At 68.2% G+C, this 57671-nt stretch carries 54 protein-coding genes and 1 pseudogene (1 of these 55 running past the window's edge); 41 read left to right on the top strand and 14 right to left on the bottom strand.

Translation table 11 applies throughout. The features are described from left to right. The 6 genes from VKV57_10130 to VKV57_10105 form a co-directional block, all read left to right on the top strand. A protein-coding gene (locus tag VKV57_10130) for an ABC transporter substrate-binding protein (protein HLW60262.1) crosses the window boundary here: on the top strand, nt 1-501 show its 3' portion. The gene continues 753 nt to the left of window position 1, outside the view; the window shows 501 of its 1254 coding nt (coding positions 754-1254); its start codon lies beyond the left edge, outside the window; it ends in the stop codon at nt 499-501. 204 nt (nt 502-705) lie between these two features. Further along, the gene (locus VKV57_10125; GenBank protein ID HLW60261.1) at nt 706-1605 is read left to right on the top strand and encodes a branched-chain amino acid ABC transporter permease; all 900 of its coding nucleotides are present in this window, start codon (nt 706-708) and stop codon (nt 1603-1605) included. Nucleotides 1606-1609: 4 nt separating this feature from the next. Further along, the gene (locus VKV57_10120) at nt 1610-2584 is read left to right on the top strand and encodes a branched-chain amino acid ABC transporter permease (GenBank protein HLW60260.1); all 975 of its coding nucleotides are present in this window, start codon (nt 1610-1612) and stop codon (nt 2582-2584) included. Next, complete coding sequence (locus VKV57_10115) at nt 2581-3306, top strand: ABC transporter ATP-binding protein (GenBank protein ID HLW60259.1); 726 nt, start codon at nt 2581-2583, stop codon at nt 3304-3306. Before VKV57_10120 ends, VKV57_10115 begins: the two co-directional genes overlap by 4 nt. A 1-nt stretch (nt 3307) precedes the next feature. Continuing rightward, nucleotides 3308-4063 carry an ABC transporter ATP-binding protein gene (locus VKV57_10110; protein HLW60258.1) on the top strand — a complete coding sequence of 252 codons (756 nt, stop codon included), beginning with the start codon at nt 3308-3310 and terminating at the stop codon, nt 4061-4063. 54 nt (nt 4064-4117) lie between these two features. After that, nucleotides 4118-5206, top strand: coding sequence for an alkaline phosphatase family protein (locus VKV57_10105; protein HLW60257.1), 1089 nt, complete (start codon nt 4118-4120; stop codon nt 5204-5206). Nucleotides 5207-5224: 18 nt separating this feature from the next. Here the strand turns inward: VKV57_10105 and VKV57_10100 are convergent, their stop codons facing one another. Further along, nucleotides 5225-6598 (bottom strand): aspartate aminotransferase family protein, encoded by a 1374-nt coding sequence (locus VKV57_10100; protein HLW60256.1) that lies wholly within the window; start codon nt 6596-6598, stop codon nt 5225-5227. Between the two features lie 187 nt (nt 6599-6785). On the opposite strand from VKV57_10100, the gene VKV57_10095 reads away from it, so the two are divergent. The 12 genes from VKV57_10095 to VKV57_10040 all read left to right on the top strand — a co-directional run bounded on the left by VKV57_10095 (nt 6786) and on the right by VKV57_10040 (nt 18959). Then, entirely contained in the window at nt 6786-7958 is a 1173-nt protein-coding gene (locus tag VKV57_10095; GenBank protein HLW60255.1) for an alkaline phosphatase family protein, read from the top strand. An 82-nt stretch (nt 7959-8040) separates the two neighbouring features. Then, nucleotides 8041-9288 carry a Zn-dependent hydrolase gene (locus VKV57_10090; protein HLW60254.1) on the top strand — a complete coding sequence of 416 codons (1248 nt, stop codon included), beginning with the start codon at nt 8041-8043 and terminating at the stop codon, nt 9286-9288. After that, nucleotides 9288-11009: a glycerol-3-phosphate dehydrogenase/oxidase gene (locus VKV57_10085; GenBank protein HLW60253.1), complete on the top strand. Its 1722-nt coding sequence runs from the start codon at nt 9288-9290 to the stop codon at nt 11007-11009. The genes VKV57_10090 and VKV57_10085 overlap by 1 nt, the downstream gene beginning before the upstream one ends. Then, the gene (locus tag VKV57_10080) at nt 11006-12037 is read left to right on the top strand and encodes a zinc-binding dehydrogenase (protein HLW60252.1); all 1032 of its coding nucleotides are present in this window, start codon (nt 11006-11008) and stop codon (nt 12035-12037) included. Before VKV57_10085 ends, VKV57_10080 begins: the two co-directional genes overlap by 4 nt. A 289-nt stretch (nt 12038-12326) precedes the next feature. Then, nucleotides 12327-12641: an Lrp/AsnC ligand binding domain-containing protein gene (locus VKV57_10075; GenBank protein HLW60251.1), complete on the top strand. Its 315-nt coding sequence runs from the start codon at nt 12327-12329 to the stop codon at nt 12639-12641. Between the two features lie 79 nt (nt 12642-12720). Continuing rightward, nucleotides 12721-13650, top strand: a complete 930-nt coding sequence (locus VKV57_10070) for a thiamine pyrophosphate-dependent dehydrogenase E1 component subunit alpha (protein ID HLW60250.1) — start codon at nt 12721-12723, stop codon at nt 13648-13650. Continuing rightward, a complete protein-coding gene (locus VKV57_10065; protein HLW60249.1) occupies nt 13647-14666 on the top strand; it encodes an alpha-ketoacid dehydrogenase subunit beta in 1020 nt (339 codons plus the stop codon). The genes VKV57_10070 and VKV57_10065 overlap by 4 nt, the downstream gene beginning before the upstream one ends. Next, complete coding sequence (locus VKV57_10060; protein HLW60248.1) at nt 14666-15934, top strand: dihydrolipoamide acetyltransferase family protein; 1269 nt, start codon at nt 14666-14668, stop codon at nt 15932-15934. The genes VKV57_10065 and VKV57_10060 overlap by 1 nt, the downstream gene beginning before the upstream one ends. Next, the gene (locus tag VKV57_10055; GenBank protein ID HLW60247.1) at nt 15895-16830 is read left to right on the top strand and encodes a GNAT family N-acetyltransferase; all 936 of its coding nucleotides are present in this window, start codon (nt 15895-15897) and stop codon (nt 16828-16830) included. The genes VKV57_10060 and VKV57_10055 overlap by 40 nt, the downstream gene beginning before the upstream one ends. Before the next feature lie 154 nt (nt 16831-16984). Further along, the gene (locus tag VKV57_10050) at nt 16985-17449 is read left to right on the top strand and encodes a J domain-containing protein (GenBank protein ID HLW60246.1); all 465 of its coding nucleotides are present in this window, start codon (nt 16985-16987) and stop codon (nt 17447-17449) included. Nucleotides 17450-17505: 56 nt separating this feature from the next. Beyond that, nucleotides 17506-18117, top strand: coding sequence for a metallophosphoesterase (locus tag VKV57_10045; protein ID HLW60245.1), 612 nt, complete (start codon nt 17506-17508; stop codon nt 18115-18117). Next, nucleotides 18114-18959, top strand: coding sequence for a DUF4032 domain-containing protein (locus VKV57_10040; protein HLW60244.1), 846 nt, complete (start codon nt 18114-18116; stop codon nt 18957-18959). The genes VKV57_10045 and VKV57_10040 overlap by 4 nt, the downstream gene beginning before the upstream one ends. Nucleotides 18960-19355: 396 nt before the next feature. Here the strand turns inward: VKV57_10040 and VKV57_10035 are convergent, their stop codons facing one another. From VKV57_10035 to VKV57_10025, 3 genes are all read right to left on the bottom strand, one after another. Continuing rightward, nucleotides 19356-19943, bottom strand: a complete 588-nt coding sequence (locus VKV57_10035; protein ID HLW60243.1) for a hypothetical protein — start codon at nt 19941-19943, stop codon at nt 19356-19358. A 720-nt stretch (nt 19944-20663) separates the two neighbouring features. Continuing rightward, nucleotides 20664-22037, bottom strand: a complete 1374-nt coding sequence (locus VKV57_10030) for an amidase (protein ID HLW60242.1) — start codon at nt 22035-22037, stop codon at nt 20664-20666. Then, complete coding sequence (locus VKV57_10025) at nt 22030-22215, bottom strand: hypothetical protein (protein ID HLW60241.1); 186 nt, start codon at nt 22213-22215, stop codon at nt 22030-22032. The genes VKV57_10030 and VKV57_10025 overlap by 8 nt, the downstream gene beginning before the upstream one ends. A 147-nt stretch (nt 22216-22362) precedes the next feature. On the opposite strand from VKV57_10025, the gene VKV57_10020 reads away from it, so the two are divergent. The 10 genes from VKV57_10020 to speB all read left to right on the top strand — a co-directional run bounded on the left by VKV57_10020 (nt 22363) and on the right by speB (nt 34148). After that, a complete protein-coding gene (locus tag VKV57_10020) occupies nt 22363-23928 on the top strand; it encodes a gluconokinase (protein HLW60240.1) in 1566 nt (521 codons plus the stop codon). A 36-nt stretch (nt 23929-23964) separates the two neighbouring features. Continuing rightward, nucleotides 23965-26049, top strand: a complete 2085-nt coding sequence (gene tkt / locus VKV57_10015; protein ID HLW60239.1) for a transketolase — start codon at nt 23965-23967, stop codon at nt 26047-26049. Continuing rightward, nucleotides 26046-27188 carry a transaldolase gene (gene tal / locus VKV57_10010; protein HLW60238.1) on the top strand — a complete coding sequence of 381 codons (1143 nt, stop codon included), beginning with the start codon at nt 26046-26048 and terminating at the stop codon, nt 27186-27188. Before tkt ends, tal begins: the two co-directional genes overlap by 4 nt. Before the next feature lie 25 nt (nt 27189-27213). Then, nucleotides 27214-28110: a decarboxylating 6-phosphogluconate dehydrogenase gene (gnd, locus tag VKV57_10005; GenBank protein HLW60237.1), complete on the top strand. Its 897-nt coding sequence runs from the start codon at nt 27214-27216 to the stop codon at nt 28108-28110. A gap of 9 nt (nt 28111-28119) precedes the next feature. Beyond that, on the top strand, nt 28120-29673 hold the full coding sequence (gene zwf / locus VKV57_10000; GenBank protein HLW60236.1) for a glucose-6-phosphate dehydrogenase: 1554 nt from the start codon (nt 28120-28122) through the stop codon (nt 29671-29673). Continuing rightward, nucleotides 29670-30437: a 6-phosphogluconolactonase gene (pgl, locus tag VKV57_09995; GenBank protein ID HLW60235.1), complete on the top strand. Its 768-nt coding sequence runs from the start codon at nt 29670-29672 to the stop codon at nt 30435-30437. The genes zwf and pgl overlap by 4 nt, the downstream gene beginning before the upstream one ends. A gap of 82 nt (nt 30438-30519) precedes the next feature. Then, complete coding sequence (locus VKV57_09990) at nt 30520-31509, top strand: ABC transporter substrate-binding protein (protein ID HLW60234.1); 990 nt, start codon at nt 30520-30522, stop codon at nt 31507-31509. Nucleotides 31510-31525: 16 nt separating this feature from the next. Then, complete coding sequence (locus VKV57_09985; protein HLW60233.1) at nt 31526-32398, top strand: ABC transporter permease; 873 nt, start codon at nt 31526-31528, stop codon at nt 32396-32398. A gap of 9 nt (nt 32399-32407) precedes the next feature. Continuing rightward, the gene (locus VKV57_09980; GenBank protein HLW60232.1) at nt 32408-33223 is read left to right on the top strand and encodes an ABC transporter ATP-binding protein; all 816 of its coding nucleotides are present in this window, start codon (nt 32408-32410) and stop codon (nt 33221-33223) included. Continuing rightward, a complete protein-coding gene (speB, locus tag VKV57_09975) occupies nt 33207-34148 on the top strand; it encodes an agmatinase (protein HLW60231.1) in 942 nt (313 codons plus the stop codon). Before VKV57_09980 ends, speB begins: the two co-directional genes overlap by 17 nt. Before the next feature lie 28 nt (nt 34149-34176). Here the strand turns inward: speB and hutU are convergent, their stop codons facing one another. From hutU to VKV57_09955, 4 genes are all read right to left on the bottom strand, one after another. Then, nucleotides 34177-35859, bottom strand: a complete 1683-nt coding sequence (hutU, locus tag VKV57_09970; protein HLW60230.1) for a urocanate hydratase — start codon at nt 35857-35859, stop codon at nt 34177-34179. Between the two features lie 186 nt (nt 35860-36045). After that, nucleotides 36046-36534 carry a DinB family protein gene (locus tag VKV57_09965; protein HLW60229.1) on the bottom strand — a complete coding sequence of 163 codons (489 nt, stop codon included), beginning with the start codon at nt 36532-36534 and terminating at the stop codon, nt 36046-36048. Nucleotides 36535-36536: 2 nt separating this feature from the next. Then, a complete protein-coding gene (hisC, locus tag VKV57_09960) occupies nt 36537-37658 on the bottom strand; it encodes a histidinol-phosphate transaminase (protein ID HLW60228.1) in 1122 nt (373 codons plus the stop codon). A 98-nt stretch (nt 37659-37756) separates the two neighbouring features. Further along, nucleotides 37757-38710, bottom strand: a complete 954-nt coding sequence (locus VKV57_09955; protein ID HLW60227.1) for an LD-carboxypeptidase — start codon at nt 38708-38710, stop codon at nt 37757-37759. A gap of 317 nt (nt 38711-39027) precedes the next feature. Between VKV57_09955 and VKV57_09950 the strand changes: the two are divergent. The 6 genes and pseudogenes from VKV57_09950 (at nt 39028) to VKV57_09925 (ending at nt 45043) form a co-directional block, all read left to right on the top strand. Continuing rightward, nucleotides 39028-39213: pseudogene (locus tag VKV57_09950) on the top strand (universal stress protein). 384 nt (nt 39214-39597) lie between these two features. Then, nucleotides 39598-41262: a hypothetical protein gene (locus VKV57_09945; GenBank protein HLW60226.1), complete on the top strand. Its 1665-nt coding sequence runs from the start codon at nt 39598-39600 to the stop codon at nt 41260-41262. Nucleotides 41263-41302: 40 nt separating this feature from the next. Next, on the top strand, nt 41303-42457 hold the full coding sequence (locus VKV57_09940; GenBank protein ID HLW60225.1) for a DUF444 family protein: 1155 nt from the start codon (nt 41303-41305) through the stop codon (nt 42455-42457). Between the two features lie 15 nt (nt 42458-42472). After that, nucleotides 42473-43630, top strand: coding sequence for a SpoVR family protein (locus VKV57_09935; protein HLW60224.1), 1158 nt, complete (start codon nt 42473-42475; stop codon nt 43628-43630). Nucleotides 43631-43811: 181 nt separating this feature from the next. Beyond that, nucleotides 43812-44300, top strand: coding sequence for a DUF402 domain-containing protein (locus tag VKV57_09930; GenBank protein ID HLW60223.1), 489 nt, complete (start codon nt 43812-43814; stop codon nt 44298-44300). Next, nucleotides 44300-45043, top strand: a complete 744-nt coding sequence (locus VKV57_09925) for a glucose 1-dehydrogenase (GenBank protein ID HLW60222.1) — start codon at nt 44300-44302, stop codon at nt 45041-45043. The genes VKV57_09930 and VKV57_09925 overlap by 1 nt, the downstream gene beginning before the upstream one ends. Before the next feature lie 11 nt (nt 45044-45054). On the opposite strand, the gene VKV57_09920 is transcribed toward VKV57_09925, so the two are convergent. Beyond that, complete coding sequence (locus tag VKV57_09920; protein ID HLW60221.1) at nt 45055-45525, bottom strand: bifunctional nuclease family protein; 471 nt, start codon at nt 45523-45525, stop codon at nt 45055-45057. Nucleotides 45526-45794: 269 nt separating this feature from the next. On the opposite strand from VKV57_09920, the gene VKV57_09915 reads away from it, so the two are divergent. Further along, complete coding sequence (locus VKV57_09915) at nt 45795-46505, top strand: NlpC/P60 family protein (protein ID HLW60220.1); 711 nt, start codon at nt 45795-45797, stop codon at nt 46503-46505. Nucleotides 46506-46525: 20 nt separating this feature from the next. Here VKV57_09915 and VKV57_09910 read toward each other — a convergent pair whose 3' ends face one another. From VKV57_09910 to VKV57_09895, 4 genes are all read right to left on the bottom strand, one after another. Next, nucleotides 46526-47545 (bottom strand): ABC transporter ATP-binding protein, encoded by a 1020-nt coding sequence (locus VKV57_09910; GenBank protein HLW60219.1) that lies wholly within the window; start codon nt 47543-47545, stop codon nt 46526-46528. A 60-nt stretch (nt 47546-47605) separates the two neighbouring features. Then, entirely contained in the window at nt 47606-48379 is a 774-nt protein-coding gene (locus VKV57_09905) for an ABC transporter permease (GenBank protein ID HLW60218.1), read from the bottom strand. A 69-nt stretch (nt 48380-48448) separates the two neighbouring features. Beyond that, on the bottom strand, nt 48449-49282 hold the full coding sequence (modA, locus tag VKV57_09900) for a molybdate ABC transporter substrate-binding protein (protein HLW60217.1): 834 nt from the start codon (nt 49280-49282) through the stop codon (nt 48449-48451). A 19-nt stretch (nt 49283-49301) separates the two neighbouring features. Beyond that, nucleotides 49302-49508 carry a TOBE domain-containing protein gene (locus VKV57_09895; GenBank protein HLW60216.1) on the bottom strand — a complete coding sequence of 69 codons (207 nt, stop codon included), beginning with the start codon at nt 49506-49508 and terminating at the stop codon, nt 49302-49304. Nucleotides 49509-49885: 377 nt separating this feature from the next. Between VKV57_09895 and VKV57_09890 the strand changes: the two genes are divergently transcribed. The 4 genes from VKV57_09890 to VKV57_09875 all read left to right on the top strand — a co-directional run bounded on the left by VKV57_09890 (nt 49886) and on the right by VKV57_09875 (nt 54173). Then, complete coding sequence (locus VKV57_09890) at nt 49886-51190, top strand: MurT ligase domain-containing protein (protein ID HLW60215.1); 1305 nt, start codon at nt 49886-49888, stop codon at nt 51188-51190. Beyond that, nucleotides 51157-51945: a glutamine amidotransferase gene (locus tag VKV57_09885; protein HLW60214.1), complete on the top strand. Its 789-nt coding sequence runs from the start codon at nt 51157-51159 to the stop codon at nt 51943-51945. Before VKV57_09890 ends, VKV57_09885 begins: the two co-directional genes overlap by 34 nt. A gap of 7 nt (nt 51946-51952) precedes the next feature. Further along, on the top strand, nt 51953-53158 hold the full coding sequence (locus VKV57_09880) for an MFS transporter (protein HLW60213.1): 1206 nt from the start codon (nt 51953-51955) through the stop codon (nt 53156-53158). Between the two features lie 190 nt (nt 53159-53348). After that, nucleotides 53349-54173: a lytic transglycosylase domain-containing protein gene (locus tag VKV57_09875; GenBank protein HLW60212.1), complete on the top strand. Its 825-nt coding sequence runs from the start codon at nt 53349-53351 to the stop codon at nt 54171-54173. Nucleotides 54174-54703: 530 nt separating this feature from the next. Here the strand turns inward: VKV57_09875 and VKV57_09870 are convergent. Then, nucleotides 54704-55657: an AraC family transcriptional regulator gene (locus tag VKV57_09870; GenBank protein ID HLW60211.1), complete on the bottom strand. Its 954-nt coding sequence runs from the start codon at nt 55655-55657 to the stop codon at nt 54704-54706. Between the two features lie 56 nt (nt 55658-55713). On the opposite strand from VKV57_09870, the gene VKV57_09865 reads away from it, so the two are divergent. Together VKV57_09865 and VKV57_09860 are read left to right on the top strand one after the other, a co-directional pair. After that, nucleotides 55714-56313 carry a LysE family translocator gene (locus tag VKV57_09865; GenBank protein HLW60210.1) on the top strand — a complete coding sequence of 200 codons (600 nt, stop codon included), beginning with the start codon at nt 55714-55716 and terminating at the stop codon, nt 56311-56313. Between the two features lie 436 nt (nt 56314-56749). Next, on the top strand, nt 56750-56983 hold the full coding sequence (locus tag VKV57_09860) for a hypothetical protein (protein HLW60209.1): 234 nt from the start codon (nt 56750-56752) through the stop codon (nt 56981-56983). The last annotated feature ends 688 nt before the right edge of the window (nt 56984-57671 follow it).

Here is a 57671-nt window from a genome sequence, read left to right as displayed (position 1 = left end):
AGCCTGGGGTTCGCGCCCTCGGCCCACACCGGCGTCGCCAACACGGGAGGCCCCGCGGTCGACCCCACGTTTTGGAAGAACGTGGGGGACGCCGGGAAATACCTGGTGACCGAGATCGTGGGCCTGCCCAAGACCGCGTGGAACGCCAAGACCAAGGCGTTCGTCGCGGCGTTCCAGAAGCGCTTCAACGAGGCCCCGTCGCCGCAGGCGATCGAGAACTACGACGCCCAGTGGATCCTGGCCGACGCGATCAAGCGCGCCAAGTCCACCGACGGGAAGGCGATCATCGCCGCGCTTGAGAAGACGCATTGGGTCGGCGGCCGCGGCCTGTACACGTTCTCGACCAGCCATACCCCCGACTGGGCGTACCACCAGTTCATGGGCGCACCGGTCGAGCTCGTGCAGTACGATAAGGCCGGCCAGGCGCCCGAGGATGCCCCGATTATCTGGCCGCGGAGCGTTGCCAACGTGAAATACATGTACATGAAGCCGATGAAGTGACCCGCGGTACGCTCCCGTAATCCCCCAATCGCTGGGGAGGACCGCACCCGCGGCGCTCGATGCCGAGCGGCGTGCGGCCTCCCCCGGTGGGGAGGATACCCCGCTGACCCGGTCATCTGAGTGCCGCCCGATCCGCCGCGCGTCCGCCATCGGCGCGCGCCGGGGCTCCGTCCCCGGGGTTCCCGCGCCGACGCGATATCGATAATGGACTACCTGTTTATCCAGGCCACCAACGGCGTGATCATCGGGATCATCTATGCGCTGATCGCCGTCGGGGTGACGTTGATCTTCTCCATTCTGAAGATCGTCAACTTCGCACACGGCGACCTCTACATGCTCGGCGGTTACTGCGCCTACTACGTGATCACGCTCCTGGGCGTGCCTCCGCTGCTCGCGCTCCCGGTGTCGATGGCGGCGATCTTCACGTTCGGGATCATCCTGGAACGGTCGTTGCTCACTCCTCTCTACAGCGAACGCACGGAACGGAAGGACGAATACGGGGTGATTGTCACCTTTGGCGTCGCGTTCGCTCTGCGCAACCTCGCCCTCATCGTGTTCGGCCCGTTCCCGCTCAGGCCGCCGTCGTTCGTCACGGGGATCCAGCGCGTCGGCAATCTGATCGTGACGAATGACCGGGTGTTCGCGGGAGGGGTGGGGCTGCTGCTGCTCTTCGCGCTCCTCTACTTCATGAACCGGACGATCTGGGGGCAGGCGCTGGACGCCGTCAGCCAGTCTCGGGACGCCGCGGCGATTGTGGGGATCAATCCGGGGCGCTTCAACTCGCTGGCGTATGCCGTCGGCGCCGCACTCGCCGCGGCCGCGGGGGCCCTGATCGCCCCGATCTTCTCGCTGGCCCCGGACATGGGGGCGCTGCCCAACGTTCAGGCGTACGTGATCGTGATCCTGGGGGGAATGGGCTCGGTGCTCGGCAGCATCATCGCCGGGATCGTCCTCGGCGAGTCCGAGGGCCTCTTCACCGCGTTCTTTCCCGACCCGACCCGTGCGCTGGCCTACACGAACGCGTTCGGGGTGCTGGTGCTCATGATCGTGCTGATCGTTCGCCCGACGGGCCTGTTCGGCCGGCGCCACACCCGGATGGAGTAGGGCGGTGCGGGGACTCCACATCTACATCCTGGTCGCCGCCTCGGTCCTATCGCTGGTGTACGGGCATCTCCTCAACCCGTACATGATGCACGTGGCCATCATTGCCATGATCTATGGGATCCTGGCGGGGAGCTGGTCCCTGCTGTCCGGGTACATCGGGCTGTATTCCCTCGGCCATATGGCGTTCGCCTCCGTGGGCGGGTACACCTCAGCCCTGCTGGTGCAGTGGACCGGCATCCCGATCCCGCTCGGCATGGCCGCAGGCGTGGCCCTCTGCTGCGCCCTGGGGGGCCTGATCGGCTGGGTCTGCCTGAGGATGAGCGGGCCGTACCTCGCGATTTTCACCCTGGCGTTCGCCGAAATCATCCGCATCACGTTCTCGACCGAAGACCAGGTGACCGCCGGCATGGCAGGGTTGCACACGGTGCCGATCTTCCACACCATTTCCCGGCTGCCCTATTTCTACACCGCCTTCGGGCTGCTCGTCTTCTCGCTCGCGATCATGGGGGGCATCGTGCGCTCCCGCTGGGGCCTGTTCTTTAGGGCGATCCGGGAGGACGAGCAGGCGGCGGCGGCGACCGGGGTCAATGTGGCCCTGTTTCGGATTCTGGCGTTTGCGATCGCCAGCGGGTTCGCGGGGCTCGCCGGGGGATTCTACGCCCACTACATCGGCATCCTGACCCCGAGCCTCGGCGCGCTCGATCTGATGGTCGTGGTCGTGGTGATGACCGTGATCGGCGGGATGGAGCGGCTGCCGACCGCCGTGGGCGGTGCGTTCGGGGTGGAGGTGCTGCAGGAGGTCCTGCGGGCGTACGGACAGTGGCGGCTCGTCCTCTTTGGAATCATTCTGCTCCTGACGATGCGCTTCGCCCGGAACGGGCTCTTGACCCCGCTTTGGCTGCAGTTTGTCCGGTTGGGCGAGGTGCGGGGAGCGCCGCCTGTCCCCCGGGACGTCGGTCGGGAAGGGTCTCGCGTATGACGGACACCCCGGCCCTCGTGCAAGGGGCGAAGCTGCACAAGCGCTTCGGGGGCATTGTGGCCGTCGATGCGGTCGAGCTCGCGGTGGGCGAGGGCGATCTGATTGGGTTGATCGGCCCGAACGGCTCCGGAAAGACCACCCTGATCAACCTGCTCACGGGGCACCTCGTGCCTGAAACCGGCGGGGTCTTCCTCCGCGGCCACCGGGTGAACGGGTTTCCGGCGCATCTCTTTGCGGCGCGCGGCGTGGCGCGAACGTTCCAGTTGACGCAGCTCTTCGGCCGGATGACCGTCCTCGAGAACATGCTCGTCCCCGGCCTGACGCGGCCGCGCTCCACCTGGGGCGCGGTGACGAAGCGCGCGAGGATGTATCTGGAGTTCTTGAACCTCGTGCACCTGGAGAGCCTGTACGCCAAGAATCTTTCCGGGGGCCAGCAGAAACTTCTTGAGCTGGGGCGGGCGCTGATGCTGGAGCCCACCGTGCTCTTCCTCGACGAGCCCTTCGCCGGAGTGCATCCCCACCTGCGCGATGAACTGATCAAGCGAATTCAAGAACTCCATCGGTCGGGACGGACCTTCGTCGTCGTCGACCACGACATGGAATCGATCCTGCGCATCGCGCGGCGGCTGGTCGTGATGGCCCGGGGGCGCAAGATCGCAGACGGGCCGCCCGACGTGGTGCGGGCGGATCAGACCGTGCTCGCCGCGTACTCGGGACTGTAGCGTGGAGACCGTCGCGGACGGGACGTCCGCCTGCCTGACCGGCCGAGGGTTGGTGGCGGGGTATCTCCCCGGCATCAACATCCTGCGGGGGGTGTCGGTGGATGCCGTGCGCGGACAGGTTCGGTGCGTGCTGGGGCCCAACGGTACGGGGAAATCGACGTTGCTGAAGGCGCTGTACGGGTTCCTCCCCCTCTCCGACGGCGAGGTTCTTCTGCAGGGCCGGTCTACGCGCGGGATCATGCCGCACGAGATGGGACGGCACGGCGTCGCCTATCTGCCGCAGCGGCCCAGCATCTTTCCGCACCTGGGGGTTGAAGTCAACCTCCGCCTGGGCGCCTGGCGGTACAAGGGTCAGCGGGAGCACGTCGCTGATCTCGTGCAGCGCGCGTTCGATCGGTTCCCCGTCCTGCGGGAGAAGCGGCGGCAGGCTGCGGGGACGCTCAGCGGCGGCCAGCAGCGGCAGTTGGAGATCGCCCGCAGCCTGATGCTCGATCCGATGGTGTTTCTGATCGACGAGCCGACGGCAGGGATCGAGCCGCGCGTGGCCGCGCTGATTTACGATCTGATCAAAGAGATCGCGCATCAGGACAAAGCCATCCTGCTGGTCGATCAGAACATCAAGCGGGCGCTGGACATCGCCGATTACGTCTACGTGATGCGCACCGGGACGATCCTGTCGGAGGGATCGCGGGAGGCGTTCGGCGGGGACACCGAAGCCCTGGTGGCCCGCTGGCTGTACGCGAGTGGGAACGTCTAGCGGCGCGAACGGGGCCCGCTGAAGGGCGCCGCGGCGCCGGCGCGGGCCGGTGGGATGCGATCGCGGGTCGTGCTGCTTGGGATCGACGGCTGCCCTCTTCAGCTGATCTCTCCGTCCGTCACCCCCTGCCTGTGGGGATTTCGTCCGACGGGCGCGCTCACGCTTGAGGGACGGGCCCCGCTGCCCTCGTCGACGTACCCCTGCTTCGGCGCCCTGCTCACCGGGTGCGCGCCCGATCGTCATACCGTCAGGACGACCGCCTCGCATCCGGGGGCGGTGCCCGGATGGGCCGGCGGGGCAACCGTCGCCGTGCCGACCCTGCTCGACGCGTGTCGGGCGGGCGGCCTGGGGGCCGCGGCGGTCCTGGGGGATCATCTGCTGCTCGCCGTGCTGAGGGCGGAGACCGCGTATCGCCATTGGCCCCCCGGGGGGCGCGTGCCTTCGGGGACCCCCCGTGACGCCCACGACTATCCGACCAATGAGGCGGTCCGGCCCCACCTGCTGGAGGCCGCCGTCGATCTGCGCTGCGCGCTCCTCTTCGGCCAACTCAACGAGGGCGATACGCTCGGCCACGACCTGGGGCCCGATGATCCCGCCACCCGTGCGTGTTACGCGCGGGCCGACGCCATCGTCGGCGAGGTCCTGGAGGTCCTGCGGCCGCGCTGGACGGACACCGTGGTGATCGCCGTCTCCGATCACGGCATGGAGGCCCGGACGGAACGGCCGCCGATCGACCTGCTGTCGATGCCCAAGATCTCCGCCCTCGTCGTGGACGCGGTGGGCGACGGGGGAGCGGCGGTCGTGCGGCTGCGCGATGGGGTCACCCCGCAGGACGCGGGGAGAGCTCTGCTGGAGGTCCCGGGGATCGCCGGGTGGAGCGGGGGAGGCGACGGCACGATCGTGGCCGAGGCCCACGGCGGATGGATCTTCTGCGCCCCCCGGCTTCCGGCGAGAGGATACCACGGCGGGCCGGCCACCGCCCGCACCTTCGCCGCGGTGACGGGTGGGCATCCGGCGGTTGCGGCGATTGCCCGGGCGGTCGCCGGCCGGTCCCCCCACTTGGTCGACTGGGCGCCCACGATCGCCCGCGTCCTCGGCGTTGATCTCTCCGCGGTCGACGGCCGGTCGCTGCTGGATGCGTGAGCCGGATGTGCCGGCCGGCTAGACCGTCGTCCGCTCGACCTCGGTGAGGCTGTCGTCCAGGATGGTCAGGGCCCGATCCAGTTCTTGTGGGGTGATGCTCAGCGGGGGAACGAGCGTGATGATATTGCCCATCGTGAGCTTGAAGCTTAGCCCGCGGGACAGGGCCGTGTACATCACCGCCTCCGCCTGCTCCGTTGCCCGCGCCTGGGGAGCATGGGAGTGATCCGTGACCAATTCGACGCCGAGGAGCAGGCCCAGACCGCGGACGTCCCCGATCAGCGGGTGCACCGCCTTCATGGCCCGCAGCCGGTCGAGTGCGGTGCGCCCCAGCGTGCGCGCGTGCGCCAGAAGCCCGTGGGTCTCGATGTACTCCAGCGTGGCCAGGGCCGCGGCGCAGGCGACGGGGTTTTTCTCGTGCGTGTAGTGACCCAACGCTCGATCGCCCGCGACGTCGAGGCCTGCCCGCGCGATCACCGCGGCGAGCGGCAGGATCCCTCCGCCCAGGCCCTTGCCGATCACCAGCATGTCCGGAACGACGCCGAAGTGTTCGCAGGCGAACATCGTCCCCGTCCGCCCCAGGGCGGTGGGGATCTCGTCGAGGATGAGCAGCGCCCCGTGCCGATCGCAGGCCCGGCGCACGGTTCGCCAGAAGTCCGGATGGGGGATGACGGGGGTGCTGCGGACGGTCTCCGCGATCACCGCCGCCACATCGCCTTCCTTCTCCAGCACGTACGCGATGTAGTCCGCGCACTTGAGATCGCAGCCGCCGCGGCGATGGCAGTCCCACGCGCAGCGATACGGATCGGGCGGCGGGACGTGCTCGGTGCCGGGGAGGAGGGGGCCAACGCCGCTCCGGAAAATCTCTTCCCCCCCCACGGAGATGGCATCAAGCGATGCGCCGTGGAAGGCATCCCACATCGAAATCGTCTTGTAGCGGCCGGTCGCGGCGCGCGCGAGCTTCAGGGCGATGCCGATCGCTCCCGTCCCCCCCGGGCAGAACAAGACCTTCTTGAGGTCGCCGGGCGCGAGGTCGGTGAGCTTCCTGGCCAGCGCGACGGCCGTCTCGTTGGTGTAGCGGCGGGTGCAGAAGGTGAGGGCGTCGAGCTGTGCCTTGATCGCGGCGATGACGGCCGGATTGGCAAACCCGACCTGGTGCACGTAGTTCCCGTGAAAGTCCAGATAGCGCCGTCCCTGCAGGTCCTCGATCCACGCCCCCTCGCATGCGCGGATCCCGTTGAGGCAGGGGGTGGAGAGCGACTGATGGAGAAAGTAGCGCGCGTCTGCCTCCAGCAGCGCTCGCGTCTCGGCATCGAGCGCCGCCGCTTGCCACTCGGTACGCCGGCGTGAGATGTTGAGATCGCCTTCAGATCGCAGACGCGAGACATCGCTCATACACACCTCCGCCGGATTCGCCGCGCCGCGGCGCGCGCACGCCGATGAGCTATTCTTCCCTGGCGAGGCGAGATCATGCCGTCATTGCTCGCCGGGATTGGCCGCGGCGGGGGCGGGATGGCGCCCTGGCGGCTCCAGGGCCCCCCGCACACCCCGGCGAACCCGGAAGAGGCGGAGGGACCCCCACATGGGCTTGCGGCATGTCACCGGCGGGCGTACGCCGCTGGTCGGTTGGCTGTTGATCGCGGTGCTTTGGGGGACGGCCGCGAGTCCGATGCCCGCACCGTCGTCGGGGATCCCAATCCGCCACGTGATCATCATCCTGAAGGAGAACCACACGTTCGACAACTACTTCGGCCAGTTTCCCGGCGCCGACGGAGCGCGGACGATCGGGATCGGGGGCGCCGGGCATGCGCCGCCTCGGGCCGAGGACCGGACCGGCGATATCAGCCATTCGTTCTCCGCGGCCCGACGGGCCTATGACGGGGGTCGGATGGACGGATTTCTTCCGGGCTCGTTTGCGCAGTATCGCGAGGGCGACATCCCGGAGTATTGGGCCTACGCGCGAGCGTTCGTGCTCTTCGATCGCTATTTCACCTCGGTGCGGGGACCCAGTACCCCCAACCACCTGTTCCTGGTCGCGGCGGACGCCGGCGGCGGCATCAGCAACCCCCGCGGCGTGCCGTACGACGAGCCCGCCTGCGCCGCGAAGGGCGCGGACATCACCGTGCTCACCCCCGGCGGCCAGACCCGGCGAGCGGCTCCGTGTTTTGACATCCCGACCGTGCCCAACCTGTTGGCGAACGCCGGCGTGAGTTGGAAGGGCTACGGATATTGGGCGATGGGCGCACTGTCCCGTATCTACCGTGACCCGGCCTTGCGTCAGCGGATGGTCGGCGAGGAGCGGTTCGTCGCCGACGTCCGGGCCGGCACGCTCCCGGCCGTCTCCTGGGTCTGGGGTGCGCGCAGCGAACACCCCCCGCAAAGCGTGTGCGACGGCGCGCAGTGGACGGCCGCGCAGGTCAACGCGGTGATGACCAGCGTGTACTGGCCCTCGTCCCTCATCATCATCACCTGGGACGACTGGGGCGGTTGGTATGACCACGTTCCCCCGCCGACGGTCGACCAGTTCGGGTTGGGCTTCCGCGTCCCTACGCTCGTGATTTCGGCGTACGCCCGGAAGGGGTTCGTCTCGCATCGGCAAACGGAGCACGCGTCCGTCCCGAAGACCCTGGAGGTCCTTTTCCACCTCCCGCCCCTTACGGACCGCGACCGAAGGGCCAACGATCTGCTGGACGGTCTCGACTTGGCGCAACCGCCGCGTGCGCCGGTCGTCGTGGCGAAGCGGCCCTGCCCGTAGCCGGGTGCCCCGCCGGACGAAGCCGCGACGCGTTCGAGGGAGCCCCCGGGCGTTCAGCGAACTCCCCACCAGGAGGCCCGACATGACTGGCGACGGCGCGGCGGCGGCAGCGGTCAACGGCGAGCGGCTCTGGGATGCGCTCATGACGATGGCGGAGGTGGGGCGCACCCCGGCGGGAGGCGTGCGGCGTCTCGCCCTCAGCGATGACGATCGCCGGGGGCGGGACCTCCTCATCGGGTGGCTGCGCGACGACGGGTGCGCGGTACGATTCGACGATCTCGGCAACATCTACGGGCGCTACCCGGGGACGGACCCGAACGCGGCGCCGGTGGTGTGCGGGTCCCACTTGGATACGGTGCCGACCGGAGGTCGGTTCGACGGGGTCCTCGGGGTCCTCGGCGCCCTGGAGGCGGTTCGGGCGCTGCGCGACGCGCGCGTGCGAATGCCGCGCCCGGTGGAGGTCGTCTGCTGGACCAATGAGGAGGGGGCGCGGTTCGCCCCGGCGATGCTCGCCAGCGGGGTCGTGTGCGGACGGTTCACCCTGGAGGAGGCGTACGCGGCCCGCGATGCCGACGGCCGCTCCTTCGGGGACGAACTCCGGCGGATCGGCTACCTCGGGTCCGCCGAGCACCGCATGCCGCCGGCGGCCGCCTACGTGGAACTGCACGTCGAGCAGGGGCCGATCCTGGAACGGGAGGGCGCGCAGGTCGGCGTCGTCGACGGGGTGGAGGGGATCGCCTGGGGGTGGGTGGAGGTGACCGGCCGGGCGGCCCACGCCGGACCGACTCCGCTGGAAGATCGCCGTGATGCGCTGGTCGCGGCGAGCCGCATCGTGCTCGGGCTCCGAGCGCTCGCCGCCGAGTTGCCAGGGGTGCGCACCACCGCGGGCCGGATCGAGGTCAGCCCCAACACGATCAACGTCGTGCCCGGCGTCGTTCGGGTGACGACGGACCTGCGGTCGCGCAGCCCGGAGGTTCTGGACACCGCCGCCCGCCGGCTCGAGGCGCTCTGCGCTGCCGTTGCCGTGGGGGACGGGGTCGAGGTGCGTGCCTCGGAATTCTGGCGAAGCCCTCCCACCGCGTTTCATCCCACCGTGACCGGCGCGGTGGCCGCTTCCGCTCAAGAACTCGGGTACTCGACTCGCCGGCTGTGGGCGGGCGCGGGCCACGACGCGAAGTACGTGGCGGACCGGTATCCCGCCGGGATGATCTTCGTGCCGAGCGCCGGCGGGCTCAGCCACAACGAAGCGGAATGGACGTCGAAGGACGACTGCGCGCGCGGTGCGGCCGTGCTGCTGGGGGCCGTCCGGCGGCTCGCCGGGGCGGCGTGATGGTGCGCCAGGCGCACCTGACGCGGCTGCGCGGGGGAGCCTTCGACGTGCTGGTGATCGGCGGGGGCATCACCGGCGCCGGCGTGGCCTGCGAGGCGGCCGCCCGCGGGCTGTCGGTTGCCCTGGTCGAGCGCGGCGACTTCGCCCACGGGACCAGCAGCGGGTCGACCAAGCTCATCCACGGCGGCCTTCGCTATCTGCCGATGCTGGATGTCGCGCAGGTGCGGGAGGGCTTGGAGGAACAAAATCGGCTCCTGTGCAACGCGCCCCACCTGGTCCGGCCGTTGCCGTTCGTGCTCCCCCTCTACCGGGGGGCGTCGCGCCCCCTGGGGCTGTCCCTCCCGCGCCCCCTGCGGGCCGGTCTTCCCCTCGGCCTGGCGTTTGGGCTGTGGGCGTACGACCGCCTGGCGGGCCGCATCGGCCCGCGCCGTCACCGCCGCCTGGCGCCGGCCGACGCCGCTGCGCTCGTGCCCGCGCTCCAGCGGGAAGGGCTGCGCCGCGCCTTTCTCTACTACGACGCTCAGACCGACGACGCGCGGCTGACGCTCGCGGTGTTGCGGACGGCGGTCTCGCACGGGGCGGTCGCCGCCAACTACGTGGAGGCCGTCGGCGTACGGATGGAGGCCGGCCGCTGTACCGGTGCGGACGTCGTCGATCGCCTCAGCGGCGTCCGTTCCGTGGTCTCCGCGCGAATGACGATCAACGCCGCGGGAATTTGGGCGGAAGCGGTCGCGGGCTTCGTCGCCCCCCCGACGTTTCGGATCCGGCGGGCCAAAGGTGTGCACATCGTGCTCCGCAGCGGTCGGCTGGGGATGCACCGAGCGGCCCTCGTGCTGCCGGAGACGGACGATGGCCGGGTCGCGTTCGTGGTGCCGTGGCAGGGCGCGCTGCTCGTGGGGACCACCGACACCGAATGGGGCCGCGCCGACGGCGCGCCGCCTGTGGGGCGGGACGATGTCGCCTACCTGCTCGACCACGCCGCGCGGTTTCTCACGGTCCCGCTCCCGGGGGGCGAAATCCTCGGCGCATTCGCCAGCCTCCGGCCGCTGGTCAGCATCGGAGGCCGGTCGAGCGCGCACCTCTCGCGGCGCCACGAGGTGGTGCGGTCGGCGGAGGGGTTCTACTCGATCATCGGCGGCAAGCTCACGACCTATCGGCGGATGGCCGAGGATGTGATGAACGCCGCGACCGGCCGCCGGGCCGGGACGCCGTCTCGCACCCGCACTCTCCCTTTGATCGGGGCCGCCGAACTACGACAGGTGCTGCCCGACCTGCGGGACCGCGCCCGGCGGCTGCGGCTCCCGCGGCGAACGTGGCTGCATCTGATCCGGACCTATGGGACCGAGGCCGCGCGGGTGTGCGACCTGGTCGCGGAACGCCCGGCGCTCGGCACACCGCTGGCGGAGGGGTGTCCCCATATCGGCGCGGAGGTGGTGATCGCGGCCCGCCACGAGATGGCCGTGATGCTCGAGGACGTGCTGCTCCGACGGACGCGCCTCGCGCACCTGCTCCCGCAGCAGGGGGTGGAGATCGCGGCGAAGGTGGCGGCGCTGATGGGGGACGAGCTGGGGTGGCCCACCGATTCGCGGGCGGACCGGGTGGCGGAGTACGCGCGCGCGGCGTCCCGGCTGGCGGCGCCCGGGGTGGGGATCCCGGCGGGGGCCGCGCGTCCCGCGGGCGGTGTGCCGGATGCCGGTCGGAGCAGAGGAGGCATGCGATGAAAGCGGTCATGAAGACCGAACGGGGGCCGGGTCACGTCGAGTTGCGGGAGGTTCCCGAGCCCGAGCCGGGTGCGGGGCAGGTCCGGATCGAGGTCGTCGCGGCGGGGATCTGTGGAACGGACATCCACATCTTCCGCGAGGAGTTCCCGAGCCGGCCTCCGGTGATTCTCGGACACGAGTTCAGCGGCCGGATCGATCGGGTCGGCCCGGGCGCGGAAGGATTGGCTCCCGGCGATCCCGTCGTGGCCGCGACGGCGGCCGTGCGCTGCGGCCGGTGCCGGTACTGCCTGACCGGCAACGTCCTGATGTGCGAGCGCCGGCTTTCCATCGGACACGGCGTGGACGGAGCGTTCGCCCGGTACGTCGTCGTGCCGGCCGAGATGGTCCACCCCATCCCGCACGGAGTCGATCTCCGGCACGCCGCCCTTACCGAGCCGCTGGCGGTGGCCGTTCACGCGGTGATCGAGCGATCGCGTGTCGCGGCCGGTGACACGGTGCTCGTGAGCGGGGTCGGTCCGATCGGCCTGCTCGTGCTTCAGGTGGCCCGCGCGGAAGGCGGGCGGGTCATCGCCGCCGGGACCGCCCGAGATGCGCGGAGGCTCGAGTTGGCCCGCCGGCTCGGCGCCGAGGTGACGGTCGATGTGGACGCGGTGGATTTGCCGGAGGCGGTCCGGGAGTGGACCCGTGGGGCCGGGGTGGACGCGGCGTTCGAGTGCGCGGGGGCTGCTCGGTCGCTCGACGCGTGTCTCGGGGCGCTGCGGCGCCTCGGCACCCTGGTGCAGGTGGGGCTGATGGGGCGGCGGATCGAGTGCGACTACGAGCAGGTGGCCATGCACGAGCTGCTCGTCGTCGGGACCTACGGGTCCTCCTTGATGTCGTGGCCCCGGGCCCTCGCGCTGCTGTCCCAGGGCCGCGTCGAGGCCGCGCCGCTCATCTCGGACGTGCTGCCGCTCGCGGCGTGGGAGGAGGGGTTCCGCAAGACGGCGGCCCAGGAGTCGATCAAGGTCCTCCTCGACCCCCAGGCCTGACCGGGGGGCGCCTCACATGTGTCCGAACGGCGGCTGCGTAGAAAGGGGGCATGCCGCCGATGTCTGGCCGGGCCGCCGATCGACGCCGAGATGGGATTGTCGCGTTGGCCCGCGAGCGCATCCGGATCCCCGCGACGAACATGGACCGGCCGGCCGCCCAGCGGAGCCGCGGCGGGACGGGAGGATCCCTGATCTCACGGCGAGTCAGGGGGGCGGCGAGGCGTGCAAGAGTTTCCCTCGGAGGCCGCGAACGGACAGAAGACATGGCGCCGGGCCATGGAGGTGACCGATGTTCACGGCGTTCGTGATGATCCAGGCCGAGCGGCGGCGTATGCAGGACGTCGCACGGAGAATGGCGGAGATCGCCGGGGTCGAGGAGGTGTACTCGGTCACCGGAGACTGGGACATCATCGCCGTGCTGCGGCTCAAGGAGTACGACGATCTCGCCGAGATCGTGACCGGCAAAATGCGGGAGATCCCGGGGATCGTTCGGACGAACACCCACCTCGCCTTCCGGGCGTTTCCTCAGTCGCTGCTTGATCGGTCGTTTTCGGTCGGGCTCGAAGAAGAGGGGAAAGGCCCGGGGCCGGCGGCCGGTTCGTAATCGCGCGTCCGATTTGAGAGGGGAGAGAGAGATGGTGAGCCAGATCCCCGCCGCCCTCAGCGCCAACCAACTGGTGAGCATGCTCCGAACGATGCGCACGATTCGGCAGTTCGATCTGCGGGCCCTGGAACTCTACCGGGAGGGGGCGATGCGCGGATCGACCCATCCCTACATTGGGATGGAGGCGGTGGCGGTGGGCGCCTGCGCCGCGCTTCGCCCCACCGACCGGATCACCAGCACCCACCGCGGCCACGGGCACTGCCTGGCCAAGGGCGGGGATCCGCGCCGCATGATGGCCGAACTGCTGGGGAAAGCCACAGGCTACTGCAAAGGCAAAGGCGGGTCGATGCACATCGCCGACCTCGACGCGGGGATCCTCGGCGCGAACGGGATCGTGGGCGGCGGCATCGGCCTCGCCACCGGCTCGGCGTTGGCCGCCCAACTGGCGCGGCGTGATGACGTCACGCTCTGCTTCTTCGGCGACGGCGCCCTGAACCAGGGCATTCTGCACGAGTCCGCCAACCTGGCGGCGATCTGGAAGCTCCCGGTCGTCTACGTCTGCGAGAACAACCAGTACGCGATGTCGGCGCGCGCCGATAAGTTCACATCGGTCCCCGATCCGGCGGTTCGCGCGACGGCCTACGGGTTCCCGGGAGTGGGTTGCGACGGCATGGACGCCCTGGCCGTGCACCGGGCGGTGGCCGACGCCGTGTCCCGCGCCCGGGCGGGAGAGGGGCCGTCGCTGGTCGTGTGCACCACGTACCGGTTCTTTGGCCACCACGTGGGCGACCCGCTCAACTACCGCGATAAGGCCGAGGTCGAGATCTGGCGCGCCCGCGATCCCATCGCGCGGCTCGAGCGGGATGTGATTGCGCGAGGGATCCTCTCCGCCGAACAGGCCGCGGCGATTGAGGCGGCGGTGACCGAGGAGATCGAGGCGGCCGTCGCGTTTGCGAAGACCAGCCCCGAGCCCGAGGTGAGCGCGCTGATGGAGGACGTGTACGCATGAGCAGCCCAGCGACCCAGACCACCCCCGCCCTCGCGGCACGACTGCTCACCTACGCGGAGGCGCTCAACGAGGCGTTGCGCGAAGAGATGCGGCGGGACCCCCGGGTGTTTGTGATGGGGGAGGACGTGGCGGTGTGGGGCGGCGGGGGAGTCTTCGGCGTCACCCGGGGCCTGGTGGAGGAGTTCGGGCCGCAGCGGGTGCGGGACACGCCGATTTCCGAGGAGGCGATCGCGGCGCTGGCCGTGGGCGCCGCGGTGGCGGGGGCCCGCCCGGTCGCCGAGTTCATGTACGCGGACTTCATGGGGTTGGCGATGGAGCCGATCGTCAATCAGGCGGCCAAGATCAGGTACATGTTTGGCGGGAAGGCGCGGGTCCCGGTCGTGTTCCGGGCCCAGGAGGGCGCGGGGCGGGGGAATGCCGCGCAGCACTCGCAGTCGCTTGAGGCCTGGTTCTGCCACATCCCGGGGCTCAAGGTGGTCACCCCGAGCACCCCCGCCGACGCCAAAGGGCTCCTGATCAGCGCGATCCGCGACGACAATCCCGTGGTCTTCCTGGAGCACAAGATCCTCTACAACACCAAGGGGCCCGTTCCCGCCGGCGAGTACACGGTGCCGCTGGGCGTGGCGGAGATCAGGCGCGAAGGGCGGCACGCGACGTTTGTCGGGATTCACACGATGGTTCACAAAGCGCTCGCCGCCGCGGAGATCCTCGTCAAGGAGGGCATCGAACTCGAGGTGATCGACCCCCGGACGCTCGTGCCCTTTGACCTGGACGCCGTCCTCGCCTCGGTCCGGAAGACCGGCCGGCTGGTGGTGGGGCATGAGGCCCACGAGCGCTGCGGGATCGGCGCGGAGATCATCACCCAGGTCGTCGTCGCCGCGTTTGACGCGCTCGACGCCCCCCCCATCCGGGTGTGCGGTGAGAACGTCCCCATCCCGTACAACGCGCGCCTCGAGGATGCCGCGCTCCCCCAGGTCCCGGATATCGCCGCCGCGGTCCGCCAGGTAGTCTCCTGATGGCGACCGAGGTGGTGCTTCCGAGGCTGGGGCTGACCCAGGAAGAGGGGACCGTGGTGCGGTGGCTGAAGCCGGAGGGCAGCCAGGTCAGGAAGGGGGAGCCCCTCTTCGAGGTGATGACCGATAAGGCCACCCTTGAGGTCGAGGCGCCCGCATCCGGGATGCTGCTGCGCGTGTTCGTCGCGGAGGGCGGCACCGTCCCCGTCGCCACCCCCATCGCCGTGATCGGCGAGCCCGGGGAGGCGGTGGCGGCTCCGCCCTCGCCGGTCGCCGCACCGGGGGGAGTGAGGATCCCGACGGGGGCGGCGGGATCGTTGGGAACCACACGGGCGGCGGAGGCCGGCGCCCCCCCGCTCCATCCGGAGGGTGGCGGACGCGCAAAGATCTCTCCCCGGGCCCGGGCGCTGGCCGAGGCGCACGGCGTGGACGCGCGTGCACTCGTCGGCACCGGGCCGGGCGGGCGGATCATCGAGCGCGACGTGCAGACGGCCGTCGCCGCCCGCTCCGCCGCCCCCACCGCCGAGGCGATCCGCCCCACTCCCCCGCTGCAACCCTCCACGCTCGGGGACGCCGCCGCACCGTCCGCCCCCGCCGCGGCGAAGATGCGCGCGATCATTGCCCGCCGGATGCTGGAAAGCCTGCAGACCACGGCCCAACTGACCCTGACGACTGAAGTGGACATGGACGAGGCCGTGCGGCTGCGCAGCGAGGTGGGGCAGGAGCTCGAGCGACGCGAGGGCGTCCGGGTGACGTATACGGACCTCATCGTGCGCGCGGCGGCCGTCGCCCTCCGCGAACATCCCCGGATCAACGCCCTCTGGGAAGGCGAGGGCGTCCGGGTGCTCCCCGAGATCCACATCGGGGTCGCCGTCGCCCTTGGCGAGGGGCTGGTCGTGCCGGTGGTGCGCCATGCCGACCGGGCGACGCTCGGGCAGATCTCCGCTGCGGTCCGCGATCTCTCGGAGCGTGCCAAGGCCAGCCGGCTGCGGCCGGAGGAGATGCAGGGGGGGACGTTTACCGTCACCAACCTGGGGATGTTTGACGTCGACGCGTTTACCCCGGTGCTCAATCCCCCCGAAGCGGGCATTCTCGGCGTGGGCCGCCTTCACCGAAGGCCGGTCGCGGTGGGCGACCGGATCGAGGTGCGATCGCTGATGGTGCTCTCGTTGACGTTTGACCACCGGGTTATCGACGGCGCTCCTGCCGCGCAGTTCCTGCAGCGCGTGAAATTCATTCTCGAGCACCCCTACGTGTTGCTGCTGCCCTGACCGCCCCGGCGATCCGCCCGGGCACGGGGGACGACGTCCCGCGCCTCTGGCGGATCTTCTACGACACCGAGTACCAAGGGCGCCCATCCCCGCCTCCGCGCACGCCGGTCCCGCCGTACTTCCGGCACGAGGTCGAGGCGGGTCGGGTCTGGATCGCGGAAGTGGCCGGAGAGGCCGTTGGATTCGCCGCGCTGTTCCTGCGGAGCGACATCGGGTTTCTCAGCGACCTCTTCGTCGACCCCCGCCACCAATCGCTCGGCATCGGCCGGCGGCTCCTGGACCGGCTCCTGTCGGGAGGCGCGCGCTGCTATTGTGCGCTGAGCTCGAGCGACCCCCGTGCCCTATCGCTGTACGTGCGTGCGGGGATGCGTCCGCGGTGGCCGCACTACCAGCTGACCGCAACGGTCGACGGGCTGCGCGGCACCTCGCCCTCCGGCGTCAGCATCCTCGCGGCGGCCCCGAACGATGGGGAGATCCTGGAGTGGGACGGCCGGATCGGCGGACGGGAGCGGCCCGAGGATCACGCATTCTGGCGCGCGGCCTTCGGGGCCACCCCGGTCTGGGTGCGGCGCCGGGGCACGACGATCGGGTACGCGTACGTCCGAATCGGCCGGTCCGCCGCCGACACGCACCCGAGCGTCATGCTCGGGCCGATCGGCGCCGACTCGCCGCCCGACGCGGCCGACTGCGTGGCCGCGCTGGTGATGTGGGCCCGCGAGCAGGGCGAGGCGGTGAAGGTCGCGATTCCGGGTCCGCACCCGGCGCTCCCCCACCTGCTGGCGGCGGGCTTTCGGATCCGGTACGCGGAGACATTTGTGTCCTCCTGTTCGCATCCCTTCTGCGACCCAACGACCTATGCCCCCGGAGCGGGGCTGGAGGGCAGTACGTTCTTCTAGGGAGGCTGCCGGGGTCGTGCCCCGTTTGGGGTTGCCGCGAAAATCCCATCCGCCCCTGCGGGAGACTTCGGGGTCAAAGGTCGTTGGGGGGCGTTGGGCAGCCCCGCAGGAGGGGGTGTCGGCGCCGGAGGGGTGCTAGAATAGGCGTACGGCGATGCGATTCCGTCCGGAGATTGATTACTACGAGATCCTCCAGGTGCACCCTCGGGCATCCCAGGAGATGGTGAAGAAGGCGTATCGCACGCTGATGGGAGAGATGGGTGGGCATCCCGACCTCGGGGGAGACGTGGAACGAGCGAAGCTGATTAACGAGGCCTACGCCGTCCTCGGCGACCCCGAGGTGCGTCGCGGTTACGACGACGCCCGGACCCGATCCGGCCCGGGGGGATCGACCGGGGCAGCCCGTACCGTCGGCGGGGGCACGGGGTCGATGGGCGAGGCATTGGAGCGCCTGACGGGAACGGCGTCGAAGGTATTGCTTTCAGCGGCGGTGATCGCGGTGGGGGTGACCGTCGCCCGCCTCCTGCGCAGCCCGACCCTGGATCTAGCGGATCTTCTCGTGCTGGTCTTCGCCCTCCTGCGGATCTGGCGCCAGGTGTCGTCGTTGGAGCGAACCTAGCCACCGGTCGATTGCCCCGAGGGCGGGCCGGGATGAGGGGAAGAGAGGGCACTCGGATGGACGTGCTGGCGGTTGGAGACGAGGTAGACGAGCGACTCCTGGGGGAGAACCTGTCGGAGAAGTTTGGCGGTGTGCGCCTCATCCTCTCCTGTGGTGACCTTGCGCCCGAGTATCTTGAAGCCCTCGTCGACAGGTTCCAGGCCCCGCTCCTCTACGTGCGCGGCAACCACGACGTCCGGTACCGCGACGCCCCCCCGCCCGGCGACAACATCCACGGCCGCGTCGTGACGGTGGGAGGTCTGAGGATTCTCGGGTTCGAGGGCTCGCCCTGGTACAACGGGGAGGGCATTCAGTACACGGAGCGGCAGATGTGGTGGCGGGTCGCGGCGGCCCGCCCGGCCGTGTGGCGAGCGCGGGGGGTCGACATCGTCCTCACGCACACCCCGCCGTTCGGGATCCACGATGGCCGTGACGTTTGTCACACCGGCTTCAAGACCTTTCGGGGGCTGGTCGACGCGTTTCGGCCGCGGTACTTCATTCACGGACACAACCACCTTTCGTACGTGCCGATGGCAAGCCGGGTCACCATCTCCGGTGAGACCCAGGTCGTCAACGCCTTTCGCTCCGTCCTCCTCCCCGTGGGCGCACCCGTCCCGGTGTCCGTGTGACCGGCCGCGACCGGACCCGGATGACGACGACGTTCAAAGAGTTCGAAGAGGCGCAGCGCGCTCGCGGGGCGTTGACGGCACGGCCGCTCGGGGTGATCCAAGTTCCCGTCGACGAGATCGTCGGCAGCGTGGGCCGCGCCCGCTATTTTCCCCGCGGCCTCCGTTCGGGCGCCGGACTCACACCCTCGCGCGTTCGGCGATTGGTGGCGGCGCTCGACCATGGGGAGGTGCTGCCCGCCGTCGTGCTCTACCGCCTCGGCCACGATTACTACATCGTCGATGGGCACCACCGGGTCGCGGCGGCGCGGCTGGCCGGGCAACAGGACGTCGATGCTGAGGTCGTGGCGTACTTGCCCGAGGGCCATCGTCCCGAGGATGTGATCGCACGCGAGCGTGTGCTCTTCGAACACCGCACGGGCATTACCACGATCGTGCTGCACGAGATGGGGCAGTACCCGAAGCTGGTCCGGTGGATCGATGACTACCGGCGCCAGCGGGGTGGATCCCTCCGGAGCGCGGCGCGGGAGTGGTACACAAAGGTCTATCTGCCCACGGTGGACGAGCTTCGCACGCGGCACCTCCTGCGCGCGTTTCCGGACCGGTCGCTGGGAGACCTGTTCGTGTACCTCGCGGACCACAAATGGATCATGAGCAAGGCGGCGGGGAGAGACATCGGCATCCCGGCCGCCGTGGAGAGCTTCGCCCGGTACGTGACCTCGAGCCGGGGACCGCGGGGGTTTGCGCGCTGGCTGAGCAGCTTGGCCGGCGTGGTCGGGCATGCGCGCCGGAGGATCGCCGCGGGGCCAACCCGCCGCCGGCGTTCGGCCGCCGACTCGCGCTGACCGCGCCCGAAATCGCACCACCGCTCGCGATCCCGTCGGGGCGCGGCCGAGCTGCTTTCGGTTTCTCTCACCCCTCTTGGAGCGGTCCCAACTCCTGTCGCCCGATGAGTGGGCAGAACGGGGAGCCCCGTCCGCCCATCCGGTGGAGCTGACCTATACCGCGCTGTCCGCCACGCTGCCAACGCCCGGCGCGTCGTGCTTCCCCTCAGCCTTCCTGCGCGGCCCGGGCTGGGTCCCTGTCGAGGCTCCCCCCCAGCGCTGCGGCGGGGGTGGTGTCTTACCGTTTGCGGCGCACAGCGGACGACCGGCACCGGCACGGCGAAGCGGCCGTACCACGAAACCCTCTGGGGTCAGACCGCGATGGGCGCACGGTGGGATCGATCCGGCGGGTCCCCGCTAGCGGACTTGGAACGAGAGCAACTCACTGGACTTCCCCGCGACCGCCCCCCAATACTCGGGTGTGATCCACGAAATCTTCACGTAACTCTTCACCCGCGGGGCATACCAGACGAGGAAATCACCACAAAGGTTCTGGGTCTGGTTGCACTGGCTCCCTTTGATGCGAAACGCATCAAACGTTCCCGCCGGAACCGTCACCGCCTCGTACGCGTCGACGACCGACGAGGTGATGAACTGATCCGTGCCCCCGGCGTTGTTGCGCGCCGGGCCCTCGGTGGAGAAGGACCACCGTTCGTTCATCCGCAGCGGCCACTGGAAGCGGGCATACCAGCTCGGGGAGAAATCGAAGCCGACCTGAAACGTGCTGACGTTCGGCCCGCTGTGATCCTCCAGCGTATAATGATCGGGAGCCACCTCGCGGACCGTAAAGGTGAACGACCCCCCATCGGTCCCCATGTATGTCCAGGTATCCTCCACCGCCCACACCGGCCGCTGGGCCACGGGGGCGGCAGACTGCCCGAAGGATGGCGTGGGCGACGCTCCCAGCGCCGTTGCGAGGACGATGACGAGCAACCACCGCGGCATTGTGCGCACTCACCTTTCCACGCGCTTCTTTCCCTGGTGTCCGCCTGGATTCCTGGATGCGGGGGTGCGGTGAGCGAGGGTGGGCAAAGTTTTTGGGGCCTGGAGGAGGCCGACCAGCGGCAATCGGCGCTCCCCACAAGCCCCCGAGGACGTGGTAGTACAATGCATGTGTATGCCCCAAAACGTCGGGGCTTAGACGATGCCCCCGCGCTTCCACCACGCGGATTGGACCTGAAGTCCCCTTAAATTTGATGACGCCAAAGAAGAACTTCGCGCCAGCCTCGCTTGCGGACCGATGTCAGATTCTCCCAACGAAATTTACTCAGCCGCATCTTGTGAAGAACAACTCTGTGCAGTTCGAGCGCACGTTCGCAAGGAATCTCGCATTGTGGCCGGAGAATCTGTCATCTACTCACATCGCGGAGGTCCAGAAGATGGGGCTCTATCTGATAATCGTACTGGCGCTCGTTCTCGGCCTGGTCGCATCGCGATGTGCGGTCGGTCTGTATACGCTGGGCATGGCGGGGGACAGTGGATCGGGGGACTGAAGGCCATCCCCGGATGGCAGCGGACCGAAACGATGCCGATCGCGGGCTGGGGAGGGGCCCGGCCCCTCTTGTGATCGAATGGTTCACCGGCCTCGTTTCAAACGCCTGTTCGTATCCTGTGGATTCTGGGGATAACCGCGATTCAGGGTTGGTAAGTGTCCCGCCCGACGAATCAGGCGGGGGGAATTTTCTTTCCCCAACCGGTGGCTCCCTCGTAGGCCGCGGCCACCCGAAGAATGGTTCCCTCATCGAACGGTCGGCCGGCCAATTGAAGACCCACGGGCAGCCCGGCGGCCGTAAAGCCACAGGGCACCGTCAGGCTCGGGAACCCGGTGAAGCTGAACGGCCGGTTGAAGACGGGCGATCCGGTTGACGCCAACCCCTCCGGTGCCGGGCCGGGGGCGGCGGGGGTCGCGATCACGTCCACGTCGTCGAGAAGCGCCCGGAGCCGCCGGATGACGAGGGTTCGGATCTGCTGAGCCCTCAAGTACGTGGGGGCGGGGATCTGGAGCCCGGTTTCGATGATTGCCCGTAGCTTGCTCCCGTAGTCCTCCGGTCGTCGGCGGTAGGTGTCGATGTGTACGGCCGCCGCTTCGGCGTTGTGAATGAGTTCGTGCGCGTCCATCCCCGCCTCGAACTCCGCGGGCAGCCGGAACTCTGAGACCTCACACCCCACCGTTTCCAGCACCCGCAGCGCGGCGAAGGTAAGCTCCTCGGCCTCCGGGTCCACCCCCTCGGTGAAGTATCGATCCGGGACCCCCACCCGGACGCCCTCCACCCCGGGGTCGCCGTCGGAGGGCCCCAGCGCGGCGGCGTACTGGGGCGGGATGGGGGCCGAGATCGTCGCCGGGTCGTGCGGATCGGGACCCGAGATCGCGTCGAGCAGCAGGGCGACATCCCTGACCGTGCGCGCCATCGGGCCGGGGTGGTCGAGGGTCCAGGCCAGCGGGTGCACGCCGCGCCGGCTGACCCGGCCAAACGTCGGCTTGAGGCCGACGATCCCGCAGAACGCCGACGGCCGGACGATCGATCCCGAAGTCTGGCTCCCCAGCGCCCCCTGGCACATGCGGGCGGCCACCGCCGCGGCTGACCCGCTGCTCGACCCTCCCGGTGTGTGGTCGAGGGCCCATGGGTTCCGGGCCGGCGACGGGTCGAACGAGGCAAACTCCGTCGTGTGTGTTTTTCCCAGCACGATCGCGCCGGCATCCCGGAGCCGCGCAACGGCGGCGGCATCCTCGGCGGGTACGGCGCCCGCCATGATCCGTGAGCCGCACGCGGTTTCCACACCCGCCGTGTCGAAGATGTCCTTGATGCCGACCGGCACGCCGTGGAGAGGGCCGAGGATCATCCCCGACCTCTGCAACTGCGTCAGATGGCCGGCTTCCCGACGAGCGTCCTCGATTCGGAGGCGGGCCCAGGCAAGCACGCGAGGTTCGACCCGCTCGATTCGGGCGAGTGTCGACTCCAGCAGATCGGTCGGCGACAGGCCGCCGCCGGCGATTGCTGCCGCGGCCTCGCTGATGGAAAGCTCCCACGGTTCACTCACCGAGACGCTCCAGTCTCGGTGCGCCGGCCGGCTCGATGTCGTGTGATACCGGGACGGCGTGAACAAGCTCGATCCGGCGGGCCACTATCTTCCATTCCTCCGCGAAACGCTCGCCAACTTCCGCCGGCAACTTGAGCAGCGTCCGGGTCCAGCCCACGACAGATCGATCGGGCTCCATCGACTCCTCCCCACCCCGCGTCAGCGCGGGTCGCGTCAAGGTGGTCTTGGCAGGTTGCCTGCCGACCTCCTGCAGGGAAGGCGGCCGTCGGCGGGCGCGTTACTTCTATAGGGAAGATCAGGAGACGGTCGATCCAAGGAGCGGCGTGTGCCCACAGTTCCCCCGGAAGGCGCGGAAGGCCCCTTGGTCCTGGCGCTCGATCTCGGCAGCTCTTCTCTTCGGGCCATCGTCTACGACGCCGGGGGCCGGGAGGTTGAGGGGACCGAAGGCAGGACTCCCTGCCGGTGGACGGTGACTTCCGACGGGGGGGTGGAAGGGGATCCCGATGCCTTCGTCGATGGCGCGTGCGGCGCCATCGACCAGGCGCTGGCCGGCGCGGGACGTTTGGCCGGGGGGATCAGGGCCGTCGGGATCTCGACGTTCTGGCACACCCTCATGGGGGTCGGCCGAGACGGCCGCCCGTCGACCCCTCTCTACTCCTGGGCCGATGAGCGCAGCGCGGCGGCCGCGCGATCCTTACGGGAGCGCTTCGATGAGTCGGCGGTGCGCCGCAGGACGGGGTGCGTCTTCCATCCGAGCTACCCCGCTCCGCGGCTCCTCTGGCTGCGCGGGCGCGATCCGGAGGTGTGGCGCGCCACCAGCACCTGGATGAGTATCGGCGAGTACCTGACGCTGCGGTGCTTTGGCCGTGCGGCCTGCAGCGTTTCGATGGCCTCGGGGACCGGCCTGCTCGATCAACGGCGGTGCGTATGGGACGCCGAGGTGCTTGGCGCGATCGGGCTCGAGCCGGGCCATCTCGCCCCGATCGTCGATCTACAGGAACCGTTCGCCGGGCTGGCGCCCGGGTACGCGGCGCGTTGGCCGGCGCTGCGGGATCAGCCGTGGCTTCCGGCGGCCGGCGACGGGGCCCTCAGTAATGTCGGGACGGGCTGCGTTGCCCCCACGCGCGCCGCGCTGGTGGTGGGGACTTCAGGCGCGCTGCGGGTCCTGCGGGCGGCCGAGCCGCACGAGGTGCCGCGCAGCCTGTGGCACTATCGTCTCACGCGGAACCACCTCCTCACGGGCGGTGCGGTGAGCAACGGCGGCAACCTGTACCACTGGATGCAGGAGCAGTTCGCGCTCGGCACGCCCGAGGAGATCGAGCGGGGTCTCGCGGCGCGCAGGGCGGAGGCCCGTGGATTGGTGGTGCTGCCCTTCTTCGCGGGAGAGCGCAGTCCCGAATGGCCGCTTTGGGCGCGCGGGGCGGTCGTCGGGCTGACCCTCGCCACGGAGCCGTTGGATCTGCTGCGGGCGGGCCTGGAGGGGATCGCGCAGCGATTCGCGTTGATTTGGGACCAGCTGCGGGCGGCGATCCCCGAGGTGCGCGAGATCATCGCGAGCGGCGGCGGCCTTCGGCGGTCCCCCGCGTGGATGCAGATTATGGCCGACGTGTTGGGTCACGAGGTGACCTCCTCCGGAGAGGCGGAAGGCAGCAGTCGGGGGGCGGCGTTGATGGCGCTGGAACTTCTCGGCGCCGTTCGCGTGGAGGAGGTGCCGCCCCCGCTGGGCGAGACGTTCTACCCGGACCCCGGGCGCCACGCCGGGTACCTCGCCGCGCGGACGACGCACCTGCGGGTGGAGGCCGCGCTGGCTCCGCTGCAGGAGCTGTTCCATCCAAAAGAGGCACCGAGCCGCGGGAAGCCGCTCCCCGCGCCCTCAGATCGGGTAGAATAGGTGAGGACGCGCGCGAGTTCTCGCGGAGGAATCACGATGGCGAACCAGACGCGGACGATTGACGAACTCTGCATCAACACGATCCGCACCCTATCCATTGACGCGGTGGAGAAAGCGCACTCCGGTCACCCCGGGATGCCGCTGGGGGCGGCAGCGATGGCCTACGTCCTCTGGACGCGCCACCTCCGCCACAATCCCAGAAACCCGGCGTGGCCGGACCGTGACCGATTCGTGCTCTCCGCCGGACATGGGAGCATGCTGCTCTACAGCCTGCTGCATCTCACCGGGTACGATCTCACCCTCGACGACCTCAAACAGTTCCGGCAGTGGGAGAGCCGCACGCCGGGACACCCCGAGCACGGGCTCACCCCCGGGGTGGAGGTCACGACGGGGCCGCTCGGCCAGGGGGTTGGGAACGCCGTCGGGCTGGCCATCGCGGAGCGATGGTTGGCCGCGACCTTCAACCGACCCGGTCACGACGTCGTGGACCACTGCACCTACGTGATCGCGAGCGATGGAGACATGATGGAGGGGGTCGCCTCCGAGGCGGCCTCGCTCGCCGGGCACCTGGGGCTCGGCCGGCTGATCGTTCTCTACGATGCGAACCTGATCACTCTCTCCGCGACGACAAACGTCACGTTCTCCGAAGATGTCGGGACCCGCTTCGAGGCCTACGGCTGGCACGTCCAGCGGATCGACGGCGAGGACGTCGCCGCAGTGGACGCGGCGCTGACCGCTGCCCGCGGGGTGGCGGACCGCCCCTCGCTGATCGTCGCGCGGACGCACCTCGGTTACGGCAGCCCGCACAGACAGGACACGTTCAAGGCGCACGGCGAGCCGCTGGGGGCCGAGGAGGTGCGGCTGACCAAGCGGGCGCTCGGCTGGCCGGAGGATCGCTCCTTCTACGAGCCGGAGGAGGCGCTGCGCGAGTTCCGCAGGTGCGTCGATCGCGGCGCCGAACTGGAGGCGGCCTGGACGAGGCGGCTCGATGCCTACCGCGCTGCCTTCCCGGATCTCGTCGACGGGTTCGTCGACGCGCTTGCCGGCAGGCTGCCGGCGGAGTGGGAGGCGCGGCTTCCCATTTTCACGCCCAAAGATGGGGAGATGGCGACGCGGGAGGCGACGGGCAAGGTCCTCAATGTTCTGGCCGAGGCGGTGCCGACCCTGATCGGTGGATCGGCCGACCTCGACCCGTCGACGTACACCATGATGAAAGGGTTGGGAGATTTCGAAGGCCCGCTCCACCCCCGGGCTGGCGAGGGGCTGCCGACGCAGGGGGCCGCCGGAGGCGCCTGGGGATACGCCGGGCGGAACCTGCACTTCGGTATCCGCGAGCACGCGATGACCGCATGCCTGACCGGGATGGCCCTCCACGGCGGGGTGCTGCCTTTCGGCGCGACGTTCCTCACGTTCTCGGATTACATGCGGCCGAGCATCCGTCTCGCCGCGTTGAGCAAGGCGAAGGTGATCTACATCTGGACCCACGACAGCATCGGGTTGGGGGAAGACGGGCCAACCCACCAACCCGTGGAGCATCTGGCCGCCCTGCGCGCCATCCCGAATATGGTGATTCTGCGCCCGGCGGACGCCACCGAGACCGTGGAGGCCTGGCGGATCGCCATGCAGCACCGCGGAGGTCCCGTTGGGCTCGTGCTCACCAGGCAGAAGTTGCCCGTGCTCGACCGGGCGATGTTGTCCCCGGCATCCGGCGTGGCGCGCGGGGGGTACGTGCTCGCGGACGCGGGCGACCCCATGCCCGAGGTGCTCCTCATTGCCACGGGCTCGGAGGTGTCGATCACGCTGGAAGCACACCACCGGCTCGTCAGGGATGGGATTCGCAGCCGGGTGGTGTCGATGCCCTCTTGGGAGCTGTTCGAGGCCCAGCCGCAGGTCTACCGCGACTCGGTGCTCCCGCCGAACGTCCGGGGGCGGGTAAGCGTCGAGGCGGCGTGCCCGCTGGGGTGGGAGCGATACGTGGGTCTGGAGGGGACGATCATCGGTGTGAATCGGTTCGGCGCCTCCGCGCCGGGGCCCGTGGTGATGCGCGAGTTCGGCTTCACGCCGGAGCACATCGTTGAGACGGCGGAGGCGGTGCTGGAGAAAGGACGGCGAGCGCAATGAAGGAGATCACGGTTCGGAACCCGCTGCGCCTCCTCCGTCAGGCGGGGCAAAGCGTGTGGCTTGACTACATCCACCGCCACCTGCTGCGTTCGGGCGAACTCGCGCGCCTGGTGGAGGAGGACGGCGTGTCGGGGGTGACGAGCAACCCGACGATTTTCGAGAAGGCGATCTCCGCGAGCGACGACTACGCCGATGCATTGGCGCGCCTGCGGGCCGGGAGGGCGAGTGTGGTCGCGGCGTACGAGACGCTCGTCGCCGAAGATATCACCGCCGCGTGCGACATCCTCCGGCCGACCTTCGATCAAACCGGCGGGGCGGATGGATTCGTGTCCGTCGAGGTGTCCCCGTTGCTTGCCCGCGATACGGCCGGGACGATACAGGAAGTCCGGCAGTGGATCCAGCGCATCGGGCGGCCGAATCTGATGGTGAAGATCCCCGGGACTCCCGAGGGAGAGCCGGCGATTGAAGAGATGATCGCCGAAGGGCACAACATCAACATCACCCTACTGTTCTCCGTGCCGGCCTACGCGCGGGTCGCCGAGGCCTACCTCCACGGCCTGGAGCGTCGTGTGGCCGCCGGGCAGCCGATCGACCGGGTGGCGTCGGTGGCGAGCTTCTTTGTGAGCCGGATCGATACCGAGACCGACACGCGCCTGGCGGCGCGACTCGCCTCCGCCGGGGGCGCGGAGCGGGCGCTTCTCGCCGGCCTCCAGGGCAAGGTGGCGATCGCGAACGCCAAGCTGGCCTACCGGGTGTTCCGCGAAGCGTTTACCGGCGATCGGTACAAGCACCTCGCGGCCCGGGGGGCCCGCGTCCAGCGGCCCCTCTGGGGGAGCACCAGCACGAAGAACCCGGCCTACCCCGATCTCCTCTACGTCGAGGCGCTCGTCGGCCCCGACACGGTGGACACGCTGCCGCCCCAGACGATCTCGGCGTTTCGCGATCATGGGCGGGTGAATCCCGACGCCGTGACCGAGGGGTTGGCGGAGGCGACCGCGGTGTTCGCGCAACTGCAGAAGGTCGGGATCAGCATCGACGAGGTGACGCAGCGGGTGCTGGAGGCGGGAATCGCGTCGTTTGCCGACTCGTACCGGCAGCTGCTTGCGGCGATTGAACAGCGGCTGCGATCTTCATCGTGACTGCCATCGAGTGGGGAGGGGATGTGTGAAGCTGGGATTCGTAGGGTTCGGCCGGATGGGAGGCAACATGGTGAAGCGCCTCCTGGGTCGGGGGCACCAGGTGGCGGTCTACGCCAGGCGCCCCGAGGTACGAGCGGAGGCCGCCGCGCTCGGGGCGACGACGGCCGAGTCGATCAAGGCCCTGGTGGGGCTCCTGACCCCGCCCCGGGTCGTGTGGTTGATGATCCCGGCAGGGGACACCGTCGACAAGGCGCTCGGGGAGACCATGCCGCTGCTGGCGGTGGGGGATATCATCGTCGACGGCGGCAACTCCAACTACAAGGACTCGGTCCGCCGGGCCGAAGCCGCTAAGGCGCGCCACCTGTCCTACATCGACGCCGGCACGAGCGGCGGCATCTGGGGACTGCAGGTGGGGTACTGCCTGATGGTCGGAGGGGATCCGGCGGCCGTACTTGTTGTGGAGCCGGCCTTCCGCGACCTGGCCCCGGAGGGAGGGTACCTCCACGTCGGCCCGAGCGGAGCGGGGCACTTCGTCAAGATGATCCACAACGGCATCGAGTACGGGATGATGCAGGCGTACGCCGAGGGATTCGCCATCCTCCACGATGGGCCGTACGCGATCGACCTCCGCGCGGTGAGCGACCTGTGGAACCATGGGAGCGTTGTGCGGTCCTGGCTGCTCGAACTCGCCGAACGTGCATTCCGCGGCGATCCCGACCTGCGGTCGCTGCGCGGGTACGTCGACGACTCCGGCGAGGGACGGTGGACGATCCAGGAGGCGATCGACCGCAACATCCCGGCGCCCGTGATCACGCTCGCGCTCCTCCAGCGACTCCGGTCCCGGCAGGAGGAAAACTTCGGGGACAAGGTGCTCGCCGCCCTCCGCCAGCAGTTCGGCGGGCACGCCGTCAAGCAGGCGTAGCGGCGGGAGATGGACGCCGTCTCGGTCCCATCCCCGCTCGGCGAGATCCGCCGAGCGCGCCGGGCGCCCGATCCCTGCGTCATCGTGATCTTCGGGGTGACCGGGGACCTGGCGCACAAGAAGCTCGTGCCGGCGCTGTACACGCTGGCGCGGCTCGGGATGTTGCCGGACGAGAGTGTCATCGTCGGGTTTGCCCGGCGCCCAAAGACCGATGAGGTCTTCCGGGCGGAGATGGCGAAGGCCGTGCTCGGGGTGTCGCCGCCCGCGGGGGAGACCGCGGAGTGGGACCGGTTCGCCCGGCGCCTCCACTATATCCAGGCGGACTTACAGGCCGCCGAGGGGTACGCTCGCCTGCGGAAGACCCTGGAACGATTGGACCGGGAGCGGGGGACCGCGGGCAACCGTCTATACTACCTTGCGACCGCCCCCGAGATGTATTCGGAGATCGTGCGGCGGCTCGGGGAACACCGATTGGTCGCCCGGCCCGCCCCCGGTGTGACCGATAGCCATCCCTGGACCCGGGTGATCGTCGAGAAGCCGTTCGGACGGGATGTGGCCAGCGCTCGGGAATTGAATCGGATGCTGCTCGAGGTCTTCCGCGAGTCTCAGATCTTCCGGATCGATCACTACCTCGGCAAGGAAACGGTTCAAAACATCCTGGTGTTCCGGTTCGCCAACGGCATCTTCGAGCCGATCTGGAACCAGCATTATGTCGATCACGTGCAGATCACGGTGGCGGAGACCGTCGGGATCGAAGGCCGCGCGGGATACTACGAGACCGCGGGGGTGATTCGGGATATCATCCAAAGCCACATGATGCAGCTCCTGACCCTGATGGCGATGGAACCGCCGGTCGCGGTCGACCCGGAGGCCGTGCGGTCGGAGAAGGTGAAGGTCCTGCGGGCTGCCCGCCGCATCGCCCTCGACGAGGTGTCGCAGAACGTTGTATTCGGTCAGTACGGTCCCGGAAGCATCGACGGGGCGCACGTCTCGGGCTACCGCGAGGAGCCGCGGGTCGCGCCGGGCTCCCGCACCCCGACGTTTGTCGCCATGCGGCTCTTCATTGACAACTGGCGGTGGGCGGGGGTGCCATTTTTCCTGCGCTCCGGGAAGCGATTGCCGAAGCGGGTGACCGAGGTCGCGGTGCAATTCAAGCGGGCGCCGCTGGTGCTGTTCGGCGACGGCGCGGCAAACGAACCGAACCTGCTGGTGCTGAACATCCAGCCCGACGAGGTCATCTCCCTGCGGTTCGTGGCCAAGGTCCCCGGGATGACGATGACGCTGCGCCCCGTCAACATGGGCTTCCGGTTCGGGACCACGTTCCGCGGGGAGGAGATGTCCGCCTACGAACGGCTCCTCGTCGACTGTCTGCTCGGCGATTCCACCCTGTTCACCCGTCGGGACGAGGTGGAGGAGGCCTGGGACCTGATGGAGCCGATCCTGCACTGGTGGGAGGAGGGCGTCCCGCCCGCCCCCCTGCAGCACTACGTGGCGGGGTCGGAGGGGCCCGATGCCGCCCGCGCCCTGATCGGCAGGCGGGGGCGCCGCTGGCGGCCGTTGTGACCGATCCACCCGCGGCTTCGTTCCACCCCGACGTCCTCGTTTTTCCCGATCTCGCCGCCGCGGCGGCGGCGGCCGCAGAGCGTGTCGCCTCTCGCTGCGCACGCGCGACCGCCGACCGCGGAGAGTGCGCCCTGGCATTGTCGGGGGGCGAGACCCCGCGGGCCCTCTACGCCCGCCTGGGGGCGCCCCCCTTCCGCGAGCGGATCCCGTGGGGGCGGCTCCGGCTGTTCTGGGGCGATGAGCGTGGGGTCCCCCCCGACGATCCCCGCAGCAACTACCGCATGGCGCGCGAAACGCTGCTCGCCTCGGTGCCGGTCCCCGACGCGCAAATCCACCGGATGCCGGCCGAGCGGGCCGATGCCCAGGCCGCGACGGCATACGCGGCGCTGCTGCGCGAGCACCTCCCATCGACCGCCGACGGGTGGCCCCGCCTCGACCTCGTGCTGCTTGGGCTCGGCGACGATGCCCACACCGCCTCGCTGTTCCCCCACGCCCAGGCGCTCCGGGAGAGGGAGCGGCCGGTGGTGGCCTACCACGTCCCCGACCTCGGGATGTCGCGCATGACGCTCACTCCCCCGATCTTCAACGCCGCGCGCGAGGTGCTCTTTCTCGTCGCCGGCCCGCAGAAGGCGCGGGCCCTGCGCGCCGTGCTCGATGGGCCCCGCGACCCCGATGCCGTGCCGGCGCAGGCGATCCGGCCGGTTGACGGCGCGCTGGCCTGGATCGTCGACGCCGACGCCGCGTCGCTGCTGGCGCGCCGGTAGGCCGGGGTGTCCGGGGGGGAGAGGGTTTTCCCATCCCCCGGCGGAATATCTGGAAGCCTATATGGAAGGGAGGTGTACGCTCATGAGTCGTCCTTGCAGGTGGACGACGGTTGCCCTGATCCTGCTGCTGGTCGCGGCGGCCCCGCTCGGGTGGCGGCCGGTCCCGGCCGGTGCGGCGGCCGAGACGCTGGTGATCGGGCAGTCGACCTGGGTGGGGTACGGTCCGCTGTTCCTCGCCCGGGACAAGCGCTTCTTCGACGAAGCGGGGGTGAACGTCGACCTCAAGACCTTCGAAGACCCCAAGGCGCGGTTCTTCGCCCTCATTTCGGGAAGATTGGACGGGATCGCCACGACGCTGGACACGGCGAGCCTGTACTGGACCCCCGAGCACCCGTTCCGCTCGGTGCTGGCCTTGGACGACAGCCGGGGTGGTGACGGGATCGTGGCCGTCGACTCGATCAAAACGATCAAAGAGCTCCGCGGCAAGCGGGTCGCCTACAACAAGGGATCGGTCTCGCATTTCTTCCTGAGCGTCCTGCTCCGGCAGAACGGGATGACGGAGAAGGACATCCAGAGCATTCAGATGCAGCAGGACGATGCCGGCGCGGCGTTCGTGGCCCACAAGGTCGACGCGGCCGTGACGTGGGAGCCGTGGCTCACCCGGGCGAAGCGGACCCCGGGCGGTCACGTGTTGGTGGACAGCAGCAAGACGCCGGGCCTGATCGTCGACATCTTGCTGTTCCGCTCCGACGTCATCAAGAACCATCCCGACGCGGTCAAGGCCGCGGTCGCCGGCTGGTTCCGGGCGGTCGACTACTGGAAGCAGAACCCCGACGAGTCCGACGCCCTGATGGCCAAAGCGGTCGGGGGCTGGCTGAAGGACGTGAAGACCTTCCGGGAGACCCTCGCCGGGGTGCGGTTTTACGATAAGGCCGTCAACGACCAGTACTTCAAGCCGGGTGGGACGGTCTACGTGACCGCGCAGAACGCGATCGACATCTGGAAGTCGTTCGGGATGATCCGGGTGAACGAATCCGCCGCCGATCTGGTGGACCCGGACTTCATTCGGTAAGGAGGGTGCTGGGCCGGTGCCCCGCCACCGGCCCACACGCCTTGACGTGAGCCTGGCACAATCCCGGGGCGAGCCGCGGCGCCGGCCCGCCCCGCGCTTTTTCTCCACCTACTTCAGGCCGCAGGAACCCGTCCCCCGCCGCATCTACCTGGGGACCGTTGCCGGCAGCGCGGTGGGGCTGGTGGCCCTGTGGTGCGTGTTTTCCTACGGCAGGCTGGTTGAGCCGCTGTTCCTCCCGAGCCCGACCGCGATCATCTCCGCGGGCATCGATCTGGCACGTGACGGCACCCTGCTGGACGACATGCGGGCCAGTGTGTCCGTGATCGTCACGGGGTGGGCGCTCGCGGTGGTCGCCGGGCTGCCGATCGGCATCCTGATGGGGTCCTTCAAGGTGATCGAGGCGCTGGTTGAGCCGGTGGTGGACTTCGTCCGGTACCTGCCCGTCAGCGCGATGATCCCGCTGCTGATCCTCTACATCGGGATCGGCACCGCGGAGAAGGTGGCGGTGATTTTCATCGGCACCTTCTTCCAGCTCGTCCTGCTCGTCGCCGACGTCGCCGCGCACGTTCCGCACGAGCAGCTGGACGTCTCGTACACCCTGGGAGCGTCACGGGCGCAGGTCGTCGCGCGCGTCCTCCTGCCGGCGACCCTGCCGGGGGTGATGGATACCCTTCGCATCACCATGGGATGGGCGTGGACGTACCTGATTGTGGCCGAGATCGTGTCCGCGGACAAGGGGCTCGGTTACCTCATCCTCAACTCGATGCGCGGGTTGTTCACCGATCGGATCTTCGTCGGCCTGGCCGTCATCGGGGGGCTGGGGTTGTTGTTCGACCTGACCTTCAAATGGATGCACCGCCGGCTGCTCCCCTGGTCCCCGAAGGCCTGAGGCGGTCTGATGGCGGAGCCCAAGCTGCGCGTCCGCGATGTCACGGTCACCTTCCGCACACGGCGCGGCGGGGAGGTGACGGCGGTGGACCGGCTCTCGCTCGACGTGGAGGACCGAGAGATCGTCAGCATCGTCGGTCCCTCGGGATGCGGCAAGAGCACGCTGCTCCGGCTGATCGCCGGGCTCGTTCGGCCCGCGTCCGGCGGGATCTGGCTCGACGGCCGCGAGGTCGCCGCCCCCGGCGCGGACCGCGGCATGGTGTTCCAATCCTACACCCTGTTCCCGTGGCTGACGGTCCAGGGGAACGTGGAATTTGGCCCCCGGCTCCGGGGCGTGTCCGAATCGCAGCGCCACGAGGTGACCGCGCGCTACATCCAGATGGTGGGGCTCACGGGCTTCGAGCGCGCCTATCCCAAGGAGCTCTCCGGCGGGATGATGCAGCGGGTGGCGATTGCCCGGGCGTTGGCCAACGATCCCGAGGTGCTCCTCATGGACGAGCCGTTCGGGGCGTTGGACGCGCAGACCCGCGCGTTCATGGGTGAGCTCCTCCTCGATATCTGGCAGAAGTCTCCCAAGACGATCCTGTTCGTCACGCACGACATCGACGAGGCGCTGTTTCTTGGGGACCGGGTATTCGTGATGACCGCGCGGCCGGGGCGGTTCCGGGCGGAGGTGTCGCTCACGCTGCCCCGCCCACGGACGCTCGAGGTGACCACGTCGGAGGAGTTCGTGAATGCGAAGCGGCAGGTGCTGGCCATGATCCGTGAGGAGACCGCGAAGACGATCGGCTTCGGCATGGGCGTCGACGATGACCGCGCGATTTGACCCGCCGAACGCCTTCCAGTCGCCTCGCTACGCCCAGCTCTCGACGTTCCTGCGCCTCCCCCATACGCGGGATCCGCACGGGCTGGACGTGGCGATCCTCGGGATTCCGTTCGACGGGGGAGTGAGCTTTCGACCGGGCGCCCGATTCGGGCCGAAGGAGATCCGCAACCATTCCCTGCTGATCCGTCCCTATCACCCTGTCCTCCGCACCTCCCCGTTCGAGCGGCTGCGGGTGGCCGACTGCGGCGATGTGGACCCGAATCCCCTCGACATCATCGACACGTACGGGCGGATCGAGGCCGCGGTGGGCGAGGTGCTCGACGCCGGCGCGATTCCGGCGTGCATCGGCGGCGACCACTCGATCTCGCTGCCGATCCTGCGGGCGGTGGCCCGGCGCCACGGGCCGGTCGCCCTCGTCCACTTCGACAGCCATCAGGACATGTGGGAGCAGTACTTCGGCAACCGCTACTTCCACGGGACCCCGTTTCGGCGCGCGCTCGAGGAGGGGCTGTTCCTGCCCGCCTCAACCGTTCAGTTTGGCATCCGCGGTCCGGTCTACGGGGCAGGCGATTTCGAGTTGGGGGACACGCATGGGGTCCGTGTGATCCGCGCCGAGGAGATCCACGAGAAGGGCATCGCCGCCGCGCTCGACCACCTCGCCCGCCTGCGCGCTCAGAAGGTGTACGTCACGTTCGATATCGACTCTGTCGACCCGGCGTTTGCGCCGGGGACGGGCACCCCAGAGGTCGGCGGGCTGACGAGCGCCCAGGCGTTGGCCCTGCTCCGGGGATTGGCCGGGCTGGAGATTGTTGCGTTCGATATTGTCGAAGTCTCTCCGCCCTACGACGTCAGCGGCCTGACCTCCATGCTCGCGGCAAACGTGCTCTTTGAGTTGTTGAGCGTGATCGCGCTTCGTCGCGGGTAGGCCGTCGCGCCGCCTGGCGCACGATGCCCTAGTCGGCGGGGGGCGTCATCGGGATCTGGAGGTTGTGGCGGCGGGCCGCGGCGACGGCCGCCGGGTAGCCCGCGTCGGCGTGGCGGATGATTCCGGTTCCTGGGTCCGTCGTCAGGACCCGCTCCAGCCGGCGGGCGGTGCCCGGTTGGCCGTCGGCGACGATCACCATCCCGGCGTGCACGGAGTAGCCGATTCCCACCCCGCCCCCGTGATGGACGGAGACCCACGTCGCGCCCCCGACGGCGTTCAGCAGGGCGTTGAGGATCGGCCAGTCCGCGATCGCGTCGCTCCCGTCGGCCATCGCCTCGGTCTCGCGATACGGCGAGGCCACCGAGCCGGCGTCCAGGTGATCCCGGCCGATGACGATGGGCGCGGCGAGCTCACCGCGCGCCACCATCTCGTTGATCGCGAGGCCGAACGCGGCGCGCTCGCCCTGGCCGAGCCAGCAGACGCGCGCCGGCAGCCCCTGAAACGGAACGCGCGCGCCGGCGAGGCGGATCCAGCGGGCGAGCGACTCCTGTGCGGGGAAGAGGCGCAGCACCAGTTCGTCCGTCTTCCGGATGTCCGCCGGCTCCCCGGAAAGGGCGACCCAGCGGAACGGCCCGCGCCCCTCACAGAAGAGGGGGCGGACATAGGCGGGGACAAACCCGGGGAAGGCGAACGCGTCACCCACGCCGGCGCGGTGAGCCTGTGCGCGGATGTTGTTGCCGTAATCGAAGACCACGGCGCCGCGGCGGCGGAGTTCCAGCATCGCTTCCACATGCCGGGCGACCGATACTTCGGCCCGGTGGAGGTAGTCCGCCGGGGCGCGTTCCCGCAACTCCGACGCCGCGGCGGCCGAGAGGCCCTCCGGGAGGTAGCCTCCGAGAAGGTCGTGCGCCGCGGTCTGATCGGTGACGACATCCACGGCGACCCCGCGCCGGACGATTTCCGTGTACACTTCCGCCGCGTTGCCGAGCAGTGCGATCGACCGCGGCGTTCCCTCGCGAACGGCCTGTTCGGCGAGGTGCAGCGCCGCGTCGAGGCTCTGGGTGGCCTCGTCCACCCAGCCGGCCCTCGCCCGGCGTTCGATCCGTGCCGGGTCGGCTTCCACGATCAGCCCGACCCCCGCGTTCATGGTGATCGCCATCGGCTGCGCCCCGCCCATCCCTCCGAGCCCGGCAGAGAGGACCAGCCGGCCGCGCAATGTGCCGCCGAAGTGCTGGCGCGCCACCTCGGCGAACGTCTCGTACGTGCCCTGAATGATGCCCTGCGTGCCGATGTAGATCCAGGACCCGGCGGTCATCTGCCCGTACATGGTGAGCCCGAGCGCCTCCAGCCGGCGAAACTCGTCCCAGGTCGCCCAGGCGGGGACCAGCATCGCGTTGCTGATCAGGACCCGCGGGGCCTCGGGGTGTGACCGGAACACCCCCACGGGCTTCCCCGACTGGACGAGGAGCGTCTCATCGTCGCCGAGGGCTCTGAGCGCCTGCAGCAGGGCGTCGAAGCAGGCCCAGTTGCGCGCCGCCTTGCCCGTGCCGCCGTAGACGATGAGGTCCTGCGGCCGCTCGGCCACATCCGGGTCGAGGTTGTTCATCAGCATGCGGAGCGCAGCCTCCTGCGGCCATCCGCGGCAGGAGAGTGCCGTCCCCCGCGGCGCGCGCACGACCCGCGATCGACCCGGCCCCGCCGTGGCATCCATGGTTCCGTCCTCCCTTACGCGCCGTGCCGTTCCAATGGGGTGAATCGATCTTGCCCCGCCGCGCGCGGGCGTGGCGAGGGTCGATGGCTCCCAAGGCCGTCGTGAACGCACCGGTCGCCGGCGAGGCCCGTGCCCCCCGGCTGATCCGGGCAGGGCGCTTTTGCCGTGTCCTCGACCGCCTGCCGGTTACCGCTTCGCCTGGGCGTACTGCGTGCGGCGCTTGGCGATCGTCCGCAGATGGTAGGGGACGTGATCTGCAAAATGCTCGACGAGCCATTCGAGCGTTTGCGGGCCATCCGTGCTGTGCGCTCCGGTTTGCTCCCAGGCCTCGGCGGGGGCGTGCCGGAGGACCTCGGCGGTCATCCCCCGGACCGATCGGAATAAGGTGAGGGCCCCCTCAAAGGATTGCGAGCGGTAATCCATGGCCCTGGCCCAGGTCTCTTGGTCAAACCCCACGAGGGCGGCCCCGGGGTGGGCGATCACATATCGCATCCGGGTCGCGCCGACCAGTTCGGTGTCCGCGACGTGGACGACGTTTTCGTGGATGCTCCAGTGTTCGGGCCCCGGGGTGAAACGGAGTTCGGCGGCGGGGATCCCGGCGACCGCGGCCTCGAGCAGCCGGGGGCCCTCCGCGTACGCACGGACCAGATCGGTAATGCGATTGCTGGTGGCCATGGTCATCTCCTCTCTTTGTGCTGCGAGCCCCGCAGGACCGTTGCCAGCGCCTCGAGGAGCCGGGCGTTGTCTTCGGGCGTGCCGATCGTCACCCGGGCCCAGGTTGGCAGCCCCCACATCGCCCCCGGCCGGAGGATCATCCCGTGTTCGAGGAGCCGCTCTGCCACGCCCGCCGCGGGCTGTCCCAGGTCGACGAGGATGAAGTTGGCCTGGCTCGGGAGGTGGCGCAGCCCCAGGGCCGTGAAGCCTTTCGCCAGGGCGGTTTTCCCCGCGCGGTTGTTCTCAAACGAGGCACGCAGGTAGGCGGTGTCGTCGAGCACCGCCTCGGCGGCGGCCTGCGCCAGTCGATCCACCGGGAACGGCTCGCGGACCTGGTGGAGGGCGGCGATCACCCCCGGCGACCCGATGGCACAGCCAACGCGCAGGCCGGCGAGCCCGTAGATCTTCGAGAACGTGCGGAGCACCACGATGTTCGGGTGCCGGCGCAGCAGGGTCATGGTGTCGGGGAACGTCGGATCGTCCACCCACTCCGCGTATGCCTCGTCGACGACGACGAGGACGTCCGGCGGGATCAGGTTCAACAGGGCAGCCATGTCGTCGGCCGGAACGATCGCGCCCGTGGGGTTGTTCGGGTTGCAGACGATCACCGCTTTGGCCCCACGCGCCGCGCGGGAGATCGCCGGGATGTCGAACCGCCAGTCGCGCAGCGGCACGCCGATCAGCTCGGCGCCCATGAGTTTGGCCAGATTGGCGTACGCCGTGTAGGTGGGGATCCCCGTCACGATCCGGTCCCCGCGGTCGAAGAACGCGAGCCCGACGCAGGTCAAGACGTTGTCCACGCCGTTGGCAAAGAGGAACTGCCCCGGGGTGAGCCCGAGGCGCGCGGCCAGGAGGGCGCGGAGCCGGGTGCACTCCCCGTCAGGATAGTGATGGATCCGGTCGAGCGCCTGGGTCAGGGCGTCGCGGACGAGCGGGGACAGGCCGAGCGGATTCTCGTTGCTCCCGAGCTTGCTCACCTGCGCCAGGCCGAAGCGCGCCATCACCTCCTCCGCGGACCGCCCGGGCACATACGGGTCGAGTGCCGCGAGGGCTTTGCGGGGGCGGGGGAAGGGTGGGTTTGCCACAGGTCGCTCCTTCCACGGCGTGCGAAGTCGGTCTCTGGGGATTCGACAGGACGGACCGGGGGTCCCGCCGGGCCCCGCTCCCGCCATGGTGTCTGAGCTCAGCTCACGGAAGGATCTTCGATCGAGAGAGCGCCTCGGGCCGCGTCGAGGCGAGCGCGGACGCCGATCGGCAGCGTGAGGTGATCGGTGCCGTGCCCGCAGGCGAGTCCGTAGATCGCCGGCTTTCCCAACGGGACGATCAGGTCCTCGAGGATCTCCCGGATCGACAGGCTGGGGGCCTTGGGCTCGGCACGCAGGCGGCACTCGCCGATGACGATCCCGTTGACCTTCCGCAGGACCCCCGCCAGCCGCAGCGCCACAAGCTTCCGGTCGAGCCGGTAGGTCGAGTCAAGGATATCCTCAAAAAACAACACCGCCCCCTCCAGGCGGGGCAGATACGGTGTGCCGAGGAGCGAGGTCACCAGCGCCGCGTTCCCGCCGATCAGCGGGCCCTCGGCCACCCCGGGGACGAGCGTCTCAATCTCCGGCCCACCCGGCGGGTTGATGAGGCGACCGAGCGGGTCCGGGCGGGTGACGGCGCGCAGGAGATGGTCGAGGTCGTGCCCATCGCGTCTGGCGAGGGCGGTGGCCATGGGTCCGTGAAACGTGACCAGGCCCGTCAGGCGCGAGAAGGCCAGATGGAGCGCGGTGACGTCGCTGTAGCCGACGAAGATCTTGGGGTGGCGACGGATCAGATCGTAGTCCAGCACGTCCAGCAGGCGCATCGCCCCGTAGCCCCCGCGGATGCACAGCACCGCATGGATCGCCGGGTCCTCGAACACGGCGTGGAGATCCGCCGCCCGGTCGGCATCGGCGCCGGCGAGATACCCCCGCACGTCCAGCGCGTGGGGCGCCACGACGGTGCGGAAGCCCGCCTGTGAGAGGTTCGCCCGCGCCGCCTCGAGCAGCTCGGGGGTGGTGGCGCTCGCCGCGGACGTGGGTCCGGAGGGGGAGATGAGACCGATCGTCTGACCGGGTCTCAGGCGGGGGGGCCGGCGGAGAGGAAGGTCCATAGACACGACTTCTCTGCGCGCGGCGGCGGGCCCCTTCTCGCCGACCGCGCCCCTTCATGACGCGCTGCGCTTCCGCCGCCGAACCCGTCGCGGCGATGTTTGGGGGGGTCCGCAGGCCGGTGCGCGGCGGAGTTCCCACGGGGCCGTGGCGGAGGGGTTGACCCCGCGTGCCCTCGACGGCTATACGAGATTAGATGGGGTTAAAAATATTTAGCGTTCTCTGCTGCCGAGAGACCCGCCCGTGAGCGCGATCACCGGAGTGGTGCAGGACTACCTCAAGGTCATTTACAAGCTGCAGCAGCAGCGCCGGGGGAGAGCCGGCGCAGGGGGTGTTGGAAGAAGCCGCCCGCGTCGGCGCGGAGTTGATCGTGATGGCGACACACGGCCGCGCGGGGATCGATGCCGTGTTTGCCGGGAGTGTTGCGTCCCGGGTGATGTCGAAGTTTCCCAGGCCGATCCTGCTGATCCGGTATCCTCGCTCGGAACCGACCGGCGCGATCTGATCCGGCGGGGCGCGCCGGCCCGTCCGGGCTCCCCGATCGAACCGCCACTCGCCGCACGCTTTTTGGCCGCGCCGCGTGCGATTTCATTGACAGGGTTCCACGGTGGGGCTATACTCTGCTCAAAGTTCAAGCCGTTGGGCATAGATGCGGTAAGCGCACACGCACCCCGAAGTGCTCCGGGTCGCCCGGGCGCTTCGACCAAGTAGGAGACGCGCAGCATCGGGCCAACTGTCGTGGCGGCAACGGCGTTGCAGGAAAGCGAGGCTCAGCCGGGAGATCACCCGATCCCGTGCTGAGTTTTTGTGTTTGTGGCCACGGTGAAAGGGGAAGAAGCGACATGAACCGGCGTGGGGGGTCCCGCGTACACCATTCCAGGAGACGCAGATGACCGTGACCAACACCGTTGAGGCCTACCTTGCCGCCAGCCGACGAGATCCGCGCCTGACCCGGACCACCCTGCACTACATTGCCGATATGATTGACTATTTCGGCAAGGACAAGGTGTTCGAGGGGATCTACGGGATGGACCGGCAGCTCGACGACATCGTGGCGTTTTTCAAAGGCTACGCGATGAGCATGGAGCGGCGCCTGCTGCTCCTGGTGGGCCCGCAGGGCTCCGGGAAGTCGATGACCGTCGATAAGCTCAAGCGGCGGCTGGAGGAGTATTCGGGGAAACCCGACGGGCTGGTGTACGCCGTGGATGGATGCCCGTTCCATCAGCATCCGTTCGACCTGATTCCCTCCGACGTCCGCGAAACCGAGGGCATTTGGTGGCACGAGGAGGCGGTGCCGTGTCCCGTGTGCGAGCGGGTGATCGGCTCGCACGGCGGATGGCGCACCGTGCCGGTTCGGCAAGTCCTCCTCTCCGCCCGCGACAAGATCGGGGTGGCCAAGCACACCCCGACCGACCTCCGACGCGAAGACATCACGAACTTCGTCGGCAACATCAACTTCGCGATGCTGAAGGAGCGGGGCTCGACCTACGATCCCGATGCCTACGATTTCGATGGCAAGGTGATCTGGGCGAACCGAGGCATCCTGGACTGGACGGAGGTGTTCAAGAGCCGGCGCCAGCTCCTTTCGCTCCTCCTGGAGCTCATCCAGTCGAAGCGGATCGACCTTGCCAATTTCCCGACGGTTCACGTCGACGAGGTCGTGATCGGCCATACCAATTATCCCGAGTACAATGTGTTCCTGGCCGAGGACATCATGGAGCCGCTGCGGGGGCGGATCCACAAGATCGACTTCCCGTACAACGTCGACGTCCAAGGGGAGACGCGCATCTACCGTGCGCTCGTGGAGCGGGCCAATCAGGTCCGGGGTGAGACCAAGCACATCCCGCAGGACGTGTTCGAGCTGGCGGCTACCTACGCGATTCGGACCCGGCAGGAGTCCCAGGGCCTGCGGGGCCTCAGCCCGCGGTTTTTCGAGGATGCGTTTTCTCTGGCCTACACCCACGCCCGTCAATGCTTGGATCTGGAGGTCATGACCGAGGCGATCGAGCGAACGTTTGAGCACCAGTCGATCAAGGACCTGAACCAGAAAGACCTGTTGAAGCTGTTCGAGGAGACCAAGGTCGATTTCGTCAACAAAAAAGTCGACCAGATGGTCGAGGACATCGTCCCCACGCACTTCTACGACTACGGCCAGAATCTCTACCTCAATTATCTCGATGCGGCCGCCCGCAACGTGTTGGGCGAAGCCCTGGTGGACAGCGAGAAGGAGTTGATTGACGAAGTGGAAGGGGCGCTGGTTCAGAAGCGGCAGATCAGTCGCCAGGGGCGGGTCGCGTTCGAGAACGTGTTGGTGGAACGGCGCGAGGAGCTGCGGCGGATGAGCTACCGCGACCACGAGCATCTCCGGGGCGCGATCAACGAGCTCGTCTTCAACAAGATCAAGAACTGCCTGCGGCTGTATGAGAAAACCGAGGAGATGGATCCCAAGAGCCGCGAGCTGCTGGATGTCCTGCAGCGCAGCGCCGTCGAAGAGCACGGCTACTGCCAGTACTGCGCCCGGGCGCTCTTCAAAGTGATCGGGAGGAGCTTCTAATCGTCCGGCGGGCCCCGGGAGCCGCGGCCGGAGAGATCGGATGAAGATCCACCGAGGGCGGATCGCCCAGCACAAACACGACCATCACCTCCGAGAGTATCTGAAACAAAATCTCAACGAGCTCATCCAGCAGAAAGAGCTGATCATCGACGGTAAAGTCAAGACCCAGATTGCCACGCTCGACCTGCCCACGTTGAAGTTTGCCGAGGAGACGCAGTATCTCGCCCAGGGGACCGGGAGCGGCAGCGGCGGGACGGGGACGGGCGGATCCGGAGCGGGGGATGGTCGGATCCAAGCCCTGGGGGGGCTCATGGGCGGGGATCACCACGGTAAAGAGCTGCGGGTGGAACTTGACTTCGACGAGTTTGTCAAACTCGCGCAAGAGGTGCTGCTTGAGGAGTTGCGGCTCCCCGCCTTCCACGAGCCCGCGCGGTGGGGCGAGGTGGAGAGTCAGGATATGCCGGAGCTGGACGACCTCGACCGGATCGGGATCCGGGCCGACCTCAACCTCGAGGAGACGATGGTTCAAAGCCTCTATCGCAACGCCCGGGAGCGCGGCGTTCTCGACTACGATGTCGACGTCCAGCAGGATGCCTGGTACTTCATTGAAGACCCCACGAGCTTCCAAAACAACCGTTCGGTGGAGGTCTACGTACTCGACGTCTCCGGATCGATGCGCGGAGAGTATCTGTCTTTGGTCCGCAAGACGATCTTCATCATCTGGCACTATCTCGAGCGGCGGTACCCGACCAATCTTCGCCGGTACGTGGTGTTCCAGGATGTCGCAGAAGAAAAGATGCGCGATGAGTTCTTCTGTGTGGAGTCGAGCGGCGGAACCCACATCAGCACGGGGTTCGAGAAGGCGATTGAGCTGCTGGAGGGTGCGCGGGAGTACGACAAGTTCCTCTTCATGTTTACGGATGGGGAGACCAGCTCGGGGGACTTCGATCAGGCGAAGAAACGGTTCGAGGAAGCCCGGGGGGCATTTGATCTTGTCATCTACGGCCACGTGAATCCGGGCGGACGGGGGATCGGCGGATTCAGCGAGTACGTGCAAGAGGTCGCCAAGACCGGTGAGGGGGCGCTGTTCGCCAACCTGATGGACATCGAGACGATCCGGGCGGCGATGAAAGACTTCCTCGCCTTCTTCGACGCCCAGGCCACGCGGCGCTATGCCGGGACCCCGCGGCGGTAGCGTGAGGGACGGCAGATGATCGGCGAGTACCAGGGGGTGATCCGTCAGCTGGAAAACCTGGCCCACGATCGTGGGCTGGCCTTCGATCCCGTGGTCTTCCAGATCACCGATAGCGATGAAATCGCCGAAGTCGCCAGCATGGGGCTGCCCAACCGGTTCATCCACTGGTACTGGGGGGGGACCTACAAAGAGCTGGTCATGCAGCAGGCGAAGGAAGTCTTCACCATCCTCGAGCTGGTGCTGAATACGATTCCGTCCCACGCTTTCTTGAGAAGCACGAACACATACCTACAGAACGTTCTCGTCATCGCCCACGTCCTCGGCCACGCGGATTTCTTCGCGAACAACCACTGGTATCGAAAATCCAATAAGAACATGCTGAACATTGCCGAGCAGCATGCCCGCATGATCCGGTGGTACGAGGCGGAGTACGGGCGGGAGCGCATCGAAAAGCTGCTCGACGCGTTGTTGACCGTGGCCACCTCCGTCAATGCGTTCGAGCGAAGCCCCCAGGAGCAGCAGAAACGACTGATCTACTATCTTGAGGAACGCGCGCCGCTGGAGGAGTTTGAGCGGACGTTGTTCGAGTCGATCCGGGAAGAGGCGGAGTATTTCGACCTGATCCAGCGGACGCACATCATCAACGAAGGGTGGGCGACGTTCGTCGAGGCCGAACTCCTCAACCGGTTGCTCACGGCGAAGGAATGGGCCAGCATCTCCGTCCAGCTCTGCAACCGGCCGGCGCCGTACACCATCGGGTACACGCTGTTCGCCCACGTGCGCGAAGAGGAGGGGTTCGGCCGGGCGCTGGAGCTCCGCCGGTTCTACGAGGACGTGAGCCTGATCGACCTCACGCTGACCGAGGAATTAGTGCGGCGCCTAGACATCTTCGTCTACGACCCCAAGGAAAAACAGAAGAACTACGATCTCCAAAAGGTGAAGGAGATGCTGATTGCCCAAAAACTGTACAAGGGGGAGCCGCGGATCGAGGTCGACCCCACTTCCCAGGGCCGGGATCTCCTGCTCGTGCATCTCGACGAGGACCGTAAGCTGGAGCCGAAGCGGATCAACCTCTTCCTCCGCGCTGTCTACTCCTTGTGGCGTAACCCCGTGAAACTCCGCGCGAATGGCAAGGTGTACACGTACGATCGCCGAGGGTTGTCCTCGACCTAGTCTCACCTCGCCGCGGGGCGGCGGCGGGCGGCCTGAATCCCTCCCAGCTCAGCGCGCCTCCCCAGCACAGATTCGCAGCCCCTCGAGCGGGGGCTGCCGGGGGGGGTCGCTCCGGCCGCGGGGAGACCCCCGACCGCCAGCGGGGGGAGGGGATGCCGTTCACGGTTCGGAATCCTCCCGCATGGAAGTCCTCGAAGTCAAGCGTACGCTCAGCGGAGGGGTCGAGCAGTTCCCCTGCGTCGCGGTGGAGATGACCGCCTCCCGTGCCGTGCTGCTGTACACGCTCACCCGCGCCCGGCGCCTCGGCGGCATCGATCTCACCCCGGGGATGGTCACGGTGGCCTATTACTGGGCCGGCCGGCCGTATAACGTTTACCACTGGATCTCCCCGCGGGGGGAAACGGTGGCCTGGTACTTCAACGTGAGCGGTCCGGTCCGCATCACGGACCGGCGGGTGGAGTGGCAGGACCTCGAGGTGGACGTGCTGGTGACGCCGGATCTCCGGACCCAGGTTCTAGACGAGGACCGGCTGCCGCTGGATCTCTCGGCCGAGCAGCGCGCGGCGATCGCGGCAGCGCGGGACCGCGTGCTGCGGGAAGCCCCCGAGGTGGTGCGGGAGCTGGAGCGGACGTCGCGGGACCTGCTGGCTCGGGCGGCGGAGGCCCCGTAATGCGTCTGCACCATCGGATTGCGGTGATCACAGGTTCGAGCCGCGGGATCGGACGCGCGATCGCCCAGGCGATGGCCCGCGAGGGGGCGTCGGTGGTTCTCAACGCGTCTCGGTCGATCGGGGAGGCGCAGGCGGTCGCCGACGCGATCGTACGGGCGGGCGGCCGCGCGCTCGCGATTCAGGCCGACGTCGGCAGCCCCAGAGAGGCCAACGCGCTGATTGCGCAGGCGGCGGAAGTCTGGGGCCGGGTGGACATCCTCGTCAACAACGCCGGGCTGGTGGATCGGGCCGGCATCTGGCAGATCGATGAGGCCGGATGGGCGCGGATGCTGGCCGTGCACGTCACCGGTCCGTTCTTCGCCGGACGGGCGGCGGGGGAGCTCATGATCCGGCAGGGGCGGGGGGTTATCATCAACATTGCCTCGATGCGGGGGATCGAACCCGGCACGGGGCCGCTGCACTACAACGTGAGCAAAGCCGCGGCGCTGATGTTGACCAAGTGCCTCGCCCGGGACCTGGCGCCGCACGTGCGGGTGAACGCCATCGCCCCCGGATACACGGAGACAGCATTCCACGCTGACCGCACGATCGCCGAGCGCGAGCAGATCGCCTCGAGGATCCCCCTGGGACGGTTCAGCCAGCCCGAAGAAATCGCACGCGCGGCGGTGTTTCTCGCCTCGGACGAATCGGCCTTCGTGACGGGGCAGACGCTGATCGTATCGGGCGGAGTGGTGACGGGCTAGACGGCGCGCCGTTACTGTTTGAAGTCCTGCGGTTTGACCTTCTCGAGAAATTTTTTGAATTCTTCGACCTCGTGTTCATCGAACGCCTTCTTCAGCTGGATCGCCCCCGCCGCAAGTTTCTCCTCGACATAAATCGGAGCCTCGGTCCTCAGGGCCAGCGCGATCGCATCGCTCGGCCGCGAGTCCACGACAACCTCCGCCCCGTTGTTCTGGAGATGAATCTCCGCAAAGTACGTTCCGTTCTGGATGTCGGTCACGACGATCCGGTTGACGCTCACGGTGAGCTGCGTGAGGATGGTGCGCAGCAGATCGTGGGTCATGGGGCGGGGCATGCGGACTCCCTGCAGTTCCAGGGCGATCGATTGGGCCTCGGCCGTGCCGATCCAGATCGGGAGCGCCAGCGTTTCGGCGTTGTCGACGAGCAGCACGACCGGATTCATCTGCTGGTCCATCGCCACGGTCCGCACTTTCATCCCGATCATGCCTCGGCCCCCCGGGCATCGATTCGCGTTGTGCGGGTCCATTATAACAGAGCGCTCAATCGCACGAAAAGTCTCACACGGTGGAAGGAGACACGCGCGCTAGGACGAAGAGGCATGGGGTATACACAACCATCAGTAGCTCGGGAGGTCGATCAGGGTCCGAGACGTGCCTGGACCAACCGCACTGGATGTCGTCGCCGCACGGCACCGGTCCGCGAGACAGACAAACGCACCACAGACGGGGAGGCTCGACGCCGATGGGGCGAGGCGTGGCTGGAGTGGTTGGCTTCCTGGTGGTCATGCTCTGGCCGTGGAGCGCTGCGCACGCCGGGCAGATCTACACGGTGCATCAGGGAGACACGCTGTGGCGGATCTCTCACCGCTTTGGTGTCCGCCCGGCCGATTTGGTCGCCGCCAATCACCTCGCGTTGACGTCGATCATCCACCCGGGGTTGCGCTTGTCCATTCCCGGGACGCCTGCCTCGGACCGCTCCGTTCCCGACGCGGGCTCCCAGACCCCGCCGCCCGATATCGCTTCGTTGCAAACACCCCTCGAGCACGCCGACCGCCGGCCGCCGGCACCGGCCCCCACAAGGTTAGCGGCGCCCGCCCGGGCCCTGAGCGAGCCGGGGGACATCGTGCGGATGGCCTACCAGTACCTCGGCAGGCCGTACCAGTGGTCCGGGGTGGGGAACTACGGGTTCGACTGCTCGGGGCTGGTCGCCCGCGTGTTCGCGGCGTTTGGACGGCTGGTGCCCCACACCTCGTTTGGGCAATACCAAGCCGGGCGGCTGATCCCCCGGGAGCAGCTCAACCCCGGCGACCTCGTCTTCTTCCATACCTACGGTACCGGCGCGTCCCACGTGGGGATCTACATCGGTGAGGACCGCTTCATTCACGCATCCTCCCGGGGCGTGATCATCTCCTCGATCGAGGAACCTTACTTCAGGGCCCGGTATCTGGGGGCGCGGCGGCTCTAACCCCCGCTGGGGCGAATCGCTCACCGATACCCCCTTGCCGCCGTCGCTTTGAAGCTGGCGTAGACGCTCATGCCCTCGCGAAGCGCCAGTGTGCGCACCGCGCGGGCGGTGATCTCCGCGACAAGCGGCGGCCGGGTCGCCAACGTGACGCGGACGCGCTCCCCCCGGGGCGGCTCCGGTATCAACTGGATGATCGTCCCGAAGAACACGTTCTGCGCCGTCCCGGTCGGCGCGCCGGTGTGCAGGGTGATATCCCTGGGGTCCACGGCGACGAACACCTCCCCCTCGCCCTGCGCATCGACGATGCGCAGGGTGCCGTTTTCGGTGCGAACCTCCGCGAGGCCGTTGGGGTCCCGCGAGGCGACGCGGCCCCGGAAGAGGTTCAGCCCCATCAGTTCCGCCACGTACCCCGAGCGAGGTGTCCGCAGAAGTTCCTCGCGGGTCCCGACCTGAACGATCCGGCCCTCCTCGATCACCGCGATCCTGTCGCCGAAGATCACGGCCTCCACCGGATTGTGGGTCACGAACACCGTGACGCAGGGGAGGAGCGCAAGAATCCGGCGAAGCTCCGTCCGCACCTCGCGCTGAGACTGCAGGTCGAGGGCGGATAACGGCTCGTCGAGCAGCAGGAGCCGCGGCCGGAGGGCGAGCGCCCGGGCCAGCGCGACGCGCTGCTGCTGGCCGCCGGACAATTGCGCGGGCCTGCGGGCGGCGAGGTTTCGGATGTGCAGTTGGTCCAGCGCGGCGGTCGTGCGCGCCGCCAGATCCGGCCTGGGCACCCGCTGTGCGCGCAGTCCAAAGGCGACGTTTTCCGCGACGGTGAGGTGGGGGAAGAGCGCATAATCCTGAAAGACGTACCCGATGTCGCGCGCGGCGGTCGGAACCGTGATCTTCAGGTCGCTGGCGAGGTAGGTGCCCCCGTCGAGACGGATTGTCCCTTGATCCGGTTGGGTCAGGCCGGCCAGGATGTTAAGGATCGTGCTCTTCCCGGCACCGCTCGCTCCCACAAGCACCAGCGTTTTGCCGGCCTCGGCGGTCAGCTTGACCGTCAGGTCGAATGCCCCCAGGCGCTTGGCGAACTCTGCCTCCAGCAGGGCCGGCTACCTCCGCAGAGCCCGCGGGAGGTTCCGCAGCGCAAAGAGGATCCCGAACGAAACGAGGAGGAGCATCACCGATAATGCCACCGCCGCATCCAAGTCGCTCTGCAGCGCTTCGTAGACGGCGAGGGGCATCGTCTGGGTGCGGCCGGGGAGGTTGCCGGCGAAGGTGATCGTGGCGCCAAACTCGCCCAGGGCGCGGGCCCACGTCATGGCCGCCCCGGCGATCAGCGACGGCAGGCTCAGCGGTAGCACCACGCGGAGGAAGGTGTAGGCAGAGGGAGCTCGCAGGGTGGCCGCGGCCCGCAGGTATTTTGCGTCCACCTGTTCGAAGCCGGCGCGCGCGGCATTGACGAGCAGGGGCCCGGCGACGAACATCTGAGCGAGAACGACCGCCAGCGAGGTGAACGGGATCGTGATCCCGAGGGCCGCCAGCTCACGGCCGGTGAGCCCGGTGCGGCCGAAGGCGAGCAGCAGTCCCACCCCGGCTACGGTGGGGGGCAGCACCATCGGGAGGTCGACGAGCACTTCCAGAACAGATTTTCCAGGAAATTGGCGCATCGCCAGAAGGTACGCTACGGGAAGGCCGAGGATGGCGACCGCCGCGGTCGAGGCCAGCGAGGTCTTGAGGCTGAGCCAAAGCGCCTGGAGGATGAACGGCTTCCCCAGCCTGTCCAGCAACTCGCCCGGGGGAATGCGCATGACCAAGCCGAGCATCGGGAGAACGAGCAGCGCGAGGAACAGGGCGCCGGCCGTGATGGGGAGAACGGCCAGCACGGCGGACCGCCGCGGGGCGGAGCGATCGAGGACCGAGGAAGGGGCGACGCGGCCCACGAAAGCGGCAGGTCAGGGCGCGGGGAGGAGATTGTACCCGCGCAGGATCTGCTGCCCGAGCGGAGAGAGGACCATCCGGGCGAACTGTGTCGCGGTCGCCGGGAACGCGGCCCCTTTGGGGATTGCCATGGGATAGGTCGCAATGACGTTGTAGGGGTCGGGAATGCTGAGAATCTGCACCCGCTCTTCGACCGGCGCGGTGACATCCGAACGGTAGACGACGCCCGCGTCGGCCTCGCCCAACTGAACCTTCGCCACCGCGGCCTTCACATTGTCTTCCTCGGAGACCACGTTGTGGAGCACGCGCTGCGCGTAGTCGGCGCCAACTCCTGGCGCCTTGGCGAGTTTGGCCAGGACTTGGCGGAAGTAGTGGCCGGCCGGAACGGCATCGGTCTCGATCACGAGTTTCACGCCCGGGCGGGCAAGGTCTTGCAAGCCTGCGATTTGGCCGGGATTCGACCGAGGATAGATGACGACCAGGCGGTTTCTTACGAATTCGACGGGGGTCGTCATGAGCAGCCCCCGCTTCTGCAAATAGATCATCCACCGGTCATCGGCAGAGGCAAAGAGGTCGGCCTGTGCACCTTGCTCGATCTGCAGAGCGAGTTGCTGGGATCCCGCAAAGTTGAAGGTGACCCGGGCGTTTGGGTCCTGGGTCTCGAAGATCTTCCCCAGTACCGTGAACGCCTCGGTCAGCGAGGCCGCGGCAAACACGGTAAATGTTGGGATCGAGATCGCCGCCACCGTGCGGGGGGCGATCCCGAGGAGGCACATGGCGATCAGACCGGCGCCGATGGCGCGGAAGGATCTCCTCCTGGTGGACGTGCGGCGGCGTAGGATTTTCACCCTGGGGATCGGCCAGCTCTCAGGACTTGCCGATCATGACCTCCGTGGACTTGATCACCGCAAGGACTTCATCACCGACCTTGAGACCCATCCGTTCCACCGATGCCCGCGTGATGACCGAGACCAGTTCCTGGGTGCCGAGCTGGATGCGGACTTCGCCCATCACCCCGTCGAGCGAGATCGCCGTCACCCGGCCGCGGAGCTGGTTGCGCGCGCTGATTTCCACATCGGTCTCCCTCCGGCGGCTGGTCCGATGCTCAAGTCTGGCCATGAGCTGGGCCCTGGGAAACAGCCATTTTCGGCCAATCCTGGATCCCGGAAGCTGTCCGCCCCTCGCCAACGCTTGGACGCGCTTCACGTGGAGGCGCAGGATCGAGGCAGCTTCGCGAGCGGTGATGAAGTCCTCCATAGTCCTTAATATACCATATTGGGATTTATATGGGAATATAACAGCCCAGTTCGGTCCGTTTCCCGTGAGCGAGTGGGCGTGACCCGATGGGCGGGGGAGGGTATGATATCGGCATGCGCCTGAGTGCCGCGATCGCACTTGGAAAGCTGACCGCGTGCCTCAGCCGTCTCTTTCGCCAGGGAGGAGGGACCACGATGCCCGGGCGCGTCGCACGGGCGGTGGAACCGCGCGTCCTGCAGCGTCTTTCTAAACGCCTGCGCTTCGGCAGCGTGGTCGTCGCCGGCACCAACGGCAAGACCACCACGGCCCGTCTGCTGGCGCATATCCTGGAGACCATCGGCCGCCACCCGGTGCATAACCGGGCGGGCGCCAACCTCGCAGCGGGAATCGCCTCCGCGTTGGTGGGAAACGCTGACCTGTTCGGCCGTCCCTCCGGAGACATCGGCATCTTCGAGGTGGACGAGGCCACGGTTCCCCGTGTGGTTCCTCATCTCGCACCGCGAGTCGCCGTTTTCACGAACCTGTTCCGCGACCAGTTGGATCGCTACGGCGAGATCGACCACATCGCCGAACTGTGGCGCGCGACGGGCGAATCACTGCCGGTGGATGGCGTGCTGGTCGCGAACGGGGACGATCCCCTGGTGTACGACGCGGTTCGCGGACTGCCGGGGCGGCTCGTGACGTTCGGGATCGACGACGAGCGGCACGCGCTTCCGGCGATCGAGCACACCGCCGAGGCGCGGTACTGCTATCGCTGCGGAACCCCGTACGTGTACGCGCTGACCTACTTCGGTCACATGGGGCGGTATCAATGTTTGACCTGTGGCACCGTCCGCCCGGCGATCGACGTCGCCGCGCGGGAGGTGGCGCTCGCCGGCCCCGATGGAGCGGCGTTTACGCTGGCGCTTGTCCGGGAAGGGCGGTCGACCCCGATCTCGACGGTGCTGCCCGGGCTCTACAATGTGTACAATGTCCTTGCGGCGGCGGCGGCGGCCCTCCAGATCGGCGCTTCGCTCGAGGATGTGGGGCGGGGAGTGGCGTCCTTCGTCCCGGCGTTCGGCCGGGCCGAGCGCATCGCCGTCAACGGCGGCGAGCTCCGGATGCTGCTCGTCAAGAACCCCTCGGGGTTTAACGAGGTCCTGCGCACGGTGCTGTCGGCCGGGTCCCTGCCGGTTGTGCTCATCGCCATCAACGACAACATCGCAGATGGCCGGGACGTGTCGTGGCTCTGGGACGTCGACGCCGAAATGCTGGCGGGGCGGGTGGCACACGTGGTGGTGACCGGCTTGCGCGCGGAAGATATGGCGCTGCGCCTCCGATACGCAGGGATGGCCGAGGAGGCGATCGAGGTCCAGCGCGGGTACGAGCCGGCGCTGCGCGTGTCGCTGGCGCGAGCCGGGGGCAAGCCGTTGTTCGTGCTCCCCACGTACACCGCGATGCTCGCGCTGCGCGAGGTGCTGCACCGGTGGGGAGCCGTGGGGGGGTTCTGGGAGCATTGAGCGGAGATGCTGCGCTGCGCATTTGTCATCTGTATCCGGATCTCCTCAACCTCTACGGAGACCGGGGGAACATTATGGTCCTCACCCAACGGGCGCTCTGGCGTGGGCTTCCGGTGACGGTGACCGACGTGGGCTTGGGGCAGACGATCGACCCGGCGTCGACCGATCTCTTCTTTATCGGCGGAGGCGAAGACCGCCAGCAGCGAATCGCCGCGGATGACCTCTGCCGGGTGAAGCGCGGGCCGCTGCTGGAGGCGGTGGAGGACGGCGCGGTGGTGCTGGCGGTTTGCGGAGGGTACCAGTTGGTCGGGCGCTTCTACCGGCCGGCCGAAGGCGAGGAGCTGCCCGGGGCGGGCCTCCTCGACCTCTGGACCGAACACCCTGGCCCGGCCGCACGTCGATTGATCGGCAACCTCGAGATCGAGGTCGAGGGAATGGCCGCGCCGCTCATCGGGTTTGAGAACCACGGAGGGAGGACGCATCTGGGGCCCGGCGCGCGTCCGCTGGGGCGCGTGCTCGTCGGGTTCGGCAACAACGGCGAGGACGGTTGGGAGGGAGCGACCTCCCGTCGGGTCTACGGCACGTACTTGCACGGTCCGCTGCTGCCTAAGAACCCCGCATTTGCCGACCGCCTGATTTGCGAGGCCGTCGGCCGCCGCCACCCGGGGTTCCAGCTCGCCCCGCTCTCCGATGCTCTCGAAACGCGGGCCCGGGCGGTCATGCTGGCTCGGCTAGGGAATCCGCCGGCCCGGTAGCCTGCACGTGGGGGGCCGCTGGTACGGCATCGACCGCACGCTGATCCGCGTCGCCGCAGTCGTCGGCATTGCGGAGCTCGGATTCGCGACCGTCATCCCACTGCTTCCGTTGTTTTTGAAGGAACGCCTCGGCGCGAGCGCGACGCTCGTCGGCGTGGTGGTGGCGACGTTTGCCGCGGTCGAGACTGTGTTCAAGACGACCTGGGGAAGCCTCGCCGATCGGATCGGGCGGCGTCCCGTGATCGTGGGAGGGCTGCTCCTCAGCAGCGTCGCCCCGCTGCTCATGACGTTGCTACGACATCCCTGGTTGTTCGTCCCGCTCCGCCTGGTGGACGGGATGGGCAGCGCAGCGCTCTGGCCGGTCGCCGCAGCGACGATGCTGGACCGAGCCGGGGGCGAGCGGCGCGCTACGGCGATGGGGACCCTGAACATGTTTTTCCTCTCCGGGCTCGCGCTCGGCCCGGCCCTGGGTCTGTTCGTCGCGGGGTTTCTCGGAGGGTATACGTTCGGCTTCTACCTTGCTAGCGCGCTGTTGCTGATCGCGGCCGTACTGGCGATCGTCGTTTATCGCGATCCCGGCGCCCCCTCGACCGCCTATCAGGGGGCCGCCGAAACGTCGGCGATCGGCTTCATCCAGGGCGTCCGCGGCTCCCCCTGGCTGCTGCCGATGCTCCTCGTGGCATTCATCCAGATGTTCGGCGTGGGGCTCCTCGCCCCCATCCTCGTGATCTACGCGCACGAGGTGGTGCAGCTCAGCGATCAGTGGATTGGAACGCTGTTCCTGATCATCGTGCTGGCGGTCGCGCTCGCCTCTGTCCCGGCGGGCCGGCTGGCCGATCGGACGGGCCGGTCCCGCAGCGTCGGATGGGGGATGGTCGCCGCCAGCTGCGGAATGTGGCTGTTGCCCTTGGCGGGGAAGGGAAACCTCCCGTTGCTTGCCGTGGCGGCACTCCTGTTGGGAGCGAGCTACGCGATTTCCTCCCCCGCGTGGCTTGCGCTAATGAGTGAAGCCGCTCCCCCGGGGAGCACCGGTATGGTGATGGGGGCATCGGAGACCGCACAGGGGGCCGGGTTGGTCATCGGGCCGCTGCTCGGCGGGATCCTCTACGATGCTTTGGGGCCTCAGGCGCCCTTTGTGGGCAGCGCGGCGCTGCTCTCCGCCGGCACGATCCTCGCCGTCACCATTCTCCGCCGCAGGCAAGCGTCCCGGTGACGTAAGCTCCCGACGCTGAATCGTCCCTGCCTGCCAACCCGACGGGCGGCGGCACCCTGCACGTTCCCAACGGGACTCCATTTTCCACTTACACGGTTGGGGCACCACAATCCCCCACCCCGGTCCGGCCATGTCGTCTTTGGGGCATCATTACCAGTACGGAGACGAGCATCGGGCGGGGGTCGCACGCATGGGTGGACAAAAGGGATGGGCGCTGAAATTTGCGGCGATGGTCGTCGCGGCGGGGATCTCCGCGGGGATGCCGGGTCCCGCGGCCGCATCCGAGACCGCACAGGCATTGCTGCGCGACGGAATCGTGGCCTACCGTGCCGGCGCGCCCGCCCAGGCCTTACAGGTGTTTGCCGCGGCCGCCACCAAGGCTCCCGGCGACGCCCTTCCCGCACTTTGGGCGGGGTCTGCCGCCGCCGCTTTGGGACAGTGGAATGTAGCCGGCGACTATTTCCGTGAGGCCCTACGCCGTCCGCACACGTCTGATGTGGGCCGTCTCGCAGAAGCCTGGCTCATGCGGCTCGAGGCGCTCAACACCCGAATCCCAGGATCGGTCGATCCCCAATTGGGGATCGCCGCCCTGGCCTACGCGAGCAACCCACGATTGACGCGCAGCCAGGCCGCTTGGCTCGGGCAGGCGGTCGAGGCCGCGGCAGAGCGAGAGGCCCTCGATCCCTGGCTGCTCGCCTCGGTGATCTACGTGGAAAGCCGGTTTAACCACCAATCGATCAGCTCGGCGGGCGCGTTAGGGCTCGGCCAGCTTATGCCCGGTACGGCGCAGGCCGCGGGAGTGAACCCGATTGATCCGTGGCAGAACGTGCTCGGTGCAGCCGAAATTCTTCGGTGGAACTATCTTGAGTTTCGTACCTGGCCGCTTGCCCTCGCCGGCTATAATGCGGGGGGCGACGCCGTGAGGCGATACGGCGGCATTCCACCGTACCCCGAGACGCAGTGGTATGTGCGCGCGGTGCTTTGGTTGCAGAGCCAGTTGCGGCGGGCCGTTTAGTCGACCCTCGGACGACGGACTCCTTCGGAGATTCTTCCTGTAGGTCCCCCCTCTTAGAACACCATCGCCCCGGTAGCAATGAAGCTGCGCGCACCGATGTGGCATCCCGCAAGATAGGCGTGGGGGCCCACGAGCACGTGTTCTCCGAGTTGCAGCGAGAATCGACCGGCGGCACGTAAGACTGCTTGTTCCATGATCACACACTCTGGTCCGACTCTGAGTTCAGCGTCACCCTCGGCGGTCAACACGGCACCGTACAACACACGAGTACGCGGTCCAATCACCACCGATCCCGACAGGACAGCGTTGGGAGCTACCCACGCCGTGGGATCGATAACCGGTCGGTGTCCCAGGTGCTCCACCTGCATTGCTTCTCCTCCCCTCAGGATTGCAAATGGCCGTCCATCCCCCGGACTGCCGGACAGCGTCTCAGGTGCCCGACGTTGGATCTGCAGGAGTCCGGCGCACCCTGGGATACCGAGCCGGCCCCCGAGCCGCTCGGGGAGGGGGAGTCTGTGTCGATTTCATTGTCACCCGCTCCCGATGCCTGCGGCGGGGGCGGACGGATCGTTGCGTCGAAACCCTCGTGGCGCTGGGCCGGGGCCGATCGATGGACAGCGCCCCATCCTGAGGGCGCGGTAACGCGCGGGGGTCAGTCCGAACGCCGCCCTGAACGCCCGGGTGAAGTGCGCCTGATCAGCAAACCCCGCGTCGCACGCGACTTGGACCAACGCGCGTTCCCGGAGCATCTGTTCCCGGGCGAACTCGAGCCGCCGCATGAGCAAATACCGGTACGGGCTGGTCCCAAACATGATCCTGAACTGGCGGGCCAGGTCATACCGTGTCAATCCGGTGATCGATTCGAGTTCCGTCGAGTGCACGATACGGGTCCTCTCGGCATCAAGAAACCGGCGAGCCCGTTCGACCGCGCGAACGTCAACGCGCCGCGACACGATGGGTCCCGCAGCGCCTCGCTCTCCGGCCATCAATCCTTCCGCCAGGTCCACGAGCAGGCTATCCGCGGCCAGCGATTCCAGTGGGGCTCGGAAGGCTCTCTTGACGGCTCGCAACAGCCTGGCGTTTGTCGATACCGGCTCGTTCACGAACGGCAGCGGATAAGGCCTCCCCCGCAGGATCCGCACTGCCTCTGCCAGGAGCGACGGCTGCACGTAAACGATCCGATACCCGAAGCCCTCGCGCGTCCCCGCGCGTCCATTGTGGATCTCATCGGGATACAGCACGACGATCTGTCCCGGAGTGCTGGCCCGGACCGATCCCCGATAGTCGAAGACTTGCACGCCCGAGTCGGTGACACCGATGGCATACGTGTCATGCCGATGCTTCTGGTAGGCCTCCCCCGCGAACCACGCGCGGAAGAGTTCGACGCCCTCGAGCGGCCCCGTGCTGGCGATCCAGCCCGCCGCCGTCCCCTGGCACGATCCTGCAAGACCTTCGGCGCCCGATTTGGTTCCCTTGTGATGCATCGTTCGCATCCCTCGCGACAGGCCCCGAGCCTGCCGATCCGGTGGGGGGGTAGCGTATGATTACCGAGCAGGTCGTGGCGTTCCTTCTCTTCGCCGTCGTGGCGGCGGTCACGCCCGGTCCCAGCAACATCATGCTGACGGCGGTCGGCGCCCACGCCGGGGTGCGAAAAGGCCTACAGTGCCTGAGTGGCGTCGCGACCGGCGTGGGGGCGATGATGTTCCTTGTTCCGCTCGGGCTCGGCACTCTCATCCTCCAGCATCCTCTGGTGCTCAAGATCCTCAATTGGGGCGGAGCCGCAGGTCTCCTGTGCCTGTCATGGAACATTGCCACCTCCTCCACCCATATCGACTCGGTGTCGGCACAGGCCCCCGTCGGTTATCTGACCGCCGCCCTCTTTCAGTGGGTCAACCCAAAAGCCTGGCTCGTGAGTGCGAGCGCTGCCGGCACCTTTCTGAGATCGGGGGCGGGGAGCCCCGTGGTGCAGGCGGCGTCGCTGGGGGGATTGTTCGTCCTGGCCGCCCTGCCAAGCGGATTCCTGTGGCTGGCGTTCGGCGCCTCCTTCCATCAAGTCCTTCGCGGCCCCCGCAGGCTGAGGATTTTCAACGCCTGCATGGGAGCCCTTCTCGTCCTGTCGATTGCTCTCATCATCTGGTAGCACAAGTCCGATGTGAATGGCCATGGCTGCCGGCGGATCGCTGATGACCAGTTACCGTTGGTGGATCGGTGCCGAAACGCGACGCTTGTCATTCTCCTTCCGTCCGCGGGACTCCGCGGCAAGGAAATCGCGGAGGCTGCTCGTTGCGCATTTGGTCATTCTCCCAAAGTGGCTTCGAAAAAGTATATCGCCTGTGCTCCGGGCGGCCAAAGCGGACGAAAGAGATTGATGAGCGCCCGACCATCGATCGGGGTGCGGCACTCCGCCGACGATCATCCACATTGTCGAAACATTTGCCGAGCTCTCGACGCCCTTGCTCGCCGACGCGTCCCTTCGACTGCGGCACCCACGCGCCTCGCGCCCCCCACCATCCGCCCCCTGCTGCCTTAGAGCAGACTGGCTGGTCGCGTCCTCCCTGCCACGACACTGCGGCAGCGTGGATATCTTCCTTGAGGCGATAGACGCAGCTCGGCGCGGCGATGTGCTCGTGGTTGAGAACGGCGGCAGATGGGATGAAAGTTGTGTCGGCGATCTCATTGCCCTGAAGGCGCAGGCATGCGGGCTGGCAGGGATTATCATCTGGGGCGCCCACCGCAACACGGCCGATCTCATCCGAATCGGGCTTTCGGTTCAGTTGCGGTACCTGCGCGGTGGGTCCACAGCGTCTTGATCCGCGTCATCCACAGGCGCTCACGTCGGCGCTAGCGAGCGAGTGGACCGTCGGCAGTGATGACTGGGTGTTCGCAGACGCCGACGGGGTGCTCTTCCTCGCCGCGCTGACCGGGTTGAAGAGGTCGTGGACGCCGTGCAGTCAATCCGGCGAATAGGGCACGTTCAGGCAGAGGCCGTGCAGGCTGGGAAACTGTTGCGCCACCAACTTCGGCTTGATGAGTACCTGATGTGTCGCGCTGCCGACCCTTCCCTCAGCTTCCGCGAGCGTTTGCGAAGAATCGGGGGGCCGTTGAAGTGTGAAGTGGTCTCACAAAATGACTTTTTAGCAGGATCCTCCGGATGAGCCGTTGTTAACCCGCCTGTCGGCACGGCGTGTCTGAAGGTAACTGCACCGGGGGAAGCGCCGTCATGCCTGCGAGGCCAGGGAATCCTCCCCGGCCTCGCAGTGTCCCTCATAATATCGTCTTGAGTATCTCGGGCAGAATCCTAGTCGCCGCGCACTAGTTCGTAGCTAGTTGGTTTGACCACCATCGCCGCCCTTGCCGTGATCGTCGCCGCCACCACCGCCATTCCCGTGGTCGCCGCTGCCATTCCCGTGGTCGTCGCCGCCGCCCTTGCCGTGGTCGTCGCCGCCGCCCTTGTCGTGATCGTCGCCGCCGCCGCCACTACCGTGATTGTCACCGCCA

Source organism: bacterium, assembly GCA_035307765.1.
GTDB lineage: Bacteria > Sysuimicrobiota > Sysuimicrobiia > Sysuimicrobiales > Segetimicrobiaceae > Segetimicrobium.
This window is presented reverse-complemented; position numbering and strand designations above follow the sequence as displayed.

What these genes read in the sequence shown, in the direction of transcription:
- VKV57_10100 (HLW60256.1), bottom strand. Translation starts at nt 6,598, where the DNA reads ATGAGCGATGTCTCGCGTCTGCGATCTGAAGGCGATCTCAACATCTCA.
- VKV57_09925 (HLW60222.1), top strand. Translation starts at nt 44,300, where the DNA reads ATGCGTCTGCACCATCGGATTGCGGTGATCACAGGTTCGAGCCGCGGG.
- VKV57_09935 (HLW60224.1), top strand. Translation starts at nt 42,473, where the DNA reads ATGATCGGCGAGTACCAGGGGGTGATCCGTCAGCTGGAAAACCTGGCC.
- VKV57_09920 (HLW60221.1), bottom strand. Translation starts at nt 45,525, where the DNA reads ATGATCGGGATGAAAGTGCGGACCGTGGCGATGGACCAGCAGATGAAT.
- VKV57_09930 (HLW60223.1), top strand. Translation starts at nt 43,812, where the DNA reads ATGGAAGTCCTCGAAGTCAAGCGTACGCTCAGCGGAGGGGTCGAGCAG.
- VKV57_09945 (HLW60226.1), top strand. Translation starts at nt 39,598, where the DNA reads ATGACCGTGACCAACACCGTTGAGGCCTACCTTGCCGCCAGCCGACGA.
- VKV57_10050 (HLW60246.1), top strand. Translation starts at nt 16,985, where the DNA reads ATGCGATTCCGTCCGGAGATTGATTACTACGAGATCCTCCAGGTGCAC.
- VKV57_10070 (HLW60250.1), top strand. Translation starts at nt 12,721, where the DNA reads ATGCTCCGAACGATGCGCACGATTCGGCAGTTCGATCTGCGGGCCCTG.
- VKV57_09955 (HLW60227.1), bottom strand. Translation starts at nt 38,710, where the DNA reads ATGGACCTTCCTCTCCGCCGGCCCCCCCGCCTGAGACCCGGTCAGACG.
- VKV57_10080 (HLW60252.1), top strand. Translation starts at nt 11,006, where the DNA reads ATGAAAGCGGTCATGAAGACCGAACGGGGGCCGGGTCACGTCGAGTTG.
- VKV57_09865 (HLW60210.1), top strand. Translation starts at nt 55,714, where the DNA reads ATGATTACCGAGCAGGTCGTGGCGTTCCTTCTCTTCGCCGTCGTGGCG.
- VKV57_10065 (HLW60249.1), top strand. Translation starts at nt 13,647, where the DNA reads ATGAGCAGCCCAGCGACCCAGACCACCCCCGCCCTCGCGGCACGACTG.
- tkt (HLW60239.1), top strand. Translation starts at nt 23,965, where the DNA reads ATGGCGAACCAGACGCGGACGATTGACGAACTCTGCATCAACACGATC.
- zwf (HLW60236.1), top strand. Translation starts at nt 28,120, where the DNA reads ATGGACGCCGTCTCGGTCCCATCCCCGCTCGGCGAGATCCGCCGAGCG.
- VKV57_09940 (HLW60225.1), top strand. Translation starts at nt 41,303, where the DNA reads ATGAAGATCCACCGAGGGCGGATCGCCCAGCACAAACACGACCATCAC.
- VKV57_10025 (HLW60241.1), bottom strand. Translation starts at nt 22,215, where the DNA reads ATGGAGCCCGATCGATCTGTCGTGGGCTGGACCCGGACGCTGCTCAAG.
- VKV57_09990 (HLW60234.1), top strand. Translation starts at nt 30,520, where the DNA reads ATGAGTCGTCCTTGCAGGTGGACGACGGTTGCCCTGATCCTGCTGCTG.
- VKV57_09965 (HLW60229.1), bottom strand. Translation starts at nt 36,534, where the DNA reads ATGGCCACCAGCAATCGCATTACCGATCTGGTCCGTGCGTACGCGGAG.
- VKV57_09870 (HLW60211.1), bottom strand. Translation starts at nt 55,657, where the DNA reads ATGCATCACAAGGGAACCAAATCGGGCGCCGAAGGTCTTGCAGGATCG.
- VKV57_10035 (HLW60243.1), bottom strand. Translation starts at nt 19,943, where the DNA reads ATGCCGCGGTGGTTGCTCGTCATCGTCCTCGCAACGGCGCTGGGAGCG.
- VKV57_10125 (HLW60261.1), top strand. Translation starts at nt 706, where the DNA reads ATGGACTACCTGTTTATCCAGGCCACCAACGGCGTGATCATCGGGATC.
- VKV57_10085 (HLW60253.1), top strand. Translation starts at nt 9,288, where the DNA reads ATGGTGCGCCAGGCGCACCTGACGCGGCTGCGCGGGGGAGCCTTCGAC.
- VKV57_10115 (HLW60259.1), top strand. Translation starts at nt 2,581, where the DNA reads ATGACGGACACCCCGGCCCTCGTGCAAGGGGCGAAGCTGCACAAGCGC.
- VKV57_10090 (HLW60254.1), top strand. Translation starts at nt 8,041, where the DNA reads ATGACTGGCGACGGCGCGGCGGCGGCAGCGGTCAACGGCGAGCGGCTC.
- VKV57_10045 (HLW60245.1), top strand. Translation starts at nt 17,506, where the DNA reads ATGGACGTGCTGGCGGTTGGAGACGAGGTAGACGAGCGACTCCTGGGG.
- VKV57_09890 (HLW60215.1), top strand. Translation starts at nt 49,886, where the DNA reads ATGCCCGGGCGCGTCGCACGGGCGGTGGAACCGCGCGTCCTGCAGCGT.
- VKV57_10105 (HLW60257.1), top strand. Translation starts at nt 4,118, where the DNA reads ATGCGATCGCGGGTCGTGCTGCTTGGGATCGACGGCTGCCCTCTTCAG.
- VKV57_10075 (HLW60251.1), top strand. Translation starts at nt 12,327, where the DNA reads ATGTTCACGGCGTTCGTGATGATCCAGGCCGAGCGGCGGCGTATGCAG.
- tal (HLW60238.1), top strand. Translation starts at nt 26,046, where the DNA reads ATGAAGGAGATCACGGTTCGGAACCCGCTGCGCCTCCTCCGTCAGGCG.
- hutU (HLW60230.1), bottom strand. Translation starts at nt 35,859, where the DNA reads ATGGATGCCACGGCGGGGCCGGGTCGATCGCGGGTCGTGCGCGCGCCG.
- VKV57_09875 (HLW60212.1), top strand. Translation starts at nt 53,349, where the DNA reads ATGGGTGGACAAAAGGGATGGGCGCTGAAATTTGCGGCGATGGTCGTC.
- VKV57_10060 (HLW60248.1), top strand. Translation starts at nt 14,666, where the DNA reads ATGGCGACCGAGGTGGTGCTTCCGAGGCTGGGGCTGACCCAGGAAGAG.
- VKV57_09980 (HLW60232.1), top strand. Translation starts at nt 32,408, where the DNA reads ATGGCGGAGCCCAAGCTGCGCGTCCGCGATGTCACGGTCACCTTCCGC.
- speB (HLW60231.1), top strand. Translation starts at nt 33,207, where the DNA reads ATGACCGCGCGATTTGACCCGCCGAACGCCTTCCAGTCGCCTCGCTAC.
- VKV57_10095 (HLW60255.1), top strand. Translation starts at nt 6,786, where the DNA reads ATGGGCTTGCGGCATGTCACCGGCGGGCGTACGCCGCTGGTCGGTTGG.